57 protein-coding genes, 1 tRNA gene, 2 pseudogenes and 1 riboswitch (2 of these 61 only partly in view) are annotated in these 57,671 nt (G+C 39.9%); of the genes and pseudogenes, 49 read left to right on the top strand and 11 right to left on the bottom strand.

Features of this window, described 5'->3' with window-relative positions; translation table 11 throughout:
- The 4 genes from ACVC7S_RS04075 to hemH all read left to right on the top strand — a co-directional run.
- Positions 1-224: the 3' end of a DUF7601 domain-containing protein gene (locus ACVC7S_RS04075; RefSeq protein WP_447266285.1), read on the top strand. Its footprint begins 1,003 nt before the window's first position; 224 of the gene's 1,227 nt are visible here — the last part of the coding sequence; its start codon lies off the left edge, out of view; the stop codon is at positions 222-224.
- Between the two features lie 16 nt (positions 225-240).
- On the top strand, positions 241-1,239 hold the full coding sequence (gene srtB, locus ACVC7S_RS04070) for a class B sortase (protein WP_447266284.1): 999 nt from the start codon (positions 241-243) through the stop codon (positions 1,237-1,239).
- Between the two features lie 75 nt (positions 1,240-1,314).
- On the top strand, positions 1,315-2,187 hold the full coding sequence (gene srtB, locus ACVC7S_RS04065; RefSeq protein WP_447266283.1) for a class B sortase: 873 nt from the start codon (positions 1,315-1,317) through the stop codon (positions 2,185-2,187).
- Between the two features lie 77 nt (positions 2,188-2,264).
- Positions 2,265-3,359, top strand: coding sequence for a ferrochelatase (gene hemH, locus ACVC7S_RS04060; protein WP_447266282.1), 1,095 nt, complete (start codon positions 2,265-2,267; stop codon positions 3,357-3,359).
- A gap of 41 nt (positions 3,360-3,400) precedes the next feature.
- Here the strand turns inward: hemH and mscL are convergent, their stop codons facing one another.
- Positions 3,401-3,781, bottom strand: a complete 381-nt coding sequence (gene mscL / locus ACVC7S_RS04055; protein WP_084911142.1) for a large conductance mechanosensitive channel protein MscL — start codon at positions 3,779-3,781, stop codon at positions 3,401-3,403.
- Between the two features lie 79 nt (positions 3,782-3,860).
- On the bottom strand, positions 3,861-4,298 hold the full coding sequence (locus ACVC7S_RS04050) for a GtrA family protein (RefSeq protein ID WP_447266281.1): 438 nt from the start codon (positions 4,296-4,298) through the stop codon (positions 3,861-3,863).
- Positions 4,299-4,326: 28 nt separating this feature from the next.
- A riboswitch (PreQ1 riboswitch) is annotated at positions 4,327-4,423 on the top strand.
- Between ACVC7S_RS04050 and ACVC7S_RS04045 the strand changes: the two genes are divergently transcribed.
- From ACVC7S_RS04045 to dapA, 4 genes are all read left to right on the top strand, one after another.
- A complete protein-coding gene (locus ACVC7S_RS04045; protein WP_447266280.1) occupies positions 4,421-4,930 on the top strand; it encodes a QueT transporter family protein in 510 nt (169 codons plus the stop codon). (Overlaps the previous riboswitch by 3 nt.)
- A 105-nt stretch (positions 4,931-5,035) precedes the next feature.
- Positions 5,036-5,108 (top strand) — tRNA-Thr (locus ACVC7S_RS04040).
- A 339-nt stretch (positions 5,109-5,447) separates the two neighbouring features.
- Positions 5,448-6,524 (top strand): aspartate-semialdehyde dehydrogenase, encoded by a 1,077-nt coding sequence (locus ACVC7S_RS04035; RefSeq protein ID WP_447266279.1) that lies wholly within the window; start codon positions 5,448-5,450, stop codon positions 6,522-6,524.
- A gap of 51 nt (positions 6,525-6,575) precedes the next feature.
- Complete coding sequence (dapA, locus tag ACVC7S_RS04030; RefSeq protein WP_447266278.1) at positions 6,576-7,511, top strand: 4-hydroxy-tetrahydrodipicolinate synthase; 936 nt, start codon at positions 6,576-6,578, stop codon at positions 7,509-7,511.
- A gap of 44 nt (positions 7,512-7,555) precedes the next feature.
- On the opposite strand, the gene mnmE is transcribed toward dapA, so the two are convergent.
- Positions 7,556-8,929 (bottom strand): tRNA uridine-5-carboxymethylaminomethyl(34) synthesis GTPase MnmE, encoded by a 1,374-nt coding sequence (mnmE, locus tag ACVC7S_RS04025; RefSeq protein WP_447266277.1) that lies wholly within the window; start codon positions 8,927-8,929, stop codon positions 7,556-7,558.
- A 131-nt stretch (positions 8,930-9,060) separates the two neighbouring features.
- Complete coding sequence (locus tag ACVC7S_RS04020; RefSeq protein ID WP_447266276.1) at positions 9,061-9,243, bottom strand: 4-oxalocrotonate tautomerase; 183 nt, start codon at positions 9,241-9,243, stop codon at positions 9,061-9,063.
- 122 nt (positions 9,244-9,365) lie between these two features.
- Between ACVC7S_RS04020 and ACVC7S_RS04015 the strand changes: the two genes are divergently transcribed.
- From ACVC7S_RS04015 to msr(D), 14 genes are all read left to right on the top strand, one after another.
- Positions 9,366-9,965: a thymidine kinase gene (locus tag ACVC7S_RS04015; RefSeq protein ID WP_447266275.1), complete on the top strand. Its 600-nt coding sequence runs from the start codon at positions 9,366-9,368 to the stop codon at positions 9,963-9,965.
- Positions 9,955-10,434 carry a GNAT family N-acetyltransferase gene (locus tag ACVC7S_RS04010; RefSeq protein WP_447266274.1) on the top strand — a complete coding sequence of 160 codons (480 nt, stop codon included), beginning with the start codon at positions 9,955-9,957 and terminating at the stop codon, positions 10,432-10,434. Before ACVC7S_RS04015 ends, ACVC7S_RS04010 begins: the two co-directional genes overlap by 11 nt.
- A 9-nt stretch (positions 10,435-10,443) precedes the next feature.
- Positions 10,444-11,523: a peptide chain release factor 1 gene (gene prfA / locus ACVC7S_RS04005; RefSeq protein ID WP_006148466.1), complete on the top strand. Its 1,080-nt coding sequence runs from the start codon at positions 10,444-10,446 to the stop codon at positions 11,521-11,523.
- Positions 11,523-12,359 carry a peptide chain release factor N(5)-glutamine methyltransferase gene (gene prmC, locus ACVC7S_RS04000; RefSeq protein WP_447266273.1) on the top strand — a complete coding sequence of 279 codons (837 nt, stop codon included), beginning with the start codon at positions 11,523-11,525 and terminating at the stop codon, positions 12,357-12,359. The genes prfA and prmC overlap by 1 nt, the downstream gene beginning before the upstream one ends.
- The gene (locus tag ACVC7S_RS03995) at positions 12,343-12,945 is read left to right on the top strand and encodes an L-threonylcarbamoyladenylate synthase (protein WP_447266272.1); all 603 of its coding nucleotides are present in this window, start codon (positions 12,343-12,345) and stop codon (positions 12,943-12,945) included. The genes prmC and ACVC7S_RS03995 overlap by 17 nt, the downstream gene beginning before the upstream one ends.
- 1 nt (position 12,946) lies before the next feature.
- Entirely contained in the window at positions 12,947-13,393 is a 447-nt protein-coding gene (locus ACVC7S_RS03990) for a GNAT family N-acetyltransferase (RefSeq protein ID WP_447266271.1), read from the top strand.
- Positions 13,390-14,646 carry a serine hydroxymethyltransferase gene (glyA, locus tag ACVC7S_RS03985; RefSeq protein WP_447266270.1) on the top strand — a complete coding sequence of 419 codons (1,257 nt, stop codon included), beginning with the start codon at positions 13,390-13,392 and terminating at the stop codon, positions 14,644-14,646. Before ACVC7S_RS03990 ends, glyA begins: the two co-directional genes overlap by 4 nt.
- A gap of 7 nt (positions 14,647-14,653) precedes the next feature.
- Complete coding sequence (locus ACVC7S_RS03980; RefSeq protein ID WP_447266269.1) at positions 14,654-15,628, top strand: nucleoid-associated protein; 975 nt, start codon at positions 14,654-14,656, stop codon at positions 15,626-15,628.
- A complete protein-coding gene (locus tag ACVC7S_RS03975; protein WP_447266268.1) occupies positions 15,628-16,230 on the top strand; it encodes a lysozyme family protein in 603 nt (200 codons plus the stop codon). The genes ACVC7S_RS03980 and ACVC7S_RS03975 overlap by 1 nt, the downstream gene beginning before the upstream one ends.
- A gap of 235 nt (positions 16,231-16,465) precedes the next feature.
- Complete coding sequence (locus tag ACVC7S_RS03970; RefSeq protein WP_142557353.1) at positions 16,466-17,440, top strand: DUF1002 domain-containing protein; 975 nt, start codon at positions 16,466-16,468, stop codon at positions 17,438-17,440.
- A gap of 74 nt (positions 17,441-17,514) precedes the next feature.
- Positions 17,515-18,870: a 23S rRNA (uracil(1939)-C(5))-methyltransferase RlmD gene (gene rlmD / locus ACVC7S_RS03965; protein ID WP_447266267.1), complete on the top strand. Its 1,356-nt coding sequence runs from the start codon at positions 17,515-17,517 to the stop codon at positions 18,868-18,870.
- A 514-nt stretch (positions 18,871-19,384) separates the two neighbouring features.
- Positions 19,385-19,555, top strand: coding sequence for a hypothetical protein (locus tag ACVC7S_RS03960; RefSeq protein ID WP_000873143.1), 171 nt, complete (start codon positions 19,385-19,387; stop codon positions 19,553-19,555).
- Positions 19,556-19,940: 385 nt separating this feature from the next.
- Positions 19,941-21,158, top strand: a complete 1,218-nt coding sequence (mef(A), locus tag ACVC7S_RS03955) for a macrolide efflux MFS transporter Mef(A) (protein WP_000417519.1) — start codon at positions 19,941-19,943, stop codon at positions 21,156-21,158.
- A 119-nt stretch (positions 21,159-21,277) separates the two neighbouring features.
- Positions 21,278-22,741, top strand: a complete 1,464-nt coding sequence (msr(D), locus tag ACVC7S_RS03950) for an ABC-F type ribosomal protection protein Msr(D) (protein ID WP_000420313.1) — start codon at positions 21,278-21,280, stop codon at positions 22,739-22,741.
- Between the two features lie 117 nt (positions 22,742-22,858).
- On the opposite strand, the gene ACVC7S_RS03945 is transcribed toward msr(D), so the two are convergent.
- From ACVC7S_RS03945 to ACVC7S_RS03930, 4 genes are read right to left on the bottom strand one after another with little or no spacing between them, the layout of a single operon-like run.
- Positions 22,859-23,158, bottom strand: a complete 300-nt coding sequence (locus ACVC7S_RS03945) for a DUF5960 family protein (RefSeq protein WP_001072467.1) — start codon at positions 23,156-23,158, stop codon at positions 22,859-22,861.
- On the bottom strand, positions 23,145-23,513 hold the full coding sequence (locus ACVC7S_RS03940; protein ID WP_000567222.1) for a hypothetical protein: 369 nt from the start codon (positions 23,511-23,513) through the stop codon (positions 23,145-23,147). Before ACVC7S_RS03940 ends, ACVC7S_RS03945 begins: the two co-directional genes overlap by 14 nt.
- Before the next feature lie 12 nt (positions 23,514-23,525).
- On the bottom strand, positions 23,526-23,861 hold the full coding sequence (locus tag ACVC7S_RS03935) for a DinB/UmuC family translesion DNA polymerase (RefSeq protein ID WP_000806926.1): 336 nt from the start codon (positions 23,859-23,861) through the stop codon (positions 23,526-23,528).
- The gene (locus ACVC7S_RS03930) at positions 23,858-24,103 is read right to left on the bottom strand and encodes a hypothetical protein (RefSeq protein WP_001813542.1); all 246 of its coding nucleotides are present in this window, start codon (positions 24,101-24,103) and stop codon (positions 23,858-23,860) included. Before ACVC7S_RS03930 ends, ACVC7S_RS03935 begins: the two co-directional genes overlap by 4 nt.
- Positions 24,104-24,711: 608 nt before the next feature.
- Between ACVC7S_RS03930 and ACVC7S_RS03925 the strand changes: the two genes are divergently transcribed.
- From ACVC7S_RS03925 to ACVC7S_RS03825, 21 genes and pseudogenes are all read left to right on the top strand, one after another.
- Complete coding sequence (locus ACVC7S_RS03925; protein WP_447266266.1) at positions 24,712-25,455, top strand: CPBP family intramembrane glutamic endopeptidase; 744 nt, start codon at positions 24,712-24,714, stop codon at positions 25,453-25,455.
- 153 nt (positions 25,456-25,608) lie between these two features.
- Entirely contained in the window at positions 25,609-26,415 is an 807-nt protein-coding gene (locus tag ACVC7S_RS03920; RefSeq protein ID WP_447266265.1) for an alpha/beta fold hydrolase, read from the top strand.
- 11 nt (positions 26,416-26,426) lie between these two features.
- A pseudogene (locus tag ACVC7S_RS03915) lies at positions 26,427-26,540 on the top strand (ADP-ribosylglycohydrolase family protein); the annotation flags it as partial.
- Positions 26,541-26,653: 113 nt separating this feature from the next.
- Entirely contained in the window at positions 26,654-27,271 is a 618-nt protein-coding gene (locus tag ACVC7S_RS03910) for an SAP domain-containing protein (protein WP_447266264.1), read from the top strand.
- Between the two features lie 17 nt (positions 27,272-27,288).
- Positions 27,289-27,378 (top strand): annotated as a pseudogene (locus ACVC7S_RS03905) (hydrolase); the annotation flags it as partial.
- Between the two features lie 140 nt (positions 27,379-27,518).
- Positions 27,519-28,400, top strand: a complete 882-nt coding sequence (locus ACVC7S_RS03900; protein WP_447266263.1) for a diacylglycerol/lipid kinase family protein — start codon at positions 27,519-27,521, stop codon at positions 28,398-28,400.
- Between the two features lie 63 nt (positions 28,401-28,463).
- Positions 28,464-28,955 (top strand): nucleotidyltransferase domain-containing protein, encoded by a 492-nt coding sequence (locus tag ACVC7S_RS03895; RefSeq protein ID WP_447266336.1) that lies wholly within the window; start codon positions 28,464-28,466, stop codon positions 28,953-28,955.
- 176 nt (positions 28,956-29,131) lie between these two features.
- Entirely contained in the window at positions 29,132-30,871 is a 1,740-nt protein-coding gene (locus ACVC7S_RS03890) for a glycoside hydrolase family 13 protein (RefSeq protein ID WP_447266262.1), read from the top strand.
- Positions 30,872-31,027: 156 nt separating this feature from the next.
- On the top strand, positions 31,028-31,903 hold the full coding sequence (locus ACVC7S_RS03885) for a DUF4300 family protein (RefSeq protein ID WP_447266261.1): 876 nt from the start codon (positions 31,028-31,030) through the stop codon (positions 31,901-31,903).
- A 19-nt stretch (positions 31,904-31,922) separates the two neighbouring features.
- Positions 31,923-32,105: a hypothetical protein gene (locus tag ACVC7S_RS03880; protein WP_447266260.1), complete on the top strand. Its 183-nt coding sequence runs from the start codon at positions 31,923-31,925 to the stop codon at positions 32,103-32,105.
- Positions 32,106-32,194: 89 nt separating this feature from the next.
- Positions 32,195-32,701, top strand: coding sequence for a YfbM family protein (locus ACVC7S_RS03875; protein WP_447266259.1), 507 nt, complete (start codon positions 32,195-32,197; stop codon positions 32,699-32,701).
- Positions 32,702-32,879: 178 nt separating this feature from the next.
- Entirely contained in the window at positions 32,880-33,434 is a 555-nt protein-coding gene (locus tag ACVC7S_RS03870) for a hypothetical protein (protein WP_447266258.1), read from the top strand.
- Positions 33,435-34,056: 622 nt separating this feature from the next.
- Positions 34,057-35,517, top strand: a complete 1,461-nt coding sequence (locus ACVC7S_RS03865; protein ID WP_447266257.1) for an aminotransferase class I/II-fold pyridoxal phosphate-dependent enzyme — start codon at positions 34,057-34,059, stop codon at positions 35,515-35,517.
- Positions 35,518-36,378, top strand: a complete 861-nt coding sequence (speE, locus tag ACVC7S_RS03860; RefSeq protein WP_009730144.1) for a polyamine aminopropyltransferase — start codon at positions 35,518-35,520, stop codon at positions 36,376-36,378.
- The gene (locus tag ACVC7S_RS03855) at positions 36,375-37,634 is read left to right on the top strand and encodes a saccharopine dehydrogenase family protein (protein WP_447266256.1); all 1,260 of its coding nucleotides are present in this window, start codon (positions 36,375-36,377) and stop codon (positions 37,632-37,634) included. Before speE ends, ACVC7S_RS03855 begins: the two co-directional genes overlap by 4 nt.
- Positions 37,634-38,761: a carboxynorspermidine decarboxylase gene (gene nspC / locus ACVC7S_RS03850; RefSeq protein WP_447266255.1), complete on the top strand. Its 1,128-nt coding sequence runs from the start codon at positions 37,634-37,636 to the stop codon at positions 38,759-38,761. The genes ACVC7S_RS03855 and nspC overlap by 1 nt, the downstream gene beginning before the upstream one ends.
- A complete protein-coding gene (gene aguA / locus ACVC7S_RS03845; protein WP_447266254.1) occupies positions 38,758-39,843 on the top strand; it encodes an agmatine deiminase in 1,086 nt (361 codons plus the stop codon). The genes nspC and aguA overlap by 4 nt, the downstream gene beginning before the upstream one ends.
- A 9-nt stretch (positions 39,844-39,852) precedes the next feature.
- Positions 39,853-40,728, top strand: a complete 876-nt coding sequence (aguB, locus tag ACVC7S_RS03840) for an N-carbamoylputrescine amidase (protein WP_447266253.1) — start codon at positions 39,853-39,855, stop codon at positions 40,726-40,728.
- Between the two features lie 144 nt (positions 40,729-40,872).
- The gene (locus ACVC7S_RS03835) at positions 40,873-41,610 is read left to right on the top strand and encodes a TraX family protein (protein WP_447266252.1); all 738 of its coding nucleotides are present in this window, start codon (positions 40,873-40,875) and stop codon (positions 41,608-41,610) included.
- 106 nt (positions 41,611-41,716) lie between these two features.
- On the top strand, positions 41,717-42,415 hold the full coding sequence (locus ACVC7S_RS03830; RefSeq protein ID WP_447266251.1) for a response regulator transcription factor: 699 nt from the start codon (positions 41,717-41,719) through the stop codon (positions 42,413-42,415).
- Positions 42,415-43,293, top strand: coding sequence for a sensor histidine kinase (locus tag ACVC7S_RS03825; protein WP_447266250.1), 879 nt, complete (start codon positions 42,415-42,417; stop codon positions 43,291-43,293). Before ACVC7S_RS03830 ends, ACVC7S_RS03825 begins: the two co-directional genes overlap by 1 nt.
- Positions 43,294-43,331: 38 nt before the next feature.
- Here the strand turns inward: ACVC7S_RS03825 and ACVC7S_RS03820 are convergent, their stop codons facing one another.
- The 3 genes from ACVC7S_RS03820 to ACVC7S_RS03810 all read right to left on the bottom strand — a co-directional run bounded on the left by ACVC7S_RS03820 (position 43,332) and on the right by ACVC7S_RS03810 (position 45,960).
- Positions 43,332-44,087, bottom strand: coding sequence for an ABC transporter permease (locus ACVC7S_RS03820; protein ID WP_447266249.1), 756 nt, complete (start codon positions 44,085-44,087; stop codon positions 43,332-43,334).
- Positions 44,088-44,097: 10 nt separating this feature from the next.
- Positions 44,098-45,006 carry an ATP-binding cassette domain-containing protein gene (locus ACVC7S_RS03815; RefSeq protein ID WP_447266248.1) on the bottom strand — a complete coding sequence of 303 codons (909 nt, stop codon included), beginning with the start codon at positions 45,004-45,006 and terminating at the stop codon, positions 44,098-44,100.
- Between the two features lie 144 nt (positions 45,007-45,150).
- Positions 45,151-45,960 (bottom strand): Cof-type HAD-IIB family hydrolase, encoded by an 810-nt coding sequence (locus ACVC7S_RS03810; protein ID WP_447266247.1) that lies wholly within the window; start codon positions 45,958-45,960, stop codon positions 45,151-45,153.
- A 121-nt stretch (positions 45,961-46,081) separates the two neighbouring features.
- Here ACVC7S_RS03810 and rexB point away from each other — a divergent pair, with 121 nt between their 5' ends.
- The 6 genes from rexB to ACVC7S_RS03780 all read left to right on the top strand — a co-directional run.
- Positions 46,082-49,357 carry an ATP-dependent nuclease subunit B gene (gene rexB, locus ACVC7S_RS03805; RefSeq protein WP_447266246.1) on the top strand — a complete coding sequence of 1,092 codons (3,276 nt, stop codon included), beginning with the start codon at positions 46,082-46,084 and terminating at the stop codon, positions 49,355-49,357.
- Positions 49,354-53,007 carry a helicase-exonuclease AddAB subunit AddA gene (addA, locus tag ACVC7S_RS03800; protein ID WP_447266245.1) on the top strand — a complete coding sequence of 1,218 codons (3,654 nt, stop codon included), beginning with the start codon at positions 49,354-49,356 and terminating at the stop codon, positions 53,005-53,007. Before rexB ends, addA begins: the two co-directional genes overlap by 4 nt.
- A 169-nt stretch (positions 53,008-53,176) precedes the next feature.
- Complete coding sequence (locus ACVC7S_RS03795; protein ID WP_447266244.1) at positions 53,177-54,355, top strand: hypothetical protein; 1,179 nt, start codon at positions 53,177-53,179, stop codon at positions 54,353-54,355.
- Between the two features lie 203 nt (positions 54,356-54,558).
- Positions 54,559-55,410: a ribosome biogenesis GTPase YlqF gene (gene ylqF / locus ACVC7S_RS03790; RefSeq protein WP_447266243.1), complete on the top strand. Its 852-nt coding sequence runs from the start codon at positions 54,559-54,561 to the stop codon at positions 55,408-55,410.
- Positions 55,397-56,176 (top strand): ribonuclease HII, encoded by a 780-nt coding sequence (locus tag ACVC7S_RS03785; RefSeq protein ID WP_447266242.1) that lies wholly within the window; start codon positions 55,397-55,399, stop codon positions 56,174-56,176. The genes ylqF and ACVC7S_RS03785 overlap by 14 nt, the downstream gene beginning before the upstream one ends.
- Positions 56,177-56,192: 16 nt before the next feature.
- Positions 56,193-57,671 carry the 5' portion of a chloride channel protein gene (locus ACVC7S_RS03780; protein WP_447266241.1) on the top strand. Its footprint extends 72 nt past the window's final position, so the window shows 1,479 of its 1,551 coding nt (coding positions 1-1,479); its start codon is at positions 56,193-56,195; its stop codon lies beyond the right edge, outside the window.

The raw sequence follows: 57,671 nt of genomic DNA, 5'->3' as shown, positions 1-57,671 counted from the left end.
ATTGGGAAAATGGAGTATCTAAAACTCAAACAGGTAGAATTTCAGCCGATTTCACCCAAAACAGCGTTCTTGTTGGTGAAAAAGTAAATAAAAACACAATCACCAATAGTGTTCAAGACGTTACCCCTACTGGTCTCTTGATTGATAATCTTCCTTTCATCTTGATGATTGGTCTTGGTTTAGCTGGATTTGTTGTTCTGTCTAAAAAACGCAGACAAGCTTAAGCAAGTGGTCTGACTTATGAAAATAAAGCGTGAGAAACCAAAAAGGAGTCTGTCTAGGCGTCTGATCCTTGCTGTAGATACGTTGATAAATCATATCTTGCTTCTCTTGGCTGCCTTAGTCTTTCTCTTTGGTTTCTACGCCCTCTGGGATGCCAATCAGGTTTATTCACAAGCTTCATCTAGTGAGTATGAGGCCTATAGACCAGTTAGTACCAGTGAGAAGGATGAGCTTGCTAGTTTTTCTGGCTTTCACAAGCTACAGCAAGTCAATCCAGAGGTTCTCGGTTGGATCAATGTCTATGGCACCAATATCGACTATCCCTTGGTCCAAGCCAAAGACAATGAAAAGTACCTGAACAAAGATTCCAAGGGAGAATTTGCAGCTACAGGAGCTATTTTCCTTGAGGCTCGAAATGAATCCAAGTTCGAAGACTTTAATACCATCATCTACGGACACCATGTAGAAAATGGGGTTATGTTTGGAGATGTAGCAAAGTTTTCTGATAAGGAATTTTTTGACCAGCATCGCTACGGCAGTATTTACTATAATGGCGTTGAAAAAGGTCTTGAGATCTTTGAGATGCTTGAGGTGGACGCCTATGACTTTAACATCTACGATCCAGGTATTAATGGGGATGATCGGCGCCAAGAATATATCGATCACTTACTCTCGGTTGCCATCCACAAGCGGGATATTACACTGGGGCCAAATGACCATATCATTCTTCTCAGTACCTGTTTCCTAGACGTAACAAATGGAAGACATATTGTAGTTGCCAAGATTACGGATACGATTCCAAAGAACACCTTCCATACGAAAAAATCAAAACCATTCCCTTACAGTGTCTTTGATGATTCGTCGCTCGGACGATTTCTCTCATCGATTCCTTTGTGGATATGGTACATCATCTTATTTATCTTGCTCTTGTTATTGATCTTCTTGCTCATCATCCTCTACTTGATCTTGCGACGAAGAAGAGAAGAAAAAGAAGGAGCAGATACCATTACTGACTAAACTACCAATAAAAGAGAAAGGGACAGCCTCTCTTGCTCTTTTATTTTCAAGGCTAGAAAGGAGAAAGAAGGAAATATGAAAACATGTACGAGTCGCAAAGTCATAAAGGTCATTCTATCCCTCTTTCTAGCTTTTTTCTGTCTTTTTGCAGCTGATAGAGTCCTTGCGAGCGACTACGATCACTATAATCCCATTGAAAAAGATGCGAGCAGTACGGGTTTTGAAACCCTGCAGCACTTGAACAAGGATGTTTGTGGTTGGATTAGCCTTGATGGAACCAAGGTAGACTATCCTCTATTGCAGAGTCAGGATAATGTTAAATACCTTGACCGAAATGCCTTTGGCGATTATACTGTGTCAGGTTCTATATTCCTAGACTATCGTTTTAATCCAAATTTTACCGACTTTAATACCATCATATACGGTCACTCTATGGCCTCTGGTGCTATGTTTGGTGAGATACAAAAATTTGCGGATCAAGATTTTTTTGAAAAGCATCGCTATGGCTCTATCTACTACAATGGTCGAGAACGTGGTCTGGAGATTTTTGGGATTTTAGAAGTGGATGCCTATGACACGGAGATTTACCGAACTTTGAGTTCCAACGATGAGGAACACCAGGCTTACTATCAATATCTGCTAAGTAAAGCCAAGTACAAGCGAGATGTTTCCTTGAACTCAACGGACAAGATTGTTTTATTAAGCACTTGTTTCCTTAACATAACTAATGGACGACATATCCTTTTAGCTAAAATAACGGATGCTCCTGTAAAAGCAACTCAGGATAAAAGTGGAGAAGTTGTGGGGACACGCTATTTTGACCAAGGGCTACCAACTCACTGGATTTATATCCTTGCCTTCCTACTCCTGATTATTGTCATCTTACTCCTTATCGTTATCATCCTAATCATGAGACGAGATAAAAAGACAATAGAACAAAAGAAATAGTAGACGTCGGAAGCGTTTACTATTTTTGATTTTCGTGATAGAATGGATAGTGAAAATAATATCATAAGGTTAATTACATGAAAAAAGCTATATTAATGATGACCTTTGGATCGCCAGAGGAGATTAGTTTTGAAGGGGTAGCGGAATTTTTTACAAACATTCGTCGTGGAGTTAGACCCCGGTATCACGAGATTCAGACTCTCTATGACAACTATGTCCTTATAGGTGGGACGCCCTTGCAGCGGATTACGCGAGAAGAGGTCGCTCTAGTTAGAGAACGATTGGGTGAGGAGTATGGTATCTACTTTGCCAACAAATTTTCTAACCCCTTTATCCCAGACGTCATCCAACAGATGGAAGCTGATGGTGTTGAAGAATGTATCTGCTTGATTTTGGAACCTCATTATTCTTTTTACTCAGTCATGGGGTATGAAAAGTTTCTGGAAAGCCAACAGATCCGATTTTTAGTAATTAAGGACTGGTATCAACAACAGCCTTTGCTGGACTTCTGGACAGATGAGATTAGAAAAATTTTACGAAATGAGGTGGGAGAAGAGTCCTTCAAGGTAATCTTTTCAGCCCACAGTGTTCCCATTTTTGCCTTAGACTATGGAGATCCATATATCGATCAAATTTTCGATAATAGCAAGCTAATCGCTGAACAACTCGGCCTAACAGCCGACCAGTATACCAATACTTGGCAGAGCGAAAGCGATATTGGAATCCCTTGGATCAAGCCAGATGTCTTAGAGTATTTACGAGAACAAAAGCAATATCCCGAGCATTATATTTTTATTCCTATTAGTTTTATCAGTGAGCACATTGAAGTCTTGTTTGACAACGATGTAGAATGTTATGAGTTGTGTCAAGAATTAGGTGTCACCTACCATCGCCCACCTATGCCCAATACGGATAGCCGTTTAATTGACGCTTTAGTTGCTACTGTAAGAGCCAATGAACACAAAGAATTTAAAGCTTTTCTCCCAGAAGAAGAAACCTTTGATGAGTTAGCTCCTTCAGCAACTACCAAGGACATCATGGAGGAAACAGACGACCTTCAGATGCCAGAATTTGTCAAAAAACTCATTGAGAAAAAAGGTCGTGAAAATGTGAAGATGCCTTACTTGATTAAGAAAATGCTCGAAAAGGCTGGGAAGTTACCAAAAGAGTAAAGAAAAAAGGATTTAGCTTTAAGCTAGATCCTTTATCTGTCTTATTTTTTCTCAAGAAGAGCTTTGATTTCTTGAAGAACTTCGAGTTCAGTTGGAGCAGCAGGAGCTTCCTCAACCACTTCCTCTTTCTTACGAAGGTTTTGAGCTTTTTCAATACCTTTGATAACAAAGAAGAGAACTGTACCCACAACGAGGAAGTTGATAACAGCGCTCAAGAAGCTACCATAACCAACACCATTCCATGAAAGTTCAGCGATACGTTCAACGTTCGCAGCTTTCAAAGCTGGGTTCAAGAGAAGTGGAGTGATGATATCATTAACAAATGAAGTAACGATAGCACCGAAAGCAGAGGCAATGATCACACCGACAGCGAGGTCAACAACATTACCACGAAGCAAAAATGCTTTAAGATCCTTTAACATTTTCATAAATTCCTTTCCTAATTTTCTAATTTATTATATCCTAAATTGTGACAAAAAGCAACTTGAACGCTCAAAGTGGTCAGTTGTTCCCTTTAAAAATATAGATTTTGCTGAAAATATAGTTTAAAATGATGATCAAGATTTGTGCTAGAATAGTTTCAATCGTATTAACCCTATCTATATTAAATTCAACAAACTGGCCAATAAGATCAGGAAAGGTTGTAACAAAGATATAAGTTAAAAGAAGGTCCAGGCCAAGAGTAAAGAGACGGGCTAAAAAAAATTTAACTAGTCGAATTGACCAATTCATCCTCTCTTGTTTAAAAACAAATGTATCATTAGTAATAAAGGCAAAAAGAATACCGATAATATTTGCCAGTGCAGTTGCTAGGATTTCCTGACGGCTGATATGATAGATAGCTAAACGTGATAAAATAGATACTAAAGTAGTAGCACCACCAAAAAATAGATAGGAGAGGATTTCATTATCAAAAAAAGTTTTTATTAGTTTTTTCATGATTTTAGTATAGCATAAAGTCATATAATGTGCTATACTGGTAAGGTTGATTCACTCAACCCTTGGTGCTTAGCTTCTTTCACCAAGCATATTTTACGCGGGAAACCGCCAAAGGAGAAAAAATGAAAAAATTAACTGTTCGTGACATGGCAGATATTGCCATTGTTGCTGCTATCTATGTGGTTTTGACCATTACCCCACCACTAAATGCTATTAGCTTCGGTGCTTACCAGTTCCGTATTTCTGAGATGATGAATTTTTTAGCTTTTTACAATCCTAAATATATCATCGGTGTGACGATTGGTTGTATGATTGCTAATTTCTTTAGTTTTGGCATAATTGATGTCTTTGTCGGCGGGGGATCTACCCTAGTTTTCCTAAGTCTAGGTGTATGGCTCTTTAGCAAGTATAAGAAAGACTATTTGTTCAATGGTTTGATTCGAAAAGATCATTTCTTCTTTTCAATCCTCTTCTCTATTTCAATGATTACCATTGCAGCAGAACTTCATATCGTTGCTGAAGCTCCATTCTTTTTCACTTGGTTTTCTACAGGGATTGGAGAGTTTGCATCCCTTATCGTTGGTGCAATCCTAATCGGAAAACTGGGACAGCGAATCGACCTTACAAAATAAGAAGTTTATAAGCTAGATTCTTGCTAGATCTAGCTTTTTTCATTCAAGAAAATTAAAAGAGAGCGCTTGACAAGAGCATAGAACTATAGTATACTTTTTAGGTAAGCTGATTTAGCTCAGTTGGCAGAGCGCATCCATGGTAAGGATGAGGTCGCCGGTTCAATCCCGGCAATTAGCATGAAATAGACAGAAAAACTCTTGATATTCGAGAGTTTTTTATATTTACCTCGCATTAGCCTTGACAAAATCAGCAAAGCATAGTAGAATAAAACCTGCGATGAGTCGATAGGTAGTCTTCGGACTACTATTGAGCATAAGGAGGTCATAACGCAGGAGCGGACCTTGATGAGTTGTGTGAACCTGCTCATCACATGAAGATGCCTCTTAGTCCCTAGTCAATGACTAGGGATTTTTTATTTTCAGAAAATATAACCCAAAAATGCTTTTCAATTTTTAGAAAAAGTAGTATAATACATCTATTATAGAAATTTTTAGAAAATTCCGAAAGAGGTTATTTATGGGATATACAGTTGCTGTAGTCGGCGCGACAGGTGCTGTCGGAGCTCAAATGATAAAAATGTTAGAAGAATCATCACTTCCTATTGATAAAATTCGTTACCTTGCTTCTGCACGTTCAGCTGGTAAGACTTTGAAATTTAAAGATCAAGATATTACGATTGAAGAAACAACTGAAACAGCCTTTGAGGGTGTTGATATTGCTCTCTTCTCAGCTGGTGGTTCGACATCTGCTAAGTATGCTCCCTACGCAGTTAAGGCTGGTGCTGTAGTGGTTGATAACACATCTTACTTCCGTCAAAACCCAGATGTACCATTGGTTGTCCCAGAAGTAAATGCTCATGCCTTGGATGCCCACAATGGAATCATTGCCTGCCCGAACTGTTCAACAATCCAAATGATGGTGGCTCTTGAGCCTGTTCGTCAAAAATGGGGCTTGGACCGTATCATCGTTTCAACTTACCAAGCGGTTTCAGGTGCTGGTATGGGAGCGATTCTTGAAACACAACGTGAACTTCGTGAAGTCTTGAATGACGGTGTGAATCCACGTGATTTGCAAGCGGAAATCTTGCCTTCAGGTGGTGATAAGAAACACTATCCAATCGCCTTCAATGCTCTTCCTCAGATCGACTTGTTCACAGACAATGATTACACTTACGAAGAGATGAAGATGACAAAGGAAACCAAGAAAATCATGGAAGATGAGTCTATTGCAGTTTCTGCTACATGTGTTCGTATTCCAGTCTTGTCAGCTCACTCTGAGTCTGTTTACATCGAAACAAAAGAAGTTGCGCCAATCGAAGAAGTGAAAGCAGCTATCTCAGCCTTCCCAGGTGCAGTTTTGGAGGATGATGTGGCTAACCAAGTTTACCCACAAGCCATCAATGCTGTTGGCTCACGAGATACCTTTGTCGGTCGTATCCGTAAGGACTTGGATGCTGAAAAAGGAATTCACATGTGGGTTGTTTCAGATAACCTCCTCAAAGGTGCTGCTTGGAACTCTGTACAGATCGCAGAAACGCTTCATGAGCGTGGTTTGGTCCGTCCAACAGCTGAGCTGAAATTTGAATTGAAATAATGGTTTAGGAGTTCGAATGAACTCCTTCTTTGAAATAGAGAGGTGTTTCTCATGTCTTACCAAGATCTAAAAGAATGTAAAATCATTACTGCCTTCATCACTCCTTTCCATGAAGATGGCTCCATCAACTTTGATGCCATTCCAGCCCTTATAGAGCATTTGTTGGATCACCATACAGATGGAATTCTTCTTGCAGGGACGACTGCTGAGAGTCCAACCTTGACTCACGATGAAGAGTTGGAACTCTTTGCTGCTGTACAAAAGGTTGTCAAGGGACGTGTTCCTTTGATTGCGGGTGTAGGTACCAATGACACACGTGACTCTATCGAGTTTGTCAAAGAAGTAGCAGAATTTGGTGGTTTTGCAGCGGGACTTGCTATCGTACCATACTACAACAAACCTTCACAAGAGGGTATGTATCAGCACTTCAAGGCTATTGCAGATGCTTCTGACCTACCAATTATTATCTATAACATTCCAGGTCGTGTGGTTGTCGAATTGACTCCTGAGACTATGCTTCGTTTGGCTGACCACCCAAATATCATCGGTGTTAAAGAATGTACCAGCTTGGCTAATATGGCTTACTTGATTGAGCATAAGCCAGAGGAATTCTTGATTTATACAGGTGAGGACGGAGATGCTTTTCATGCCATGAACCTTGGTGCGGATGGGGTCATTTCTGTTGCCTCTCATACAAATGGAGATGAAATGCACGAAATGTTTACTGCCATTGCAGAAAGTGATATGAAGAAAGCCGCAGCTATTCAGCGTCAGTTCATTCCTAAGGTTAATGCCCTCTTCTCTTATCCAAGCCCTGCTCCAGTTAAGGCAGTTCTGAACTACATGGGATTTGAAGCTGGACCAACTCGTCTACCTCTCGTTCCAGCACCAGAAGAAGATGCCAAACGCATTATCAAGGTTGTCGTAGATGGCGACTACGAAGCAACTAAAGCAACTGTAACAGGTGTCTTAAGACCAGATTACTAATAAAGACAATAAAATCCATGACCGCAAGAACGATCATGGATTTCTTATTTTCCTAAACAGAATTGGCTAAAGAGTTGGGTGATGAGTTCATCTGGAGCAGCATCCCCAGTGATTTCTCCGAGAATTTCCCAAGTACGAGTTAAGTCAACCTGGAGAAGGTCAACTGGCATCCCCAGTTCCAGGCCTTCATTAACTGCTTGTAGGCTTTCAACTGCTTTTTCAATCAAGGAAATGTGGCGGGCATTTGACAAGTAAGTGGCGTCTTGCTCAACCAAACCAGCATTTTCAAAGAAGAGGTTGTTGATTCTCTCTTCAATCTTATCGATATTTTGATTTTTAAGAACTGAAATACGAATGACATCTTCTGGAAGTTCAGAAGTTTCAATCGCTTCTGGCAGGTCAGTTTTGTTAAGAAGAATAATGCGGTTGGTATCCTGGCTGATTTCAAGAAGCTGTCTGTCTTGGGCAGTCAGAGGTTCACTGGCATTGAGCACCAGTAGAACCAAGTCAGCTTCCTTGAGGGCTTTTTTGGAACGCTCAACACCGATTTGTTCGACGATGTCATCTGTTTCACGGATTCCAGCTGTATCTATCAATTTAAGGGGAACACCGTTGATATTGACGTATTCTTCAATGACATCTCGTGTAGTACCAGCGATATCGGTCACGATAGCCTTGTCTTCACGCAAGAGGTTATTGAGAAGGCTAGATTTTCCAACGTTGGGGCGGCCGATGATAGCTGTTGAAATTCCTTCGCGAAGGATTTTACCGCGACGAGCTGTTTTAAGGAGATTGGTTAGCAAATGTTCAAACTCCATAGTTTTCTCACGGACAACTGCAGTAGTGGCTTCTTCAACATCGTCGTACTCAGGATAGTCAATATTGACCTCAACTTGGGCAAGCGTATTGAGGATTTCTTGCCGAGTATTGTTAATGAAATCAGAAAGGGAACCGTCCAATTGTTTGACTGCAATGTTCATGGCTTTATCTGTCTTGGCACGGATGATGTCCATTACCGCCTCAGCCTGTGTCAAGTCCACACGACCATTTAGAAAGGCCCGTTTGGTAAATTCACCAGGTTCTGCTAACCGAGCCCCTTCACGGATAGCTAGCTGGAGGATTTCGTTGGTTACGGCAATCCCACCGTGGGTGTTAATCTCGATAATATCCTCACGAGTAAAGGTCTTCGGTGACTTCATAGCCCCAACTATGACCTCGTCCATAACCTTACCAGTCAAATGGTCAACAATGTGGCCGTAGTTCAGTGTGTGGCTGGCAACCTTACTCAAGTCTTTGCCTTTAAAAATCTTTTGCGCAATGGCAAAACTGTCAGTTCCGCTCAAGCGGACAATACCAATGGCTCCTTCGCCTAGTGGAGTAGAGATGGCAGCTATGGTATCAAATTCACGTGTAATCATATTTCTTCCTTTAAAACACTTTTCTTGGAAATATCTCCAAGCCTCTTTTCAAATTGTAACAAATTTAAACCATTTCTTCAATGGATGTACTTAGAGATTGAAAAAGCCTAAGCAAATTTGCTTAAGCTTGCTTATTTGGTACGCATTTCACCTTGAGGAAAATATGTTCCTTCAGGCATGTCGTTGATAATGACATGAACAGCAAACTGAGGTGCTCCTGTGTTGCGGACAACTGCTTCAGTAACCTCCTTAGCAAGAGCTTTCTTTTGCTCCAATGTGCGTCCTTCAAATAAATCGATGCGTACAAATGGCATATTAGCTTCCTCCACTAGTTTTGTATTTCTTCTATTTTACCACATTTTGCCGTTTAAAGCTTCAGAAAATTATGATATACTAGAATGTAGCAAAAATTTAGAAATGGACGTGAAATAGAAGCATGGCACAGTTGTATTATCGTTATGGGACTATGAACTCAGGTAAAACGATTGAGATTCTTAAGGTAGCCTATAACTATGAGGAGCAAGGAAAAGGTGTTGTCATCATGACCTCTGCTCTGGATACGCGTGACGGTGTTGGCTATGTGTCGAGTCGAATTGGCATGAAGCGACCAGCTCTTGCGATTGAAGATGATACAGATATCTATGGCTTAATCCGAGATTTGGAAGTCAAACCCTACTGTGTCTTAGTCGATGAGGCCCAGTTTCTCAAGCGTCACCATGTTTACGACCTAGCTCGTGTTGTCGATGAATTAGACATCCCTGTCATGGCATTCGGTTTGAAGAATGACTTTCGCAATGAACTCTTCGAAGGTTCCAAACATCTCTTACTCTTAGCAGACAAAATCGATGAGATTAAGACTATCTGTCAATATTGTAAGAAAAAGGCGACCATGGTATTACGAACACTGGATGGAAAACCTACCTATGAAGGTGAACAAATTCAGATTGGTGGCAATGAAACTTATATCTCAGTCTGCCGTAAACATTATTTTGCGCCAATGATAACATCTAACCAGGAGAACAACTATGACAATTGAACTGAGAGATGTTACAATGGAAAATTATTTTGATGTTTTGAATTTGGATGTCAAGGAATATCAAAAACAATTCATTGCAACCAATGCAATTAGTTTAGCTGAAGCATATGTCTACACTAAAAATGGAGATTTTGTAGCTCCATTGGCAGTTTATGATAATAATGCAATTATAGGTTTTGTGATGATAGCTTATGATAAAAAGATCGGAATTAGTAGTGGAAATTATTTACTATTTCGTTTTATGATTGATAAGAATTTTCAAAATCAAGGATATTTTAAACCAATTATGGATAAAGTGCTGGACTATGTTCGAACAGCGCCAGCAGGTTTAGGCAATAAACTTTGGTTGTCTTATGAACCAGAAAATGAACATGCAAGATCTTGTTACCTCAGTTATGGATTTAAAGAAACTGGGGAAATATTTGAGAACGAAGTAGTAGCAATCTATGATTTAACAATTGAGAAATAAGGAGAAAAAATGAACATCTATGATCAACTACAAGCTGTAGAAGACCGATATGAAGAGTTAGGAGAATTGCTCAGCGACCCTGATGTCGTTTCAGACACCAAGCGTTTCATGGAGCTTTCAAAAGAAGAAGCTTCAACTCGTGATACCGTAACTGCCTACCGTGAATACAAACAAGTCCTCCAAAACATCGTTGATGCTGAAGAAATGATCAAAGAGTCTGGCGGAGATGCTGACTTGGAAGAAATGGCCAAGCAAGAACTCAAGGATGCTAAGGCAGAAAAAGAAGAGTACGAAGAAAAATTGAAAATCTTGCTTCTTCCAAAAGATCCAAACGATGACAAGAACATCATCCTTGAAATTCGTGGAGCTGCTGGTGGAGATGAGGCAGCACTTTTTGCTGGTGACCTTCTAACAATGTACCAAAAGTATGCTGAAGCCCAAGGCTGGCGCTTTGAAGTCATGGAAGCCTCAATGAACGGGGTTGGTGGTTTTAAAGAAGTGGTTGCCATGGTTTCTGGTCAGTCAGTTTACTCTAAACTCAAGTATGAATCAGGTGCCCACCGTGTGCAACGTGTCCCTGTGACAGAAAGCCAAGGTCGTGTCCATACCTCAACAGCGACTGTCCTTGTCATGCCTGAGGTAGAAGAAGTAGAGTACGATATTGATCCAAAAGATCTTCGTGTTGATATCTACCACGCATCTGGTGCTGGTGGACAGAACGTCAATAAGGTTGCGACTGCTGTTCGTATCGTTCACTTGCCAACCAATATCAAGGTTGAGATGCAGGAAGAACGTACCCAGCAGAAAAACCGTGAGAAGGCTATGAAGATTATTCGTGCGCGTGTTGCAGACCACTTTGCTCAGATTGCCCAAGATGAGCAAGATGCTGAGCGTAAGTCTACTATCGGTACTGGTGACCGTTCAGAACGTATCCGTACTTATAACTTCCCACAAAACCGTGTAACAGATCACCGTATCGGTTTGACTCTACAAAAACTTGATACAATTCTAGCTGGTAAATTGGATGAAGTGGTAGATGCCTTGGTTCTTTATGATCAAACACAAAAATTGGAAGAATTAAACAAATAATGAAATTAGCTCAAATTTTTAAAGATTTTGAGGAAAAGTTGATAGTACAAGGAGAGGAAGCAGAAAGCCTCTCCTTTGTCTATCGTAGCCTAAAAAATCTATCTTTTACAGACTTCGTCTTTGCCCTCCAGCAAGAAGTAACAGAGGAAGAGAAGCAATTTGTGGAAGAAATTTTCAAGAAATTAGCAGCACATATACCTGCCCAGTACATCATCGGTCATGCTGAATTCTTTGGGATGCAGTTAAAAGTAGATGAGCGAGTTTTGATTCCCCGCCCAGAGACAGAAGAGTTAGTTGAACTCATTTTGACTGAGAATCCTGAGAAAAATCTCAAAGTACTAGATATCGGAACAGGAAGTGGGGCTATTGCCCTTGCTTTAGCTAAAAATAGGCCCGATTGGTCGGTTACAGCTGCGGATATTTCACAAGATGCTTTAGACTTATCGTTGGAGAATGCTAAGGCTCAAAATCTAAATCTCTCTTTTATCAAATCTGATTGTTTCTCCGAAATTTCTTCAAAATATGATATAATTGTATCCAATCCACCATACATTTCTCGAGCAGATGAGATAGAAGTTGGTTTGAATGTTTTGCATTCAGAACCACATTTGGCACTTTTTGCTGACGAGGATGGCCTAGCTATCTACCGTAGAATCGCGGAAGACTCCAAGGACTATCTAAATGATGGTGGTAAGATTTATCTTGAAATTGGCTACAAACAAGGTCAAAGTGTGCCCGCTCTCTTTATGGAAAATCTTCCAGAGAAACGAGTTCGAACGCTCAAAGACCAATTTGGCCAAGATAGGATGGTAGTCATTGATGATGGAGAAAATTAAGCAAGAGTTGGAAAAGGGTGGAGCAGTAGTTTTGCCAACTGAGACAGTTTACGGTCTTTTTGCGAAAGCTTTGGATAAAAAGGCTGTTGACCATGTCTACCAGCTTAAACGTCGTCCAAGAGACAAGGCACTTAATCTCAATGTCGCTCATCTAGATGATATCTTGAACTTTTCAAAGAAGCAGCCACCTTATTTACAAAAACTTGTTGATAGTTTTCTTCCCGGTCCATTGACCATTATCCTAGAAGCTAATGATAAGGTCCCTTACTGGGTCAATTCAGACTTAACGACTGTTGGATTTCGGATGCCCAGTCATCCTGTAACTCTGGAGTTGATTCGTGAGTTTGGTCCCTTAATCGGCCCGTCTGCAAATATTTCAGGACATACAAGCGGTGTTAGCTTTAAAGAAATTTTAAAAGACTTCGGTCAAGAGGTTCTGGGAATAGAAGATGATGCTTTTTTAACAGGTCAAGATTCGACTATTTTAGATTTGACTGCTTGTAAGGCAAGAATTCTACGCCAAGGTTCGATAACTCGAGAAGATATCCTTGCCAAGATACCTGAAATTCCTTTTGAGGAGGTATGATATGCTACGTGCTTTGAAAGCAACAGATGTTGCATCGATTCATGAGATTAACAAAGATGCTTTAGGGTATGATTTTAGCCCTGAGGAAACAGCTAGTCAACTAGCCAAACTGTCTCAAGACTCCCATCACTACCTACTTGGTTATGAGGATGATACTAGTCATGAACTAGTTGGTTATATTCACGCTGAGGTTTATGAGTCTCTCTATTCTAAAGCAGGATTCAATATCTTAGCCTTGGCAGTGTTGCCGCAAAGCCAAGGTAGAGGTTTTGGTAGAGATTTACTTGAAGGGTTGGAGAAAGAAACAAAAAGACGGGGTTATGAGTTTATTCGATTAAACTCTGCAGACCATCGTATAGGTGCGCATGCATTTTATGAAAGAGTGGGTTATACTTGTGATAAAGTGCAGAAACGATTTATTAAGTTAATTAAAGGAGAAGACATATGATTTTTGACAAAGAAGATTTTAAAGCTTATGATGCTGATCTTTGGAATGCCATTGCCAAAGAAGAGGAACGCCAACAAAATAATATTGAATTGATCGCTTCAGAGAACGTAGTCTCTAAGGCTGTTATGGCAGCTCAAGGGTCAATCTTAACCAATAAATATGCTGAAGGATATCCTGGACGTCGTTACTATGGTGGTACTGATGTAGTGGATGTTATCGAAAGTCTAGCTATTGAACGTGCGAAAGAAATCTTTGGTGCTAAATTTGCCAATGTCCAACCTCACTCAGGAAGTCAGGCTAACTGTGCAGCATACATGGCTTTGATTGAGCCTGGAGATACTGTTATGGGGATGGATTTAGCTGCGGGTGGACACTTAACTCACGGAGCTCCTGTCAGCTTCTCAGGCCAAACCTATAACTTCGTTTCATATAGCGTTGATCCGGAGACAGAGCTATTGGACTTTGATGCCATCTTGAAACAAGCACAAGAAGTGCAACCAAAACTTATCGTAGCTGGTGCCTCAGCCTATTCTCACATCATTGATTTCTCAAAATTCCGTGAAATTGCGGATGCAGTGGGAGCAAAACTCATGGTCGACATGGCTCATATTGCTGGCTTGGTTGCAGCTGGTCTTCACCCAAATCCAGTTCCATACGCACATATCACAACGACAACGACTCACAAAACTCTTCGTGGTCCACGTGGTGGGTTGATTTTGACTAACGACGAAGACCTTGCTAAGAAAATTAATTCAGCTATTTTCCCGGGTATCCAAGGTGGTCCTTTAGAGCATGTTGTTGCTGCTAAGGCTGTTGCCTTCAAAGAAGTCTTGGATCCAGCCTTCAAGGAATATGCTGCTAATGTCATCAAGAACAGTAAGGCTATGGCTGAAGTATTCCTGAAAGATCCTGATTTCCGTATTATCTCTGGTGGCACTGAAAACCACCTCTTCCTAGTGGATGTCACTAAGGTTGTAGAAAGTGGAAAAGTAGCTCAAAACTTGCTGGATGAAGTTAATATTACCCTAAATAAGAACTCTATCCCTTATGAAACCTTGTCACCATTTAAGACTAGTGGTATTCGTATCGGAGCGGCAGCAATTACTGCTCGTGGTTTTGGTGAAAAAGAAAGCCGTCAAGTTGCTGAACTTATTATTAAAGCCCTTAAGAATGCAGATAATGCAGCTGTATTAGAAGAAGTAAGAAGTGCAGTCAAATCCTTGACAGATGCCTTCCCATTATACGAGGACTAATACTTTTATGGACATTTATATTAAGAAAGCCATTATCCATCAATTCAGCCCTGATGACACGGAGTTGTTTCTAGCGGATAAGTTTCTCAATATTACTCCAAAAATCGAAGAATACCTACGCAAAAAGGTTGAGCGTGTGTATTCAGATGAAGCTAAGACTGGGATTTTCGAAGAAGAAAATCCCTTCTTCAATCACATCACAGACGATTTGTTGGAGACTTCAGTAACACTAGCTAATCTTTGGAAAGAAGAGTTCAGCATTTCTGAGAATCTCAAGACTAATGATTTAATTTTCGTTCAGTTCTCCAAAGATGGCGTAGAGCATTTTGCTTTTTTACGTATTGCTTTACGCGAAACTTTAACTCACCTTGGTGGTGAGGTCGATAATCCAATCAGGCTGACTCAGAATAACTTACCTGGTTTTGGAACAGGTCCTGATGAAGCTTTAGTCGTTAATCTACAGACTCGTAAATACCACCTCATTGAAAAGCGCATCAAGTACAACGGAGCCTTTCTCAATTATTTTTCAGAAAATCTCCTAGCTGTAAATCCTAAAATTTCTCCAAAGAAATCTATCAAGGAACTAGAAAAAACGGCTCAAAAGATTGCCGAAACCTTTAACACAGATGATTTTCAATTTCAATCAAAGGTAAAATCGGCCATTTTCAATCATCTGGAAGAGAGCAATGAGCTCTCTCCAGAAAAATTAGCCAATGATCTTTTTGACAATAATCTGACTGCTCGACTTAGCTTCGTTGACCGGGTCAAAGAAGCAGTGCCAGAGCCAGTACAGTTTGATGAGATTGATGCCAGTCGTCAGTTAAAGAGATTTGAGAATCAGAAACTTTCCTTGTCAAACGGGATTGAGCTCATCGTACCAAATAATGTCTATCAAGATGCAGAATCGGTCGAGTTCATCCAAAATGATAATGGAACCTACTCTATCTTAATCAAAAACATCGAGGATATTCAAAATAAATAATGTTTAAATTTATACGAAGAATGCTGGTACTAGCAATCTTCCTTTTCGTTGGATATAAAGCTTATCTCATTCGTCAGGATGTCAAACAAGTCATGACCTACCAACCCATGGTTCGCGAAATCTTGAATGAAAGAGATAGTCCAGCAAACGAAGAGCTTGTGCTCGCTATGATCTATACAGAAACTAAGGGTAAAGAAGGAGACGTGATGCAGTCAAGTGAATCTGCTAGTGGCTCTACTGATACCATAAATGATAATGCAAGTAGTATTCGTCAGGGGGTTCAAACCTTGACGGAAAATCTCTATCTAGCTCAAGAAAAAGGAGTGGATGTCTGGACAGCCATTCAAGCTTATAACTTTGGACCTGCTTATATTGATTTTATCGCCCATAATGGGAAAAAGAATACTCTTGCACTAGCTAAGCAATACTCCAGAGATACAGTTGCGCCGATACTAGGGAATACAACAGGAAAAACCTATCGCTACATCACCCCCATTTCTATCTTTCAGGGTGGAGAACTATATGTAGATGGAGGAAACTATTATTACTCTAGACAGGTTCAACTAAATCTCTATATCATGAAAATTTTTAATCTGTTTTAAGAGAGTGGGACAGAAATCGGGAATTCGTTAAAATTCGATTTCGTTGTCCCACCTCCGCACAGTTGAGTAGGGCTGTAAAAGCTGATGAAATCAGCGTAGTAGAGCCCACTCAACCACTGCGTCTTGCTCGACAATCCAAAGACAATTGAGAGGCTAGGATTTTTGTCCCAGCCTCTTTTATAAGTTTTCTTTAAGGATACTTTAATATGCTAGAGTAGAAAAGGAGGAACGTCTCATGCGAAAGAAATTCTTTCTGACGAGCGCTGCTGTTCTTTTGGCGGTTGCAACACTGCAAAGCGTTCAAGCAGCAACTAATGTTCAAAAAGTCATTGATGAAACCTATGTTCAACCTGAGTATGTCTTAGGTTCTTCATTAACGGAAGATCAAAAAAATCAAACACTTAAAAAACTTGGCTACGATGCCTCTAAAGATACAAAACAGTTGAAAACTATGACACCGGATGTCTACTCAAAGATTATGAATGTAGCAAATGATTCAAGTCTTCAACTTTATTCATCAGCAAAAATTCAAAAATTAGGAGAAAAATCACCACTTGAGGTCAAGATTGAGACACCTGAAAATATCACTAAAGTGACGCAAGATATGTACCGTAATGCGGCTGTTACCTTGGGTGTGGAGCACGCGCGTATCACAGTTGCGGCACCAATTCCAGTTACTGGTGAAAGTGCCTTAGCAGGTATTTACTATTCCCTTGAATCTAATGGTGTTCAATTACCTCAAGAAAATAAAAACTTGGCTCAGGAGGAATTAAAAGCCTTGTCAGACATCAATGATGAAAACAAGGACAAATCTGGCTATGATGCCAATAAACTGAACGTAGCCCTTGCTGATATCAAGTCTGCTATTGCTAAAGCTAAAGAGTCTAAAGGTGAGCTCACAGAAGATGATGTTCGTAAGATTGTCGAAGATACATTAAAAAATTATAAACTAGATCAGGTTATAACAGGAAATCAGATCAATGTCATCATCAACTTTGCCTTCAATCTTTCAAAGAGCGATATTCTTAATAACGAAGACTTTACTAAGACGCTAAAAGATCTGAAACAAAGTATCGTTGCACAAGCAGGTGATAGTTTCAGCAATATCGACCTAAACTTTGATGCTAATAAAGCTATTCAAGACGGTGGAAATATCCTCAGCTCAATTTGGCAAGCTATCCTTGATTTCTTCAAGAGTTTTGGTGCTTAGGTCAATTCATGGTATAATAGATGGTAACAGGATTGTTGCCGTCTTTTTTTGTCGGCTCATAGAAAGAGAAAACTATGTTAAAGAAAAATGATATTGTAGAAGTAGAGATTGTTGATTTGACACATGAAGGAGCAGGTGTTGCCAAGGTAGATGGCTTGGTCTTTTTTGTAGAAAATGCTCTTCCGACTGAGAAAATCCTTATGCGTGTCCTTAAGGTTAACAAGAAGATTGGTTTTGGTAAAGTTGAGGAATACCTTACGCAATCTCCACATCGTAATCAAGACTTAGATTTGGCATACCTTCGTTCAGGTATTGCTGACTTGGGACATCTAGCTTATCCAGAGCAACTCAAGTTTAAAACCAAGCAAGTAAGAGATAGCCTCTATAAAATTGCAGGAATAACGGTTGTAGAGGTTGCAGATACACTTGGCATGGAAAATCCCATCAAGTATCGTAACAAGGCTCAAGTACCTGTTCGTCGCGTTAACGGTGTTCTGGAGACAGGTTTTTTCCGTAAGAATTCTCATGATCTGATGCCGCTAGAAAATTTTTATATCCAAGATTCAGTGATTGACCAGGTTATTGTGGCCTTAAGAGATTTGCTTCGTCGTTTCGACCTCAAACCTTATGATGAAAAGGAACAATCTGGCTTGATTCGTAACCTTGTAGTGCGTCGCGGTCACCATTCAGGACAAATCATGGTTATTTTGGTGACAACTCGTCCTAAAATTTTCCGAATTGAACAGTTGATTGAACAGCTGACCAAGCAATTTCCAGAGATTGTCTCTGTCATGCAAAATATCAATGACCAGAATACCAATGCCATTTTTGGAAAAGAATGGCGTACGCTATATGGTCAAGATTACATTACGGACCAAATGTTGGGCAATAGCTTCCGAATCTCTGGACCAGCCTTTTACCAAGTCAATACCGAAATGGCAGAGAAGCTTTATCAGACAGCCATTGACTTTGCAGACTTAAGAGAAGATGATGTGGTCATCGATGCCTACTCAGGAATAGGGACTATTGGCTTATCAGTCGCTAAACATGTCAAGGAAGTCTACGGAGTGGAAGTTATCCCCGAAGCAGTAGAAAATAGCCAGAAGAATGCTAGTATAAATGGCATCACCAATGCCCGCTATGTCTGTGATACCGCTGAAAATGCCATGAAGAACTGGCTCAAGGAAGGCATCCAACCAACTGCTATCTTAGTCGACCCACCACGCAAGGGCTTAACCGAAAGCTTTATTAAAGCAAGCGCCCAAACAGGCGCTGACCGCATCGCCTATATCTCCTGTAATATCGCTACCATGGCGCGTGATATCAAACTCTATCAAGAGTTGGGCTATGAATTGAAGAAAGTCCAGCCGGTGGACCTTTTTCCGCAAACGCACCATGTTGAGGCGGTAAGTTTGCTAGTCAAGGAGTAAAACGACGAAGATTAGCATTTACTTCCGCCCATGCGATAGCTGTCCGTGATTGACAAGTGCTAGCACGCAGACAGAACAGAGATAGCGAACCGCTGAGTGTGTCGCTCTGCTCGTAAAAGCTTAGAAACCTTTGAACGAAAGGGATAATGAAAGCCTTGATTGCAAGGCTTTTTGCTTTATGGTGGGTAAGTATCAGAGTGAGAAAATTTTTGGAATGAGTAGAAGTGATAGCTAGAAATTATCAGTTTCTATTTCCATTTACCCTGTGGGTACGTGTTTGTTTCCATTGACAAGGAGTTTGTGGGAATAGAAATGTACCCACCTTGTTTGAATCAAGTGAAGTGTAGTTGAAGGAAATCTGTTGAAAGCAATACTTCATTTTACCGAATAAGTAATAATTTAGGCAACTTCAAATCGATTAAAAAAAACTATTTTAAAGGTTAAGAGTAGACAAAAATTGTCCACTCTTTTTTGCAAACTCAATTTATCAATAAATGAAATGAGGGAATGTAAAATGAAATATTTTGAGGTTGAGTTAGAAAATCCTGATGAATTTTTAAAACTACAAACAGAAGATTTTGTGAAAGCTAATCGCTTGCTACTAAGGAAGATAATCCAGAGCGTTACAGTCTATGAAGAAAACTTCGTCATATCCTTTAAATCTGGCATCGAATTGGAAGTATGAGTCTCATTCCATAACTTTTATATTGAACATATCATCTTGTTGTGTTATACTATAAATTGATATAAACAAAGATGTAGGAGGAACCGAAACTATGACAGCCTCAATGCGTTTAAGATAAGCTGGCAATAAAAAAAGCAGAATCTATACCCGATGATAGGCTTTTTTGTTGTGCTTATTTATACGATATTGAGCATTCATTAGTTACGGTGAGGATATTGGTTATTTAACTATACCTTTATTTAACTATGTCTTTAATATGAATGTTTCCAAATTGTATGTATGCAGACCAAAAGCCACATTGTGGGGTTTGGCCTGCATTTTTTATTGCCTAGAATGCTATTCAAAATAGAAATTCAAGCAAAATAATATGCAGGAGATAATATAAATGGAAAAATACAACAATTGGAAACGAAAATTTTATGCAATATGGGCAGGGCAAGCAGTATCATTAATCACTAGTGCCATCCTGCAAATGGCGATTATTTTTTACCTTACAGAAAAAACAGGATCTGCGATGGTCTTGTCTATGGCTTCATTAGTAGGTTTTTTACCCTATGCGATTTTGGGACCTGCCATTGGTGTGCTAGTGGATCGTCATGATAGGAAGAAGATAATGATTGGTGCCGATTTAATTATCGCAGCAGCTGGTGCAGTGCTTGCTATTGTTGCATTCTGTATGGAGCTACCTGTCTGGATGATTATGATAGTATTGTTTATCCGTAGCATTGGAACAGCTTTTCATACCCCAGCACTCAATGCGGTTACACCACTTTTAGTACCAGAAGAACAGCTAACGAAATGCGCAGGCTATAGTCAGTCTTTGCAGTCTATAAGCTATATTGTTAGTCCGGCAGTTGCAGCACTCTTATACTCCGTTTGGGATTTAAATGCTATTATTGCCATCGACGTATTGGGTGCTGTGATTGCATCTATTACGGTAGCAATTGTACGTATACCTAAGCTGGGTAATCAAGTGCAAAGTTTAGAACCAAATTTCATAAGGGAGATGAAAGAAGGAGTTGTGGTTCTGAGACAAAACAAAGGATTGTTTGCCTTATTACTCTTAGGAACACTATATACTTTTGTTTATATGCCAATCAATGCACTATTTCCTTTAATAAGCATGGAACACTTTAATGGAACGCCTGTGCATATTTCTATTACGGAAATTTCCTTTGCATTTGGGATGCTAGCAGGAGGCTTATTATTAGGAAGATTAGGGGGCTTCGAAAAGCATGTATTACTAATAACAAGTTCATTTTTTATAATGGGGACCAGTTTAGCCGTTTCGGGAATACTTCCTCCAAATGGATTTGTAATATTCGTAGTTTGCTGTGCAATAATGGGGCTTTCGGTGCCATTTTATAGCGGTGTGCAAACAGCTCTTTTTCAGGAGAAAATTAAGCCTGAATATTTAGGACGTGTATTTTCTTTGATCGGAAGTATCATGTCACTTGCTATGCCAATTGGGTTAATTCTTTCTGGATTCTTTGCTGATAAAATCGGTGTAAATCATTGGTTTTTACTATCAGGTATTTTAATTATTGGCATTGCTATAGTTTGCCAAATGATAACTGAGGTTAGAAAATTAGATTTAAAATAAACAATATTGGAGGAATATTTATGTATCTTATTTTCATGTAACTCTTCCTGCTAAAATCGCAGGGTTTTCCCTGCATACAAGCAAATGAAAGCATGCGATTATAGACAGGAGGAAATGTTATGGAATTAATATTAAAAGCAAAAGACATTCGTGTGGAATTCAAAGGACGCGATGTTTTAGATATAAATGAATTAGAAGTATATGATTATGACCGTATTGGTTTAGTAGGAGCAAATGGTGCTGGAAAAAGCACTTTACTCAGGGTACTTTTAGGAGAATTAACTCCCCCAGGATGTAAAATGAATCGTCTGGGTGAACTTGCCTATATTCCCCAGTTGGACGAAGTAACTCTGCAGGAGGAAAAAGATTTTGCACTTGTAGGCAAGCTAGGTGTTGAGCAATTAAATATACAGACTATGAGCGGTGGTGAAGAAACAAGGCTTAAAATAGCACAGGCCTTATCGGCACAGGTTCATGGTATTTTAGCGGATGAACCTACGAGCCATTTAGACCGTGAAGGAATTGATTTTCTAATAGGACAGCTAAAATATTTTACAGGTGCACTGTTAGTTATTAGCCATGACCGCTATTTTCTTGATGAAATAGTAGATAAAATATGGGAACTGAAAGATGGCAAAATCACTGAGTATTGGGGAAACTATTCTGATTATCTTCGTCAGAAAGAGGAAGAACGTAAGAGCCAAGCTGCAGAATACGAACAATTTATTGCGGAACGTGCCCGATTGGAAAGGGCTGCGGAGGAAAAGCGAAAACAGGCTCGTAAAATAGAACAGAAGGCAAAAGGTTCTTCAAAGAAAAAAAGTACTGAAGACGGAGGGCGTTTAGCTCATCAAAAATCAATAGGAAGTAAGGAAAAAAAGATGTATAATGCTGCTAAAACCCTAGAGCACAGGATTGCGGCCTTAGGAAAAGTAGAAGCTCCGGAAGGCATTCGCAGAATTCGTTTCAGGCAAAGTAAAGCATTGGAGCTCCATAATCCATACCCTATAGTCGGTGCAGAAATTAATAAAGTATTTGGGGATAAGGCTCTGTTTGAAAATGCATCTTTTCAAATTCCGTTAGGAGCAAAAGTGGCGTTAACTGGTGGTAATGGAATCGGAAAAACAACTTTAATCCAAATGATCTTAAACCATGAAGAAGGAATTTCTATTTCGCCTAAGGCAAAAATAGGTTACTTTGCACAGAATGGTTACAAGTACAACAGTAATCAGAATGTTATGGAGTTTATGCAGAAGGATTGTGACTACAATATATCAGAAATTCGTTCAGTGCTAGCATCTATGGGGTTCAAACAGAACGATATTGGAAAAAGTTTATCTGTTTTAAGCGGTGGAGAAATTATAAAATTGTTGCTTGCTAAAATGCTCATGGGTAGATATAACATCCTAATAATGGATGAACCCAGTAACTTCCTTGACATACCAAGTTTAGAGGCTTTGGAAATACTAATGAAGGAGTACACCGGAACTATCGTGTTTATCACCCACGATAAACGATTACTCGAAAATGTAGCAGATGTAGTTTATGAAATTAGAGATAAGAAAATAAATCTGAAACATTAAATTTAAGGTAGTCGCTGGTCAGTATAGTCTGTTCTGGTTGGCGACTCCATTGTTAAAGAGTATAAAGACTTTAGATTTTATGAATATTAAAAATAGGAACAGTCAATTGAACTGCTCCTATTTTTCTGCTAAATATATTGTAGTTTTCTTATATGTATAATGATAGATTAGCGGATTCTCATCTACGGTACTTACTTCAAATATGAAGAAGTGATCGCGGTTATCTCTGGACTTTTCCTTATTGAGGACAAAGTAATTCTTACGTGAAGTCGCCATTGTTTTTAGGATATCATCAGTTAGGAAGGTCAATGGAATATTCATGTTAGAGTAGCGGTAGAAGTCACGTTCAAAATCTTGGTAGCTCTCGCTATAATAGTCCATTTGTAGGTGATTACGCTGAAACTCAAGCTGATTCATAGAGCACCTCCTCGACAAGTTCAATACTAATAATGTCTTTTAATTTCAAATTGATGTGACCTGTTGTAGTTTTTATCAAAATGAAATCTTTGGTCAGACTTGGTATTGTTCCAGTGTAGGAAACACGCTTGTTTTTTTCAATCACTTGAATGCGTGTGCGTAGCTGCCCGGCGTATACTTGACTGAGGAGTAATAATTTCTTCTCTAGTGATAAGTCAGACATGTACGTTACTTTGTTTGTATCATCAGAGAGTGCTGATGCATGTTCAGATAGGAAAAAGCCCATCCATTTTTGCATCTTTGTATCCTGGTACTCTCTTGCTGATTGAAATGGTAAATATGAACGGTCAATCATATCAAATCCTTTCTATGCAGAGGCAAGGGTATTTTTATCAAATTGAATCGTAAAACCTTGAATTCCCCCACCTGTGTAACATTCTTTAAAGCGATTGATTACCTCAGTATAGATTATCACAGATGAGCTTGTTGGCTTAATGCTAAATGTAAATTCCAATGGTAATCGGTTTTCAGATTTAGCATGTACTAGTCGTATCGATATTTCAGTTGTTTTGAGTTTTCTCTGACGAAGTTTTGAAGTTGCTGTTTCAACGATTCCATGTAAAAATCTTTCAAGCATTTCAATATCATTACATCCTTTGCTACGGATTTCTGAAAATTGTACTGTATTTTTTTCTTGTTTCATTTTAATCCCTCCAATCCACCCGCGGAATGACCACCGATAAGTTTACTGCGTTCAATATTTCTGGAACCTTCAGTTAGGACGGTTCCTTTTTGTATGGCTAAAAAACCAAACTGTTCTCTGACAACATCAATAGCTGTCTGAAGTCTATTATCTTTTTCAATTTGTTCTACATCATCAAAGAGTGATAGTAGAGTATAGCTTTCATCTACGAAGCCACTATAAGATACACCAATTTGTCTCACTGCACCAGAGGTGTATTTTTTCGGAATAATACAAGTACATGACTCACCATTGTTTTGGGGAGATTTGCGGGTTCAATTTTATTCTGAGCATTTATAGATTTTTTCATCTCAGTCCTAGAATAGCCAATATGAATAGAAACGACAGTAGTCAATACTAGGGCTACTGTTCCGTTCCACAGTATCATTTAAAAATCATTTTCACACCCTTTCGTCTATTAGTATAGAAGAAAGCTCTCAGCACACGTGGAGTGTGTGAGTTTGTTAGTGAAACGCAGTTAAACCTCAAAAGGTTCACCCAAACCTTTTGAGTCCCACAAACGCATCATGTTGAGGCGGTATCAGTGAAGTAGAAGTAGATGCTCCGCCCATGCGATAGCTGTCGTAGAGTAAGGAGTTTACGACGAAACGATACGGCAACAGCGAACCGCCGAGTGTGTTGCTCTGCTCGTAAAAGCCTAGAAAGCTTGGTATGAATTAATAATGAAAAGCCTTGATTGTAAGGCTTTTTTTTGTGTTTTTGTGATAGAATATAGGTAGTTATAATCGACAGCAACTAAGAAGCAGTAAAAAAATATTATTCATAGAATAATCAGGATTAGGAAGATAAAATGACAGAAATTGACAAAAAGAATTTAAAAAATTATCTTTATTGTACATTTGGAATTACTTATATAGCTTGGGGGATTCTTGCCATCTTTACGCAATCTCATATCTTTGGATTAGAAACAATTATAGGAAGAACATTACATATAGTAGGTGCACTTGGACCAGCTATTGCTAGTGGCTTTTATTTGAAAAGGAATAATATAAAATTTAAACATTTTCTATTTAGTAAGAAAGTAAAAAGTAGTATTTATTTCATTACTCATTTGTTAGCAATTTTGATACTATTTTCTGTATCTTCCTTAGAATTAAATGGAGTATCCATTTATCTAATGCCACTATTCTTTATTCAATTAATTTTTTTTGGTGGTGGACATGAAGAATTAGGATGGAGAGGAATATTACAACCATTACTTGATAAAAAATATACATATTGGCAATCTAATTTGATTGTAGGATCAATTTGGGGGATTTGGCATCTACCTTTATGGTTTATAGTTGGAGAAAGTCATCAAGGATTTCCTTTTATTTTATTTTTTATATATACATTATTTTTAAGTTTTGTTTTAGGGCTTCTTTACCGTCAAACGAAATCTGTGGGATACTGTATATTATTTCATGCGTTCGCAAATTTGTTAAATCTCTATTTTGTGTTAAAAATTAATGTTATTTTTATTATCATTTTTATTGCTTATTTAATTTATACAATATTGGCTAGTAATAGAATTAGTAAGGAAACAACATTTTAAAATTTAGATCAGGATATCCTTTATTGAAAGTAACGAGTGGTCTATCTAGATAATCAATGTTAGAGATTTTCTGTTTGATGAGGCATCACTGCTTGTACGAGCTGATTGAGCAAGTATTTATCTAGTAATAGTTCTACAGTAAGGAGTTTTAATATGAAATTCCATGAATTTGGTGATAATAATTTGCCTTCTATCTTGCTGATACATGGCGGTGGCAGTTCTTGGTGGAATTATCTTCGCCAAGCACGGATCTTATCAGAAGAATACCGTGTTATTTTACCTACTTTGAATGGTCACGGAGAGGAATATAAACTTGATTATGTTTCTACGGAAGATTCTGCTTTGGAGATCCTAGACTATATCAAAGAACACTGTGGCGGGAAGTTGTTTGCGATTGGTGGTGTTTCACTTGGTGGTCAAATTGCTATGGAGCTTTTGTCCTTAGATAGCGAAATTGCTGAGAAGACCATCATAGACGGAAGTCTCTGTATTCCTCAACCAAGCTTAGCTAAAGTCAGCATTTTTCTGATACGTCTATTTGGCAAACTGATGTTTAGTAAATTCTCTTGTAAACTTCAGTTAAGCATGATGAACAAACTCTATCCTAAACTGGCTTATCCAGAGGAAATAAAAGCTTATTATTTGGAGGATCTGCCAAGGACGCCTATCAAAACATTGGTTACCATTTACAAAACCTATATGGGGCATTACAAGCTAAAGGATACGATTTCTGCTAATAAGGCACAGGTTCTTTATATTTATGGTGAAAAAGAATTGAACTGTGTGAAAGCATCAGCGAAATTATTTCAACAACTACATCCAAACACGATCTTGTATGAAGCTAAGGGCTATAACCACGGCTATTTATCAGCTTATCTACCTCAAGAGTGGATTGATTTGGTGGTGCCATTTTTAAAGAGTGACTCATTAGAAATGTGTAACGAATCTGATATGCCATAAGGAGGAATACCATGCTAGGAGCAATTATTGGAGATATTGTAGGTTCAGTTTACGAATGGAACAATACCAAAACGAAGGATTTTCCTTTATTTCGGAAAGACTGCTTTTTTACAGATGAAACGGTAACATCGAACTGCTGATTGTGTGATTGTGAGCTGGTGTCCTAAGTATGAAAAATGGCAAACAGTAAAGTACTCTTTGAAGTGTAAAAGTAAATCGTTTTTAAGGAGGTGTTATATTGATAGGGAGCCGACCTGAGTTTGATAAAATCGCATTCTTTGATGAGTTCAATAAATACTACTGGTATCGTGATGAACTCTCACAGATATGCAAGTCATTAGGGCTTGAATATAGAGGTACAAAACAAGAACTCAATCATATTATTGAGCAGTACTTTAAGGGGAATTTGATTAAAAAATCATCAATAAAAGGGAAAAAGAAACAAGTAGAAGTCGTTACCTTGGACACACCCTTACTTGAATGTGGATTCTCCTTTAATGCACACTTTAGAGAATATTTCTCAACTTTAACAGAGGTTTCACCCTTCAAATTTACTGCTGATATGGCTACTGCTTGGAGAAAGGTAAAAAGAGAAAATGATTTGAGTTTTACAATCCAAGATATGCTAAAAGTTTATTATGGAAATTCAGATTATGCCAAGTATGACCATTCGGTTTGTCAATGGAATCAATTTCTAAAGGATTTCTGTGCAGACGAAAATAGTCGTAACTACTCAAACAAGTTAAAAGTAGCTTCTATTCTTTGGAAAGAAGTTAGAAATTCAAGTAATGAAAAAATTTATTCAAAGAATCTTTTGACTGAATATGCTGATAAAATAAAAGACTATTGTAAGTAGAAACGCCATCTCACTTGGTGGCAGAGGCAGCTTATGGTATTCCTTATTGGATAAAGGATAAAGCTTATTCTGATTTGGATGAATCCTTAAAGGTTGTAATTAGGTGATGGGAAAATAGAATAAAATTATATTAATCTCCAGTACGTCTGATTTCTATTTTTTGAGCTTTCATTATATAATAGCATTATATGTAATGACTGATGTAGTTACACTAACATTTCTATTTAAAAATTAAGGAGTATTATCAATGAAAAAAGTAATGTTAATTATCAACCCTACCTCTGGTGGGGAAAAGGCTTTGGATTACAAAGAAAAGCTGGAGAATAAAGCAAAAGAATATTTTGAGCATGTGGAAACCAAAATTACCGAAAAAGCCTTAGATGCAACCCATTTTGCTGAGGAAGCGTCTCGTGAGCAGTATGATGCAGTGGTGTGTTTTGGTGGAGATGGGACTGTCAATGAGGTTATTTCAGGTATTGCTGAGAGAGAATACGTTCCTAAGTTGGGTATTATCCCAGGCGGTACGGGTAACCTCATTACGAAACTGTTGGAAATCAATCAAGACATCGATGGCGCGATAGATGAACTCGATTTTAACTTAACCAACAAGATTGATATCGGTAAAGCAAATGATAACTATTTTGGTTATATCTTTAGTATCGGTTCTCTGCCTGAGGCGATTCACAATGTTGAAATCGAGGACAAGACAAAATTCGGTATTTTTGCCTATGCTGTAAATACCATGAAGTCTGTCATGACGGATCAGGTCTTTAACATTAAGGTTGAGACAGAAAATGGTAATTATGTTGGTGAAGCTAGTCATGTTTTGGTTCTCTTGACAAATTACTTCGCTGATAAGAAAATCTTTGAAGAAGATAAAGATGGCTATGCCAACATTTTGATTCTAAAAGATGCTTCTATATTCTCTAAATTATCCGTCATTCCTGATTTACTAAAAGGAGATGTTGTCGGCAATGATAATATTGAGTATATCAGAGCGCGTAATATTAAGATCTCTTCAGATAGTGAATTGGAGTCAGATGTTGACGGTGATAAATCGGATAACCTACCTGTAGAAATCAAGGTACTGGGCCAGCATATTGAAGTCTTTTCACAACCGAAAGAGTAGATGGTAAAAATTAGTTTATTTTTCACTGCGAAATCGAGTTTCATATCAATGATTGGAGGAGGAATGAATTCTCTATTTGATGAATTTCGAACAATTTGTTCTCATTTAAACCAAATCGGAATCACTCCGACGCTCATGGGGTCTTTGGGTTTTGAATACCGTTCAAATGAAGAATGGAGGCCATCTGACATTGACATTCATGTGCCTGGTGACCCTAGAGGCTGGGAAGCTCCTGATCATCTCAGAATTTATGACTGGGACAAGATAATGAAAGTGATGAATCACTTAGGCTATGCCTTAATAGATATTCATGAGCATGAATTCCAAAAGGATGGTATGAGTGTTGAGTTTGGAAGTATCGATTCTTTACCTGATTTTGCAGGAGTTTCGGAATCAGATATAGAGCTGATTCATCTCGATGACATCACATTTCGTGTTCCAAACCTAGAACAGTATTTAAGTATTTACAAGGCTTCTTCCCAAGATTCCTATCGAAATAACCACAATAACAATAAGGATTTTAAAAAGATCGAGTGGCTGGAAAGACAGCTGTAAATCATCATTTGAAAAGTAGCTAGTTGTAAAACTGGCTGCTTTTTTATTTTTAGAAACAAACCGTCCGAAACTACGAACAAGTCTTGCAAATAAAATTCGAAAGTAGTATACTAGAATCACAATTATGAAAACGTTTGCGCAACAAGGTGAATAAGAGTAAATTAGGAGAGAAAATAATGGAATTAACAGCCATTTACCACAGACCAGAGTCGGAGTACGCTTATCTTTATAAAAACAAGACAATGCACATTCGCATTCGAACGAAAAAGGGAGATATTGAAAGCATCAACTTACATTATGGAGATCCTTTTATTTTTATAGAGGACCGTTATGAAGCAATCAAGGAAATGGTAAAAGTAACTTCTGATGCTTTGTTTGATTATTGGCAAGTGGAGATTACAGTTGGCTATGCCCGACTCCAGTATCTCTTTGAACTTAAAGATAAGCAAGGTCAGAGTATTCTGTATGGTGATAAGGGATGTGTTGAAAACACGCTAGAAAACTTTCATTATGAAGGAAATGGATTTAAAATTCCTTATATCCATGAGATTGATGCTTGTCATGTTCCTGACTGGGTAGCTGATACAGTTTGGTATCAGATTTTCCCAGAACGTTTTGCTAATGGGAAACCTGAAATTTCACCTGAAGGTGCGCTAGCTTGGGATTCATCTATCAAGCCAAAGACGAGCGATTTCTTTGGAGGTGATTTACAAGGTATTATTGACCATTTGGATTACTTGCAAGATTTGGGGATTACAGGACTTTATCTCTGTCCGATTTTTGAATCCCCAAGCAATCACAAGTATAATACGACGGATTATTTCGAAATTGACCGTCATTTTGGAGATAAGGAAACTTTCCGTCAACTGGTGGACCAAGCCCATCAGAGAGGCATGAAGATCATGCTGGACGCTGTTTTCAACCATATTGGGGACAAATCTCCACAATGGCAGGATGTTCTCAAATATGGTGAAGATTCCGTTTACAAAGATTGGTTCCATGTTCAAGAGTTCCCAGTGACCAAGGATAAGCTGGGGAATCCAAGAAAGCTCCCTTACCATACCTTTGCTTTTGCCAGCTATATGCCCAAGCTCAATACGGCAAATCCTCAAGTAAGGGACTATTTACTGAGTGTTGCGACCTACTGGATTGAAGAGTTTGATATCGATGCTTGGCGCTTGGATGTGGCTAATGAAGTGGACCACCAATTTTGGCGAGATTTCCGGAAGGCTGTCCTGGCTAAAAAGCCTGACCTTTATATTCTTGGAGAGGTCTGGCACACTTCACAGCCTTGGCTAAATGGCGATGAATTCCATGCAGTCATGAACTATCCACTCTCTGACAGCATCAAGGATTATTTCTTGCGTGAGGTTAAGAAGTCCCATCAATTTATAGATGAGATTAATAGCCAGTCTATGTACTATAGACAACAGATTTCGGAAGTGATGTTCAATCTCTTGGATTCGCACGATACGGAGCGCATTTTGGCTACTGCCAAGGGAGATGTTCAACTTGTGAAGTCTGCCCTTGCTTGCCTCTTTTTACAAAGGGGGACACCGTGTTTCTACTATGGAACCGAGTTAGAATTAGATGGAGGACCAGATCCAGATTGTCGTCGTGTCATGCCTTGGGAACGTGTTTCCGATAGTAATGACATGCTGAAATTTATGAAGAAATTGATTCAGCTTCGCAAGGATGTTTCAGACATTATACAACATGGAAGCTATAGCCTGAAAGAAATTAAGCCAGATGTGGTATCTCTAGCTTGGGATTATGATGGACAAAAAATCCAAGCTATTTTTAACCAATCAAGTGAAAACCATCTTGTAGACCGTGATTCTGTAGCGCTAGCCAGTCATTGCCAAGAATTGGAACAGCAACTGGTGATATTGCCTAAAGGTTTCGTCATTCAATAAAAAATAGGATTAAAAAGGCTGTAATGAATGGGTGATTCGTGCAGTCTTTTTTTGACTTATGTAGTATAATATAGCTAAGTTACCGATTACTAGCTGCATGATTAGCGAATGGTGTTTAAAATGAAAAAGAGACTTGTAGTCTAGAAGGAGAATTGCATGAAACGAACGAGAAAAGTAGTAGCCTTGGGATTGTGTTTGCCCTTATTACTTGGATTGGCTGCTTGCTACCAAAATAATACGAGGACTGAAGCTACAAATCAGATACAGACCAGTTCGGATAAAGTTCCTTGGACGGCTTCATATACCAATTTAAACAATCAGGTCAGTACCGAAGAGGTCAAATCACTCTTATCAGCTCATTTGGATACACATAGTGTTGATGCATTTTTCAATCTTGTTACAGACTATAATGCGACTGTCGGCTCCACTGGCTTAAGTGGTGATTTTACTTCCTTTACAAAGACAGAGTATGATGTAGAGAAAATCAGTAATCTCTGGAATCAAAAAAAGGGTGACTTTGTCGGGACCAACTGCCGTATCAATAGCTATGCGCTCTTGAAAAATTCGGTAACAATTCCAAAACTTGAAAAGAATGATCAGCTGCTTTTTGTGGATAATGACGCTATTGATAAGGGAAAGGTGTTTGATGCCAAAGACAAGGAAGAGTTTGATATTCTATTTTCTAGGGTGGAGACAGAAGCAACGACAGATGTAAAAGTTCACGCGCAGAAGATGGAGAAATTCTTCTCCCAGTTTCAATTTAATGACAAGGCTCGGATGTTGTCTGTAGTCTTGCATGATAATTTGGATGGAGAGTTTCTTTTTGTCGGGCATGTTGGTATTTTAGTGCCAGCTGATGAGGGTTTCTTATTTGTAGAGAAACTGACTTTTGAAGAGCCTTATCAAGCCATCAAATTTGCGACCAAGGAAGATTGTTACAAGTATCTATCCACCAAATATGCGGATTACACAGGTGACGGACTAGCTAAGCCTTTCATCATGGACAATGAAAAGTGGGTTGAAGGGTATTAAGGTAGGCAAAGGTGATGAGATGGAAACAGTAATGGCGCTTTTAGTTGTCATTCTTATCGGATTCTGGGCTGTAAACATTCTCAAGCCTCGTAAGGCAAATAAAAAGGAAAAATTTATAGGCTATATGCAGCGCTATGATATAGATGGTGAGGGCTACCAGTCAGAAGTCTGGGAAGTGACGGAAGATGAGGAGGAGAAATAAGGAGGAGAGTTCGAAAATAGTAGATTTCTTGCCTTTTTCAAGAAAGGGAACTAGTAACATCAGTACAGGAACTTATAGGAGGAAACATTATGGGAATGATTGCTAATTATCAATATCTGTCTGACAATGAATTAAGACAAATAAAGCGGTATTCTTGTCAGGAAGAGGATTTGCTTGACATAGTAGATGATTATCCTGAAGGAAATGATACGTTGATAGATGTTGACAAAATGTGGGATGCCTTGCTCTTTGTTATGACAGGTTTTAGTAGTTCAGAATTTATGGATGACGATCCCTTGAGAGAAGCTGTCTTGGGAGTAACTCCTTTAGAAAATGTATCAGAGTATGTGGCTTATACTGAACACTCAAAGATAGCTGAGATTGTTCAAGCTTTAGAGAATTTTGACATGGATAGGGCTCTGGCTGACTTTAGCATGGAAGCATGCAAGAAGGCATATTTGTATCCCGATATTTGGGATTATCTTGATGAAGAGGAAGAAATCAAGGATGATATTCGAACCTGCTTTGTGAAAATGAAGAACTTTTATAAGAAAATATTAACTCTCAAGGGAAATGTCCTAGTGACTATTGGTTAAGTACTTTTACCAACTGTTAGTCAGGTGCGTGATGAATGCACATTTATAAAATCAAACACTTGATAATTTGTCTGGTGAAGGAAATATTCCACAGTATAGTCAGACGGAATAGATAGAAATTGGTTATAGAATTTGTAAGCATAATAGATTTTAAGCTTTAAGATGGAGGACTAAAGAGATGGGAAGAATTGAATGGGAAAATGCCAAGACACGTTTAGATGCCTTGCTGGTCATTGATGAGTATCTGATTGATCCAAGTGAGGATTGGCTCAGACTCGTGATTAAGACTGAGGAAAACTATGGACTCCGCTACCTTATTGACAATGGCTCTGGTGATTCTCTAGATGTGATTTTGACTGATAAAATGATCCTCATAAAAGGTTTTGATCATGAAAGTAGTTTGAGTCAATTTGCTGCGGATGAGTGGAATCAAGACATCATAGACGGATTTTATCAAGGACTGGATGAAAAGTATCAAAACCTATACTCAGAAGAGCAAAAAGATGAAACAACCTTCTTTATCTGGTATGACGGTCAAGAACATCAAAATACCTATCAAGATCAGGACGGTGGCGAATGGTTATTATCCTATTTCTTTGACAGTTTTGAGAAATTTCATGAGTTTGTGACGGATTACTATTCAATTACCGTAGATGAGGACTTACTTAGAAAACTTTACAATCAAGGACAGCTTTCAAAAGTAGAATTGGAGCAGTTGATTCGCACTTCCTAGCTAGAAATGTGTATAAAATCTGATGAAAAGAACTGATTTTCAATATCAAGTCATACTTGAAGAATGATTAAAGTAATAATGGTTGTAGTTCATTTTTTCTTATACAGATAACGGTTTAAAGCGATTTCTTTTTTACTGTTGAATAATATTTCGCGAACAAAAAAAGTAATTCTTTAAAAAAGTTTCACAAAATACTTTACAAGCTCTTGTAAACATGATATAGTTATAAGGCTTAGAAAATGAGATGATGTTTTCTAGTAAATATAAACCCGAGTAAAAAATGCCTACGGACAGGCAGGGTTGAATGCCGAAGCGTGGTTGAAAAGCCACATTATTGATAGGGTTAAAAGCCTACTTTTATAAGTTGATGTTAGGACGCTTGTCCTAATTCATAAATTTTAGTGTGGTGAAAGCACACGTCATCTTGTGAAACGATCAATAAAGTACGTAATATTTGCTACTAGAGAGTTAGGAAACATCGGGAACAGACATACTCAACAGAAACCAAAATAAACACGTCAGAAGATTGCAGAGCAGGTGAAAACCTGCTCTTTTTTCATAAGTCAACCTTTGGTCGCCCTCATCATTTTGAGGAGCTAAAAATACGGTAAAGGAGTATGTCTTGAAAAAGTTAGATCAAAATCAGGCCCCTATTTATGAAGGTCTGATAAAGCTAAGAAAGAAACGGATTGTTCCCTTTGATGTACCAGGTCACAAACGCGGACGAGGAAATCCAGAACTTGTTGAATTGTTGGGAGAAAAATGTGTTGGCATTGATGTCAATTCTATGAAACCCTTGGATAATTTAGGCCATCCCATTTCGATTATTCGAGACGCAGAGGAGCTGGCTGCGGATGCTTTTGGAGCAGCGCATGCCTTTCTCATGATCGGTGGAACAACTTCATCTGTTCAAACCATGATTCTTTCCACCTGCAAGGCGGGAGATAAGATTATTCTGCCACGTAATGTCCACAAATCTGCTATCAATGCGCTGGTTCTATGTGGCGCCATTCCCATCTATATCGAGATGAGTGTAGATCCTAAAATCGGCATCGCTTTAGGCCTTGAAAATGACCGTGTGGCTCAAGCTATAAAGGAACATCCAGATGCCAAGGCTATCCTCATCAACAATCCAACTTACTATGGGATTTGTTCAGACCTCAAGGGTTTAACGGAAATGGCTCACGAAGCTGGCATGATAGTTTTAGTAGATGAAGCCCATGGAGCGCATTTGCATTTTACAGATAAGCTTCCAATTTCTGCTATGGATGCAGGGGCTGATATGGCGGCGGTCTCTATGCATAAGTCTGGTGGGAGTTTGACCCAAAGCTCCATTTTACTTATCGGGAATCAGATGAATCCTGAGTACGTTCGTCAGATCATCAACCTGACCCAGTCTACATCTGCCTCTTACTTGTTAATGTCTAGTTTGGATATTTCACGTCGCAACCTAGCTCTTCGCGGGAAAGAGTCGTTTGAGAAAGTCATTGAGCTATCCGAATACGCTCGTCGTGAGATCAATGCTATCGGTGGTTACTATGCCTATTCAAAAGAGTTAATAGACGGTGTGTCTGTCTGTGATTTTGACGTGACTAAGTTGTCAGTCTACACTCAGGGTATTGGCTTAACCGGTATCGAGGTTTATGACCTCTTGCGAGATGAATACGATATTCAAATTGAATTTGGTGATATCGGCAATATCTTGGCCTATATTTCAATCGGTGACCGCATCCAAGATATCGAGCGCTTGGTTGGTGCTTTGGCTGATATTAAGAGACTTTACTCACGAGATGGGAAGGACTTGATAGCCGGAGAATATATCCAACCCGAGTTGGTTCTGTCTCCGCAAGAAGCCTTCTATTCAGAGAGAAGAAGTTTGACCTTAGACGAGTCAGTTGGACAGGTCTGCGGAGAATTTGTCATGTGCTATCCTCCAGGGATTCCTATCTTGGCTCCAGGTGAACGCATTACACGAGAAATTGTAGACTATATCCAATTTGCCAAGGAACGTGGTTGCTCCCTCCAAGGGACGGAAGATCCAGAGGTCAATCACATCAACGTCATTAAGAGAAAGGAGAACTAGATGGATTTATGGTTTTCTGAAGTTCATACTCCAGATGTGAAATTGTCCTTGAGAACTGCCAAGCAACTCTATGCTGGAAAAAGTGAATGGCAGGATATCGAAGTCTTGGATACGCCAGCTTTTGGGAAAATACTGATTTTAAATGGGCATGTCTTATTCTCAGATGCAGATGATTTTGTCTACAACGAAATGACCGTACACGTTCCCATGGCTGTCCACCCAAATCCCAAGAAAGTCTTGGTTATTGGGGGAGGTGACGGTGGTGTTGCCCAAGTTTTGACACTGTATCCAGAATTGGAACAAATCGATATTGTGGAACCGGATGAGATGCTGGTTGAAGTCTGTCGTGAGTATTTCCCAGACTTTGCTGCAGGGCTAGATGATCCTCGTGTTACCATTTACTACCAAAATGGTCTTCGTTTTTTACGAAACTGTGAGGATGATTACGATATTATCATCAACGACGCGACAGATCCATTTGGACATACGGAAGGGCTCTTTACCAAGGAATTTTACGGAAACAGTTTCAGAGCCTTGAAAGAGGACGGAATCATGATCTATCAGCATGGGAGTCCCTTCTTTGACGAGGATGAGTCAGCTTGCCGAAGTATGCACCGTAAGGTCAATCAAGCCTTTCCAATCAGTCGGGTTTATCAGGCGCACATCCCAACCAGTCCAGCTGGCTATTGGCTATTTGGATTTGCATCGAAAAAATACCACCCTGTCAAAGATTTTGACAAGGAAGGCTGGAAAAAACGCCAGCTTTTCACAGAATACTACACTGCAAACTTACACGTGGGAGCCTTTATGTTGCCCAAGTATGTTGAGGACATTTTAGAAGAAGAGGAAGGAAAAAAATGAGTCGTTTATTAGTTATTGGATGTGGGGGCGTTGCCCAAGTTGCTATTTCAAAGATTTGCCAAGATAGTGAAACCTTTACAGAGATTATGATTGCTAGCCGTACAAAGTCAAAATGTGATGACTTGAAGGCTAAATTAGAAGGCAAAACAAATACTAAGATTGAGACAGCCGCTCTTGATGCTGACAAGGTTGAAGAAGTGATTGCTTTGATTGAAAGCTACAAGCCAGAAGCTGTTTTGAACGTAGCTTTACCATACCAAGATTTGACCATTATGGATGCTTGTTTAGCGACTGGAGTTCACTATATCGACACAGCTAACTACGAGGCAGAGGATACAGAAGATCCTGAGTGGCGTGCTATTTACGAAAAACGCTGCAAGGAACTTGGGTTTACAGCTTACTTTGACTACTCATGGCAATGGGCTTATCAAGAAAAATTCAAAGAAGCTGGCTTAACTGCCCTACTTGGTTCTGGATTCGATCCAGGTGTGACCAGTGTTTTCTCGGCTTATGCTCTCAAACACTACTTTGATGAAATCCACTATATCGACATTTTAGACTGTAATGGTGGTGACCACGGTTATCCATTTGCGACAAACTTTAACCCAGAAATCAATCTCCGTGAGGTTTCTGCGCCAGGTTCTTACTGGGAAGATGGAAAATGGGTAGAAGTCGAAGCTATGTCTATCAAGCGTGAGTATGATTTCCCTCAAGTTGGACAAAAAGACATGTATCTCCTTCACCATGAAGAAATTGAATCATTGGCTAAGAACATTCCCGGTGTCAAACGGATTCGTTTCTTTATGACTTTTGGCCAATCTTATCTAACACATATGAAATGCTTGGAAAACGTTGGTCTCCTTCGTACAGATGCTATTAACTTTAACGGCCAAGAAATCGTTCCAATCCAATTCTTGAAAGCCTTGCTTCCAGATCCAGCCAGCCTTGGCCCGCGCACTGTTGGTAAAACCAATATCGGTTGTATCTTTACAGGTGTCAAAGACGGTGTTGAAAAGACCATCTACATCTACAATGTTTGCGACCATCAGGAGTGCTACGCAGAAGTTGGATCACAAGCCATTTCTTATACAACAGGTGTTCCTGCCATGATTGGGACAAAATTAGTGATGGATGGTACATGGAAACAGCCTGGAGTTTATAACCTTGAAGAGTTGGATCCAGACCCATTCATGGAAGCTTTGAATAAATACGGCTTGCCATGGGTTGTGGTAGAAAATCCACAAATGGTGGACTAATGAAGTTAGAACAAGTACCCACACCAGCTTACGTCATTGACTTGGCAAAGTTAGAAGCTAACTGCCGCATTTTACAATATGTACAAGAAGAAGCCGGTTGCAAGGTTTTGCTAGCCCAGAAGGCATATTCCCTCTACAAAACCTATCCCTTGATTAGCCAGTATCTATCTGGTACGACTGCAAGTGGTCTCTATGAGGCCAAGTTAGCAAGAGAAGAGTTCCCAGGAGAAGTCCATGTCTTTGCGCCAGCCTTCAAGGATGCGGACTTGGAGGAATTGCTTGAGATAACGGACCATATCGTCTTTAACTCGGAGAGACAGTTGCGTAAGCACGGTCCTCGTTGTCGTGAGGCTGGTATTAGTGTAGGTCTACGTCTCAATCCTCAATGTTCAACGCAGGGTGACCACGCGCTCTATGACCCTTGTGCACCAGGTTCTCGTTTTGGTGTGACACTTGATAAAATTCCTAGTGATTTGCTGGACTTGGTGGATGGCCTTCATTTTCATACCCTTTGCGAGCAAGGTTCAGATGATTTAGAGACAACTTTGAAAGCAGTAGAAGAGCAGTTTGGTCCTTACTTACATCAAGTTAAATGGCTCAATATGGGTGGTGGACATCATATCACAAGAGAAGACTATGATGTGGATTTACTGATTTCTGAAATTAAGCGTATCCGAGAAACTTACAATCTTGAGGTCTATATCGAGCCGGGTGAAGCTATTGCGCTCAATGCGGGTTATCTAGCAACGGAGGTATTGGATATTGTAGAAAACGGTATGAAGGTCTTAGTTTTAGATGCCTCCGCGACCTGCCATATGCCTGATGTACTTGAGATGCCCTATCGCCCACCTTTGAGAAATGGCTTTGAGGCTCAGGAAAAACCCCATACTTATAGACTTTCATCCAATACCTGTCTAACAGGGGATGTCATTGGAGATTATAGCTTTGAAAATCCAGTTGAAATTGGAGATAGACTCTATTTCGAAGATATGGCTATTTACTCATTTGTCAAAAATAATACCTTTAACGGTATTGGCTTGCCAAGTCTCTATCTTATGAACGAGCAGGGGGACTGCAGCTTAGTCAAAGCATTTGGCTATCAAGACTTTAAGGAGAGATTATCATGATGGACAGTCCAAAGAAATTAGGCTATCGTATGCCTGCAGAGTATGAACCCCATCATGGGACTCTCATGATATGGCCTACTCGACCAGGATCTTGGCCCTTTCAAGGAAAAGCTGCAAAAAAAGCATTCACTCAGATCATCGAGACCATATCAGAAGGGGAAAGAGTCTACCTTTTGGTGGAGCAGGACTATCTATCTGAAGCCAAATCCTATCTTGGAGACAAGGTCGTTTATTTAGATATTCCGACAAATGATGCCTGGGCGCGTGATACTGGACCGACTATTCTCATCAATGAAAAAAGAGAAAAGTTGGCAGTCGATTGGTCTTTCAATGCCTGGGGTGGCGCGGTGGATGGTCTTTATCAAGACTATGAAGAGGATGACCAAGTAGCCAGTCGGTTTGCTGAGGCCTTGGAAATGCCTGTTTACGGTGCCAAACCTTTTGTACTAGAAGGTGGCGCAATCCATAGCGATGGACAAGGAACCATTCTCGTGACTGAAAGCTGCCTTCTGAGCGCTGGTCGCAATCCTCATCTCAGTAAAGAGGAAATCGAAAACACCTTATTAGAGTGCCTTGGCGCTGAAAAAGTTATCTGGCTTCCTTATGGTATTTATCAGGACGAAACCAATGAACACGTTGACAATGTTGCAGCCTTCGTTGGTCCTGCAGAGCTTGTTTTAGCTTGGACAGATGATCAAAACGATCCTCAACATGCCATGTCAGTAGCTGACCTTGAGCTTTTAGAAAAAGAAACGGATGCAAAAGGGCGTCACTTCACCATTCATAAGCTTCCTATCCCAGCTATTCGTCAAGTTGTCACTAAAGAAGATTTACCAGGCTATATCTATGGAGAAGAAGAAGAGGAGCGTTATGAGGGCGAACGTCTGGCGGCCTCATATGTAAACTTTTATATTGCCAACAAGGCTGTCTTAGTGCCACAGTTTGAGGATGTAAACGACCAAGTGGCCCTAGATATTCTCAGCAAGTGTTTCCCAGACCGTAAAGTTGTCGGAATTCCAGCCAGAGATATTCTCTTAGGTGGTGGCAATATCCACTGTATCACCCAACAAATCCCAGAATAGGAGAAAAAGATGAGAAATGTTAGAGTTGCAGCGATCCAGATGCAATGTGCCAAGGATGTGGCAACAAATATCCAAACAGCGGAACGTTTAGTTCGCCAAGCTGCAAAACAAGGCGCACAAATCATTCTCTTACCGGAGTTGTTTGAACGTCCCTATTTCTGTCAGGAGCGTCAGTATGACTACTACCAGTATGCCCAGTCAGTGACAGAAAATACAGCCATTCAGCATTTTAAAGTTCTTGCTAAGGAACTACAGGTTGTTCTACCGATCAGTTTCTATGAAAAAGATGGCAATGTCTTGTATAACTCTATTGCCGTTATTGATGCAGATGGTGAGGTTCTTGGCGTTTATCGGAAGACCCACATACCAGATGACCATTATTATCAAGAAAAATTTTACTTTACGCCTGGTAACACTGGTTTCAAGGTCTGGAATACTCGCTATGCTAAGATTGGTATCGGCATCTGTTGGGATCAATGGTTCCCTGAAACTGCTCGTTGCCTTGCGCTAAATGGTGCAGAATTGCTCTTTTACCCAACAGCTATTGGTTCAGAGCCTATCTTAGATACGGATAGTTGTGGTCACTGGCAACGTACCATGCAAGGGCACGCAGCAGCAAATATTGTCCCAGTTATTGCAGCCAATCGGTATGGCTTGGAAGAAGTCACTCCTAGTGAGGAAAATGGTGGACAGAGTTCCAGTCTTGACTTCTACGGTTCGTCCTTTATGACGGATGAAACAGGAGCTATTCTAGAGCGAGCTGAAAGACAAGGTGAGGCTGTTCTGTTAGCAACTTATGACTTGGATAAGGGTGCAAGTGAACGCCTAAACTGGGGCTTGTTTCGAGATAGAAGACCAGAAATGTACAAACGGATTACGGACTAGAAGGTAACTTTCATAATAAATTTTTGATATTCACGCCTGTCTTACAAAAATGTAAGATAGGCTTTTTAAATGTAAGATGGGTGTACGATTATACGTAGAAATGTATGCTATACTCTATGTAGATCAAAAAGAAAGAGGTTTATTATGAAAAAATGGAATGCGACGCAGTTGAAGTATCTGATGGCGGCAGTAATGGTTCTAGATCATATCCCTCATATCACGGGAATCGTTTCTCCTCTGTGGGAAGGTATCTTTCATGCTATGACCCGTTGTGTGGGAGTTTGGTTTGCCTATATGGCTATGGAAGGTTTTTTCCATACCAGAAATCTGAAAGACTATCTCATCCGTCTTTGGAGTTGGGCTCTTATCATGTTTGCTGGAAATAGCCTCCTCAACGCCCTATTTGCATCCAAAGGAGTAATGGTAAATAACAACATTTTTCTGACTCTTGCAATTGGTGTCACCATGCTTTGGCTTGGTTTTCCCAGAAAAGAGTTGGATAAAAAAGAGAAGTTGTGGCGTCGGATTGGGGTTGCTTTTCTCTTGATTTTCGGTAGTCTTTTTACTGAGGGTGGCATCACCATGCTACCATTTCTCTTGATTAGTTACTCTTGTCGAAATCGCAAGGGATTGCGAAATCTTCTATATGCCATTCTGTGGGCCTTCTTGTTAGTGACTTCCATCCAAATCTATGACACTTGGTACCAAACACTGGAAATGATGCTTTTCAATTCTGACTGGCTCTTTGTCACCGTCTTTCCTTTTATGGCACTTTATAATGGACAGAGAGGAAAGGAAAGCAACTGGAGCAAATGTTTCTTTTATATTTTTTACCCGGCTCATCTATGGATCATAACTTTGATTGCTTATTTGGTTAAGTAGATTCAATATTCATTAGCTCCTTCTTACTTAAAATGTGAGAGGAGCTTTTCTGTATCTGGAATTCCTAACAAAACATGTTATAATAGTTTTAGAAAGGACAAGGTTTATGGCGAGCATTCTTGTAATTGAAGATAATAATGAAATCCAGGAAATTTTAAAAACCTTTCTTACTGAAGAACACAAGGTGATCCAAGCCTTTTCTGGTACGGAAGGTATCATGCAATTTGATAAAGGTGGCATTGATCTCGTTCTGCTAGATATCATGCTTCCAGGGAAAAATGGCGACCAAGTCTTGCAAGCCATTCGACAAACTAGTCAGACTCCAGTTATCATGCTCACTGCTTTGGGTGATAAAAAGCTCATCAGCCAATATCTCCTAGACGGTGCCAATGATTATGTAGTAAAACCTTTTGATTTGGACGAAGTCTTTGCCAGAGTCACTGTGCAGTTACGCCAAAGTGGTGAACATCAGTCAGAAAACAGCAGAAAAACTGAAAACCTCCTACAAAACTTTAAAAATATCCAGTTCGATGCGGATAGTTTTGAAATAAGTAACGCAACTGAAACCATTCGCCTTGCAAAGAAAGAGTGTCAAATTCTCCAAATGTTGCTCCAGCATCCTAAAAAGATCTTCACCAAGGAAGAACTCTATGAATTGATTTGGGAAGAAAGTTACCTGCCTGGAGACAATACACTCAATACTCATCTAAGCAATCTCCGTAAAAAACTGCATCAACTGGATCCAAATCACGAATACATCGAAACCATTTGGGGAGTTGGTGTTCGATTAAAAGGAGATAAATAATGAATTACATTTTGATATCAATATTACTCCTCATTAACATCATTTTGGCGATTTCTTTGATTCGCTATCATATAGCAATTAGAGATTTAAGCAGACAAATCGAAGAAAAGATTCGCTCTGGTGGCATGAAGAGGATTGGGGTAAACTTCTTTTCAAAGACCATTTTGCGTCTACATAAGCAAATTGAGAATCTATTTCAAGAAGTGGAGCAAAATCAGCTAATCATGAAGCGTGAAAAACACACCCTGGATATGGCCATCAGCAATATCGCCCATGATATTCGGACACCTTTGACAATCGCTTCCGGATATACTCAGCAACTAATAAAACACCCCGATAATAGTCAGGAAACTTTAAGCAAAATAGCCCATCATCAGGATTTGGTTTCCAAACGTTTGGAGGCACTCCTCGAATACCGTCACTTGATGGAAGGAGCAGTCAAACCGAAACTGGAAGAACTTGATTTATCAACTTTTATAACGAAAAAGACTTTCGCCTATTACGACGTTTTTCAATCTTCACGTATTGTTCTTGATTTTAACGTCGAACCAGGATTGAAAACGACGACTGATGAAGACTTGCTGGATAGAATTTTACAAAACCTCCTTGGAAATGTTCTCAAGCACGGCAAGGAGAAGGCTCGACTTTCTTTGAAAAAGGAAGAAAATAGGCTTGTTTTGGAAATTGGTAACCTAGTCAAAAAACCTATCAAGAATATAGACAATCTCAGTAATCGTTTTTATTCTGAAAACATGTCAGATACCGAAGAATCCTCTGGTTTAGGTCTTTATATTACCGAGGAATTAGTTCATCTTCTTGGAGCGGATATGAAGCTAGTTGCTGATGGAGAATGGTTTTCAGTCTTTATTTATTTTTAACAGAAGAAACCTCCTCTATATCCTAGAGGAGGTCCTTTTTATAAGCTTTTCTTCTTGAAAATAATCAGTCCACTGAAAGAGAAGAAAAGTATGACCGTTACGCAAACCGTGATGGTATAGAGAATAGCTTGACTGTTAGTGGTCATAGCATAGGCAAAATCTAGAATTAAATATCGTAGAATTTCAATGTCTGGGAAAACAAGCATTGGCATAGAAAGTAAGATAGAGCTGACCAAATAACCAATAAATACCGCTAGATAAGAGTGACTAACATAGAGAATGAAGGAAACGATGGAAAGCCAAGCAAGGAGACAAAGGAATTGAAGGGAAATGGTTATCAATAGATTGCCAATAAATCCATCAGGCATGGTCCCAAATCCATTTAAGATAGTTGCTGGAATAAAGGCAATCACAAGGCTAACGATAAGTTGTAAGAAAGCGATACTAGCAAGTACAAAGGTTTTGGCTAGGAAAAACTCGGTACGAGAAACACCCACTGTTAAATTATTTTTATAGAGTTTGCCGATTAAATCAACTCCAAGAACGAGGCATGCCAGGACGATGCAGAGAAAAACGAGGTTTGAACCATTGCTAGACGCGTTGATAAGAGCTTGGACGCCGTCCCAACCTTTGGTCGGAAATTCTGTTTCAGGTGTAGTATTTACTGACATTAGATGTCCTGTAGCTCCGATAGTAGCACCCATTAACATAAGTGCAAAGAGAATGAGTTCTGTAATCCAGAATCCTTTGGAGCGGAAAAGACGGTAAAAATCTGCTTGAATGGTGTGTATCATGATTTTTCTCCTATTCTACTAATTGGGTGAAGTATTCTTCTAGGTTTTGACGGGCAAAGTAAATCTCATCAATAGCAACATCGGCCAAAGTTAGTTGCTTAAGAATCTGTTTGACATCTTGTTCATTACCAAAGATATGGATTTCATTTTCAGGATTGACAACCTTAAATTGGAGTTGGATTTGTTCTTTCAATACCTGACAAGCTCTTTCTTTGTCGCTTGTTTTAAGCACAATATAATCCTCGCTCAGTGTTTCAAACTCAGCTTTACTGATTTCACGGATAATCTTACCTTGATCCAGAATACCAAAGCGACTAGCTAAGAGATAGAGTTCTGACAAGATATGGCTAGAGATGAGGATAGTTATGCCTTTGTCTTGATTGAGTCGCTGGATCATGAGGCGAAATTCTTTGATTCCAATTGGGTCAAGTCCGTTAATAGGCTCATCTAAGATAAGGAAGTCTGGTTTGGATAGAAGGGCAATGGCGATACCAAGTCTTTGTTTCATTCCTAGCGAGAAATCACGAAAGACTTTTTTACCTGTATCTGACAACCCAACATAGTCCAGTGTTTCTTGAATGACTTTATCAGCATTTGGAATATGACGTATCATACAATAATATTTCAGATTCTGGTATGCTGTTAAGTGATTATGGGCTACAGGTGATTCGATAACTGAACCTACTCGAGATAGAGCCTTGGTCCACTCATTTTGTTCTTGACTAGAAAAGAGAGAAACTGTACCTTTGTCCGCAAACAATAATTGTGTAATGATTTTAATAAGAGTGGTTTTACCTGCTCCATTTTTTCCAATTAGACCATAAATATCTCCCTCTTTTATGGTTAGACTAAGATCTTGAAGAATAGCTTGTTGGCCGAATTGTTTGGTCAGTCCATGAATTTCGAGTACTGTTTTCATGATTTTCTCCTTTAGATTTATTTTTCTAACTTTAGTATAAGCTATAGAAATCAAAGAAAGCTCAAGTATTTCTAAAGAGTTTCTAAAGTTTTCTGATTTGTAAAATGTCAAAAACCCAGTTAAGGATTTAACTGGGAATTTTCTCTATAAAATATATTTCTCAATCGCACGCGCAACGCCGTCTTCATCGTTGCTGGCTGTAACATCATTGGCAAGAGATTTGACATAATCGCTGGCATTTCCCATAGCAATGCCAAGGCCTGCAAACTGGAGCATTTCGATATCGTTATTGGCATCGCCCATGGCCATAATCTCTGAGGGCTCGATCTTCAAAATCGCAGCTAGTCGAGAAAGTGCAGTAGCCTTGGTAGTTCCAAGTGGCATGGCTTCATAAATGACAGGCTGCGAACGAACTCCACTGAATCGTTGGCAGAGTTCCTTGGCAAAACGCTGCTCAAAATCGTCTGTTTGCTCTTTTGTTCCTAAAAACATACCTTGGAACATCCGATATTTGCCACTGGTAGCTTCCTCAAGGGAAATTTCAGTCAGGTCTGAAAAAACAAGTTTAGCATCATTTTGAACGATTTGATTAGGCTTACCACCGAGGACAAAATAATGTTCTTCATCAAAAAGAGTCAACTGGACGTAGCTTTTTTCAGCCAGGTCATAGAGGTATTCAATGTCAGCTGGACTGAGTTCTTGCCAGTCAACTAGACTCCAGTCACTGGTCTGATGGGTTGAGCAACCGTTATTGACAATGACGTACTCGTTCTGTAGGTCAAGTCCTAGTTGTTTATAGTAGGGGAGGACACCGAAAAGCGGGCGACCTGTACATAGAACCAGTTTGACACCTTTTTCAATGGCCTGATGAATAGCAGTGATGTGGGCTTGTGGGATTTCCTTGGCTTCGTTAAGGAGGGTTCCGTCCATATCCAAGGCTAGTAGTTTAATCATAAGACTTCCTTTTCTATGCGTTTTGCTTTTATTATAGCATATTTTGGTTAGAAAGAGGCAGAATCTTCGGTTAAATCATGGTATAATATAGGATAACAACAGAAAATGTAACGAGGCAGAGATGAAATTACTTTATACTGATATTCGGACTTCTTTGACAGAAATCTTGACCAGAGAGGCGGAAGAGCTGGTTGCTGCAGGCAAGCGAGTCTTCTACATCGCCCCCAACTCTCTTTCATTTGAAAAGGAACGTGCTGTGCTGGAATGCTTGTCCCAGCAGGCTTCTTTTGCGATTATTGTCACGCGCTTTGCTCAAATGGCTCGTTACCTGGTTTTAAATGACTTGCCTACAAAGACCAGTCTTGATGATATCGGTCTTGGGATGGCCTTTTATAAATGCCTTGCTGAACTCGATCCCAAAGAGTTACGAGTTTTTGGAGCTATTAAACAAGACCCTCAATTTATCCAGCAGTTGATTGAACTTTATCATGAGATGACGACTGCTCAGATGAGCTTTTTGGACTTGGAAAGTTTGACCGATGAGGACAAGAGAGTAGATTTACTCTTGATTTTCGAGAAAGTAACGGCCTATCTCAATCAAAGCCAGTTGGCTCAGGGAAGTCAGTTGTCCCATTTGATTGAGGCTATTGAGAATGACAAGGTAAGTAGTGATTTTAGTCAGCTTGCCTTAGTCATTGACGGATTTACCCGTTTTTCTGCCGAGGAAGAGCGTGTAGTGGATCTACTCCATCGAAAAGGTGCCGAGATTGTTATTGGGGCTTATGCAAGCAAGAAAGCCTATATCAGTCCGTTCGCTGAAGGGAATCTCTTTCAAGCCAGTGTGGAATTTCTTCATCATTTGGGTGCAAAATATCAAACACCTGCTCAGGATCGTTCTAAATCTCATGAGAAGATAGATAGTTTTGACAAGGCCTCTCGTTTGCTGGAGTCTTCTTATGACTTTTCAGAACTAGCTTTAGATGTCGATGAGAAAGATCGTGAATATCTGCAAATCTGGTCTTGCTTGACGCAAAAAGAGGAGTTGGAATTAGTAGCCCGTAGCATTCGTCAACAATTACATGACAATCCAGACTTGAGTTACAAGCATTTTCGCATTCTGTTAGGAGATATGGCTTCTTATCAGTTATCTCTCAAGACAATCTTTGACCAGTACCAGATTCCTTTCTATCTTGGTAGAAGCGAATACATGGCTCACCACCCCTTAACCCAGTATGTGGAGTCTATTTTGCGTTTGAAACGCTATCGTTTTCGTCAGGAGGATTTGATTAATCTTCTCAGAACCGGTCTGTATACTGACCTTAGTCAGGCTGATATTGATGCTTTTGAGCAATATCTCCGCTATCTTGGCATCAATGGCTTGCCATCCTTTCAGCAAACCTTCACCAAATCCCACCATGGAAAGTTTGATTTAGAGCGTTTGAATGCCATTCGATTACGTGTTTTGGAGCCTCTTGAAACCTTATTTACTAGTCGGAAACAGAAGGCTGAAAATCTCTTGCAAAAGTGGAGTATTTTTCTAAAAAATACTGCTTTAAGCAAGCAGATGCATGGTTTAACAGCTACTATGGAAGCACTAGAACAGGAAAGACAAACCGAAGTTTGGAAAGCCTTCTGTCATGTTTTAGAACAATTTGCAACCGTTTTTGATGCTTCACAAGTAAGTCTGGAGGACTTCTTAGCCTTGCTCCACTCAGGGATGACTTTATCTCAGTATCGCACTATTCCAGCGACAGTGGACACTGTTCTGGTGCAGAGTTACGATTTGATTGCACCACTGACTGCTGACTTTGTCTATGCCATTGGACTAACGCAGGATCATTTACCAAAAATTGCACAAAATACGAGCCTTTTAACAGACGAAGAAAGACAAAGTCTAAACCAAGCGACAGAAGAGGGAACACAATTGCTGATTGCAAGCAGTGAAAACCTCAAGAAAAATCGCTATACCATGCTTTCTTTAGTCAACGCTGCTCGTAAGCAGTTGGTGTTGTCAGCACCAAGTCTTCTCAATGAAAATGAGAGCAAGGAATCGGCCTATCTTCAGGATCTGGTGAGTTTTGGATTTAGTCGGATAGAGAAGAAGATTCATCACAAAGGTCTTTCTAAGGACGATCTGGGGTCTTATCACAGTCTCTTGTCTAGTCTGGTCGCCTATCACCAGCAGGGCGAGACGAGTGATCGGGAGCAAGATTTGACCTTTGTTAAGGTTCTGGCGCGTGTGATGGGTAAAAAACTAGATAAAAAAGGCCTTACAAATCCAGCCCTCCCAACTAGTCCAAGTAGTAAACCATTAGAGAAAGAGACCTTGCAGGCTCTCTATCCAGCTGACAAAGAGTTTTACCTATCTACCTCTGGTTTGACGGAGTTTTATCGCAATGAATACAGTTATTTCCTCCGTTATGTCTTAGGTTTGCAGGAAGAATTGCGTCTGCGCCCAGATGCTCGCAGTCACGGAAATTTTTTGCATCGTATTTTTGAACGTGCCTTGAAACTGCCTGCTGAAAATCCGTTTGACAAACGTCTGGAACAAGCTATCCAAGAAACCAGTCAAGAACGCGAATTTGAAGCCATTTATCAGGAAAGTTTGGAAGCCCAGTTTACCAAGGAAGTTCTTCTTGATGTCGCTAGGACCACTGGCCACATCCTTCGTTATAATCCAGCCATTGAAACCATCCAAGAGGAAGCAACATTTGGTGGTAAAGATCAGGCCTTTATTCAATTGGATAATGGTCGCAGTGTCCATGTGCGAGGCAAGGTTGACCGCATTGACCGCTTGAAAGCTGATGGAGCGCTAGGAGTAGTGGACTACAAGTCTAGTTTAACTCAGTTCCAGTTTCCGAATTTCTTTAATGGCCTTAATTCCCAACTGCCAACCTATCTTGCTGCCCTAAAAAGAGAAGGAGAGCAGAACTTTTTCGGCGCTATGTACTTGGAAATGGCAGAGCCTGTCCAATCTCTATTGACCGTTAAGAGTTTGGCAGGAGCGGTAGTAGAAGCCAGCAAGTCTATGAAATATCAAGGCCTCTTTTTAGAGAAAGAAAGTAGTCATTTAGGCGAATTTTACAATAAAAACAAGGTCAATCAGCTGACAGGCGAGGAATTCCAGCTCTTACTAGACTATAATGCCCATCTTTACAAGAAGGCAGCTGAGAAGATCTTAGAAGGTCAGTTCGCCATCAATCCATACACAGAGAATGGCAGAAGTATTGCCCCATACGTTCAGCAACATCAAGCCATTACAGGATTTGAAGCCAATTACCACTTGGGACAAGCCCGTTTCCTTGAGAAATTAGACTTATCTGATGGCAAGCGTCTGGTCGGAGAAAAGCTCAAGCAAGCTTGGTTTGAAAAAATGAGAGAGGAGTTGAACCGATGAAGCCCATTTCCTTTTTAACTGAGGAAGAAATTCAGAAATTGCAAGAAGCAGAAGCGAGTTCGAGCAAGGAACAGAAAAGAACTGCCGAACAAATCCAAGCTATTTATACTGCTGGGCAAAATATCCTAGTCTCGGCGTCTGCTGGTTCAGGGAAAACCTTTGTCATGGCAGAGCGCATTCTGGACCAATTAGCCCGTGGTGTAGAAATTAGTCAACTCTTTATCTCAACCTTTACCGTTAAAGCTGCGACTGAACTCAAGGAACGCTTGGAGAAAAAAATCAGCCAGCAAATCCAAGAAACCGATGATGTCGATCTTAAACAGCACTTGGGACGCCAGTTAGCAGACCTCCCCAACGCGGCCATCGGAACCATGGACTCCTTCACACAAAAATTCCTAGGAAAACATGGCTACCTGATTGATATCGCACCAAACTTTCGTATTCTACAAAATGAAAGTGAACAGTTACTCTTAAAGAACGAAGTTTTTCATCAGATTTTTGAAGTCCATTACCAAGGTGAAAATAAAGAGAACTTTAGTCGTTTGGTCAAGAACTTTGCTGGACGAAGCAAGAATGAACGTGGTCTGCGCCAGCAAGTCTACAAAATCTATGACTTTTTGCAATCGACCAGCAATCCTCAAAAATGGCTTAGTGAATCTTTCCTCAAGGGATTTGAAGAAGCTGATTTTGCTAGTGAAAAAGAAAAACTAACTGAGAAAATCAAGCAGGCGCTTTGGGATTTGGAAATCTTTTTCCGTTATCATCTGGATAATGATGCCAAGGAGTTTCCCAAAGCTACCTATTTAGAAGCTGTTCAACAGGTTCTGGATCAAATTAGCTCCTTAAATCAAGAGTCCGATAGCCAGGTTTATCAAGCAGTGCTTACGCGTGTTGTCGCCATATCGAAAGAAAAAAATGGTAGAGCTCTAGCTAATTCTAGTCGTAAGGCCGATTTGAAGCCACTGGCTGATGCCTACAACGAAGAAAGAAAGGCCCAGTTTGCTAAACTAGGACAACTAGTAGACCAGATAACAATTCTCGACTATCAAGAACGTTATCATTTAGACACATTAGAGCTAGCTAAAACTTTCCAAACATTTATGAGTGATTTTGTGGAGGCTTATCGTGAGCGTAAACGTCAGGAAAATGCCTTTGAATTTGCTGATATCAGCCATTACACCATTGAAATTCTAGAGAAGTTCCCACAAGTTCGTGAGGCTTATCAGGAACGATTCCACGAAGTCATGGTCGATGAGTATCAGGATACCAACCACATTCAAGAACGGATGCTGGAATTGCTGTCAAATGGTCACAATCGCTTTATGGTTGGAGATATCAAGCAGTCCATCTACCGTTTCCGTCAGGCAGACCCGCAGATTTTCAATGCAAAATTCCAACTCTATGCGCAAAATCCTCAAGAAGGCAAGTTGATTCTTCTTAAAGAAAATTTCCGCAGTAGTTCAGAAGTGCTATCGGCAACCAACGATGTTTTTGAACGCCTCATGGACCAAGAAGTCGGGGAAATCAACTATGACAGCATGCACCAGCTTGTTTTTGCCAATAGCAAATTAACGCCTAATCTTGAGAACAAGGCAGAATTTCTCCTCTACGATAAGGACGACAGTGGACAAGAGGAAGAAGAGAGCCAATTAGAAACAAAACTAACAGGGGAAATGCGCTTAGTCATCAAGGAAATCCTGAAGCTCCATCAAGAGAATGGTGTAGCCTTTAAGGATATTGCCCTTTTGACTTCCAGTCGCAGTCGTAATGACCAGATTCTCCTCGCCCTGTCTGAGTACGGGATTCCTGTCAAAACCGACGGAGAACAAAATAATTACCTCCAATCCCTAGAAGTGCAAGTCATGCTAGACACCCTTCGTGTCATTCACAATCCCCTGCAAGACTATGCCTTGGTTGCCCTTATGAAGTCTCCTATGTTTAGCTTTGATGAGGACGAGTTGGCACGTTTATCCCTTCAGAAAGCAGAAGATAAAATCCAAGAAAATCTCTATGAAAAACTGCTCAATGCTCAAAAACAAGCAACTGAACAGAAGGACTTAATTCACACAGCTTTAGCAGAAAAACTAAACCAATTCATAGATATCTTGGAATCTTGGCGCTTGTATGCCAAAACCCACTCCCTCTATGACTTGATTTGGAAGATATACAATGATCGTTTTTACTATGATTATGTTGGAGCCTTGCCAAACGGTCCTGCCAGACAAGCCAATCTCTATGCTTTAGCTTTGAGAGCAGACCAGTTTGAAAAGAGTAATTTCAAAGGCTTGTCTCGTTTTATTCGTATGATTGATCAGGTTTTGGAAGCACAGCATGATCTTGCAAGCGTAGCTGTCGCTCCACCCAAGGATGCTGTTGAACTCATGACCATTCACAAGAGCAAAGGACTGGAGTTTCCTTATGTCTTTATCCTCAATATGGATCAGGACTTCAATAAGCAAGACTCAATGTCTGATGTTATTCTTAGTCGTCAGAATGGGCTTGGCGTCAAATACATTGCCAAGGTGGAAACAGGAGCAGTGGAAGCACACTATCCTAAAACCATTAAACTCTCCATTCCCAGTCTAACTTATACGCAGAATGAAGAAGAACTGCAACTGGCTAGCTATTCAGAGCAGATGCGTTTGCTGTATGTTGCCATGACACGGGCTGAGAAAAAGCTCTATCTTGTCGGTAAGGGCTCTCGTGAAAAGCTAGAAGCCAAGGAATATCCAGCTGCTGAAAACGGAAAACTAGATAGCAATACCAGACTTCAAGCCGAGAATTTCCAGGACTGGATCTGGGCGATTAGTAAAGTATTTGCTAGAGACAATTTCAACTTTAGTTATCGTTTTGTTGGTGAAGACCAGTTGACTAGAGAAGTTATTGGTCAGTTGGAAAACAAGAGTCCTCTACAAGATAGTTCCCAGGCAAGTAACCGTCAGTCTGAAACGATTAAAGAAGCCCTTGAAATGTTGAAAGAAGTAGAAGTCTATAATACTCTTCACCGCGCAGCCATTGAGCTTCCTAGTGTTCAAACCCCAAGCCAAATCAAGAAATTCTACGAACCCGTTATGGATATGGAAGGGGTAGAAATTACTAACCAAACTCAATCAACAGAGAAGAAAATCAGCTTTGATTTACCTGATTTTTCAACTAAAGAAAAGGTAACAGGAGCAGAAATTGGTAGTGCAACACACGAACTCATGCAGAGAATGGACCTGAGTCAGCAACCAACGCTTGCCACTCTGGAAGAAACTCTGCAACAAGTTCAAACCAGCCCAGCTGTTAGAGACAAGATCAATCTTTCTAAAATCCTAGCTTTCTTTGATACGCCACTCGGTCAGGAGATTCTCGCTAATACTGACTATCTCTATCGTGAGCAACCTTTCTCCATGCTCAAACGCGACCAAAAGAGTCAGGAAGACTTTGTTGTTCGTGGAATCTTGGATGGCTATCTGCTTTTCGAGGATCGTATCGTTCTTTTTGACTATAAGACAGACCGCTATGATGAACCAAGTCAACTCATAGACCGCTATCGTGGGCAGTTAGCACTCTACGGAGAAGCTTTATCACGAGCCTATTCGATTGACAATATTGAAAAATACTTGATTTTACTTGGCAAAGAAGACGTTCAAGTTGTAAAAGTATAATTTATACTCTTCGAAAATCTCTTCAAACCACGTCAGCTTCACCTTGCCGTGTGTAAGGTTACTGACTTCGTCAGTTTCATCTACAACCTCAAAACAGTGTTTTGAGAAGCCTGCGGCTAGCTTCCTAGTTTGCTCTTGGATTTTCATTGAGTATTAGAAAGGAAACCTCATGCCACTTCCAGTTAGAAAATCTCTGCACGATGCGGTTTTACAGGCTTCAAAAGCCGATACTTGGGATCAAGCTACCAAGGAATGGAATGAAGTTTCCTTGATTTTTAATGGCATTGGTCGTAGTAATTGCGTCTGTGGGAATGCCATTAAATACGCCTACGAACTCTTTAACGGAGTTACAGGCCAACGTCTCTTTCCTATAGGAAGCGACTGTGTTCGCCATTTTCATCGTATTAGCCTCGATCAGCAACTAGAAGAGGAAGAAAAACTACTCAGAAAAGTTGAAAACCTAACCAGAAAGGCTCAGAAAAAGGAAAAAATCAAGGTTAATAAAAGCGATTTTGACGAACGACTTCTAAAATGGTTTTGGGATAAAGGTGTTTTCAAAGCCAATCGAGACAATCAATTTGCACCTGAGAAAGATTACCAGCTCTTCCTAGAAGTCTTTCAAGGTGGAAGTTGGACCAAGGCAGACCCCAAAAAGAAGGCGCGTTTGGAAGAAGTCCTTGAAAAGTGTATCAAACCCTTTCTACTTGGGAAGTCTGATGATCAACTATACCTTATCAAGCTAGGTAAGGAAAAAATAGATTACGAGCAGCATTTACGGATTCAGGCAGAGAAAGAACGCAAGAAAAGAGATAAAATCGCCAAGCAATACGCTGACAACCTCATTCTTGCTATGGGGCCAGCAGAACGAGCCTATCAAGATTACTTTGGCTTTAGAGAAACTCTCACACCAGAAGAACGAAAATGGGAAAAAATTCTTTTTGGAAAGAATAGAGAAGAACGAGCTCTCAAGGCAAAGCAAAATCAAAAAGAGCTGGAAAAAGACCAGCGTATTGCAAATCAAGATCCTATTGAACGAAAGCAAAAACAAATTTTGCTAATAAATTCTTATTTTCGTGATTTACCAGATGAAAAATCCAGGTTCTCTCGACTCTTGCTGGAGTATCGAAAATATGGTGAAGTGCCCTTTTCAGAAGATTACTTAAATGAGCATCTAATCAATTTTTTCTACAGGATGAAGGCCTTTGAATTTGAGATTGCTCCAGATCAAGCTGCTGAATTTTTAAAAGAATGTTTAAGAGCTGATTATTTATCCCCAGCGCAAATTCTCTGGAGTGAAACGATTGTCACAAATTGTGTCTGCCCTTTTCTTTCAAGAATAGACTTATAAGAAAAACACCTATCATCAATATGACTTGATAGGTATTTTTCTCGTACTTTGATATAACAATACATTATTTATGCAAACATTTTTACTATATATACTCATTTTTGTAGACAAAAGCCTATGCAAAGAGGGTTCATTTATGATAGAATAGATGGTAAGAAAGAAAACGTTTTTATCACGTTTTTTTAGTCGGAAGGGGAATTATTATGGCTACTATTCAATGGTTTCCGGGCCACATGTCTAAGGCTCGGCGACAAGTTCAGGAGAATTTAAAATTTATTGATTTTGTGACGATTTTGGTGGATGCGCGTCTTCCTTTATCTAGTCAAAATCCTATGTTAAACAAGATTGTGGGAGATAAACCCAAACTCTTGATTTTAAACAAGGCAGACCTGGCTGATCCAGTAATGACAAAAGAATGGCGTCAGTACTTTGAATCACAAGGTATTCAAACTCTGGCAATCAACTCCAAAGAGCAAGTTACCGTAAAAGTTGTGACAGATGCAGCCAAAAAGCTTATGGCTGATAAAATTGCGCGCCAAAAAGAACGCGGTATAAAAATTGAAACCTTGCGTACTATGATTATCGGAATTCCAAATGCTGGCAAATCAACCCTGATGAACCGTTTGGCTGGGAAAAAGATTGCGGTGGTCGGCAATAAACCAGGTGTTACCAAGGGGCAACAATGGCTCAAAACCAATAAAGACCTTGAAATCCTAGACACACCAGGGATTCTTTGGCCTAAGTTTGAAGATGATGCTGTCGCACTGAAACTAGCCCTAACTGGAGCTATTAAAGACCAGTTGCTTCCCATGGATGAAGTCACCATTTTTGGTCTCAATTATTTCAAAAAACATTATCCAGATAAGCTAGCTGAACGCTTCAAACAAATGAAAATTGAAGAAGATGCTCCTGTTATCATCATGGATATGACACGTGCTCTCGGTTTCCGAGACGACTACGACCGTTTTTACAGCCTCTTCGTGAAGGAAGTTCGTGATGGAAAGCTCGGTACCTATACCTTAGATACATTGGACGACATCGATGACGACGATTAAAGAAATCAGAGAACTTCTTGCTACTGTCAAAGACTTAGACAATCCCCTTTTTCTTGAACTGGAAAAAGATAGCCGAACTGGAGTTCAAAAGGAAATCACCAAGCGAAAAAAAGCCATTCAGACTGAACTTGAGGAAAATCTTCGTCTAGAAAACATGCTTTCCTATGAAAAAGAACTTTATAAACAAGGACTAAGCTTAATAGCAGGCGTTGACGAGGTCGGCCGTGGTCCTCTTGCTGGACCTGTAGTCGCTGCAGCGGTAGTCTTGCCTAAAAATTGTAAAAACAGAGGCCTCAACGATAGCAAGAAAATACCCAAAAAGAAACATTTGGAAATTTTTCAAGCCGTTCAAGACCAAGCTCTAGCAATCGGCATTGGAATTATGGATAATCAAGTCATTGACCAAGTCAATATCTATGAAGCAACTAAGCTTGCTATGAAAGAGGCAATCTCTCAGCTCAGTCCCCAACCTGAGCACCTCTTGATTGATGCCATGCAGCTTGATTTACCGATTTCCCAAACAGCAATTATCAAGGGAGATGCGAACTCGCTCTCTATCGCAGCCGCATCCATAGTTGCCAAAGTGACACGGGATAATCTAATGAAGGATTATGACAACCAGTATCCTGGATATGATTTCGCTGCTAATGCTGGATATGGAACGGCAAAACACTTAGAAGGTCTCGATAAACTAGGTGTTACTCCCATTCATCGAACCAGTTTTGAACCGATAAAATCACTGGTCGCAGCAAACAAAGAAAGTTAAATTGGAGGAAATGATTATGGAAAAACAGTCAGAAATACTCCGTTCCAAGAAAGAATTTGCCTTTGCTTCAAGTACCATATTATCCCAAGTTGGGCGAGGAATCATCGTCGGGCTAGTTGTCGGGCTAATCGTTGGATCTTTTCGTTTCTTAATTGAAAAGGGCTTCCACCTAATACAAGGCCTCTATCAAGATCAAGCGCACCTAGTGCGCAATCTTTTTATCATTGGTCTATTTTACATACTCATCTGCTGGCTCAGTGCGAAACTAACTCGGTCAGAAAAAGATATCAAGGGTTCAGGAATTCCTCAAGTCGAAGCCGAACTAAAGGGACTGATGACTCTTAACTGGTGGAGTGTCCTCTGGAAAAAATATATTCTAGGTATTCTTGCTATTGCCAGTGGCCTTATGCTAGGTCGAGAAGGGCCAAGTATTCAACTTGGAGCTGTTGGTGGTAAAGGTATTGCCAAGTGGCTCAGATCCAGTCCAGTAGAGGAACGTTCCCTGATTGCCAGTGGAGCTGCTGCAGGTTTAGCCGCTGCTTTTAATGCACCGATTGCAGGCCTCCTCTTTGTTGTAGAAGAAGTCTATCATCATTTTTCACGCTTTTTCTGGGGCTCAACACTAGCAGCTAGTCTCGTAGCAAACTTTGTTTCTCTGCTCATATTTGGGCTAACACCTGTACTGGATATGCCAGATAACATCCCCCTCATGACCCTAGACCAGTATTGGATTTACCTGGTTATGGGAGTTTTTCTAGGACTCTCTGGTTTTCTCTATGAGAAAGCTGTACTAAATGTTGGTCGAATTTATGACTGGATTGGTCAAAAAATTCATTTGGATAAAGCTTATTATCCAATCCTAGCCTTTATCCTTATTATACCAGTCGGGATTTTCTTGCCACAAATTCTTGGTGGTGGAAATCAGGTCGTTCTTTCTTTGACTGAGCAAGATTTTAGTTTTCAGGTTCTATTAGCTTACTTTTTGATTCGCTTTGTTTGGAGCATGATTAGCTATGGAAGTGGCCTCCCAGGAGGAATCTTCCTACCCATTCTGGCGCTTGGTTCCTTACTTGGTGCCCTAGTTGGTGTCATTTGTGTCAACCTTGGGCTTGTCAGTCAGGAGCAGTTTCCTATATTTGTCATTCTGGGAATGAGTGGCTACTTTGGGGCAATTTCCAAGGCTCCCTTAACTGCCATGATCCTCGTAACTGAGATGGTTGGAGATATTCGCAACCTCATGCCACTGGGCTTAGTGACCTTAGTAGCCTACATCGTCATGGATCTGCTCAAGGGAGCACCAGTCTATGAGGCCATGCTGGAAAAAATGCTACCAGAAGAAGCGACAGATGAAGGAGAAGTCACCCTCATAGAAATCCCTGTGTCTGACAAAATCGCTGGAAAACAGGTTCACGAGCTCAACTTGCCACATAACGTACTCATCACCACCCAAGTCCATAATGGCAAAAGCCAAACCGTTAACGGCTCAACTAGAATG

This window comes from Streptococcus sp. Z556 (assembly GCF_053010225.1).
Note: the sequence above shows the minus strand (reverse complement) of the source record. Positions and strands in the feature narration are given on the sequence as shown.

What these genes read in the sequence shown, in the direction of transcription:
- srtB (WP_447266284.1), top strand. Translation starts at nt 241, where the DNA reads ATGAAAATAAAGCGTGAGAAACCAAAAAGGAGTCTGTCTAGGCGTCTG.
- srtB (WP_447266283.1), top strand. Translation starts at nt 1,315, where the DNA reads ATGAAAACATGTACGAGTCGCAAAGTCATAAAGGTCATTCTATCCCTC.
- hemH (WP_447266282.1), top strand. Translation starts at nt 2,265, where the DNA reads ATGAAAAAAGCTATATTAATGATGACCTTTGGATCGCCAGAGGAGATT.
- mscL (WP_084911142.1), bottom strand. Translation starts at nt 3,781, where the DNA reads ATGTTAAAGGATCTTAAAGCATTTTTGCTTCGTGGTAATGTTGTTGAC.
- ACVC7S_RS04050 (WP_447266281.1), bottom strand. Translation starts at nt 4,298, where the DNA reads ATGAAAAAACTAATAAAAACTTTTTTTGATAATGAAATCCTCTCCTAT.
- ACVC7S_RS04045 (WP_447266280.1), top strand. Translation starts at nt 4,421, where the DNA reads ATGAAAAAATTAACTGTTCGTGACATGGCAGATATTGCCATTGTTGCT.
- ACVC7S_RS04035 (WP_447266279.1), top strand. Translation starts at nt 5,448, where the DNA reads ATGGGATATACAGTTGCTGTAGTCGGCGCGACAGGTGCTGTCGGAGCT.
- dapA (WP_447266278.1), top strand. Translation starts at nt 6,576, where the DNA reads ATGTCTTACCAAGATCTAAAAGAATGTAAAATCATTACTGCCTTCATC.
- mnmE (WP_447266277.1), bottom strand. Translation starts at nt 8,929, where the DNA reads ATGATTACACGTGAATTTGATACCATAGCTGCCATCTCTACTCCACTA.
- ACVC7S_RS04020 (WP_447266276.1), bottom strand. Translation starts at nt 9,243, where the DNA reads ATGCCATTTGTACGCATCGATTTATTTGAAGGACGCACATTGGAGCAA.
- ACVC7S_RS04015 (WP_447266275.1), top strand. Translation starts at nt 9,366, where the DNA reads ATGGCACAGTTGTATTATCGTTATGGGACTATGAACTCAGGTAAAACG.
- ACVC7S_RS04010 (WP_447266274.1), top strand. Translation starts at nt 9,955, where the DNA reads ATGACAATTGAACTGAGAGATGTTACAATGGAAAATTATTTTGATGTT.
- prfA (WP_006148466.1), top strand. Translation starts at nt 10,444, where the DNA reads ATGAACATCTATGATCAACTACAAGCTGTAGAAGACCGATATGAAGAG.
- prmC (WP_447266273.1), top strand. Translation starts at nt 11,523, where the DNA reads ATGAAATTAGCTCAAATTTTTAAAGATTTTGAGGAAAAGTTGATAGTA.
- ACVC7S_RS03995 (WP_447266272.1), top strand. Translation starts at nt 12,343, where the DNA reads ATGATGGAGAAAATTAAGCAAGAGTTGGAAAAGGGTGGAGCAGTAGTT.
- ACVC7S_RS03990 (WP_447266271.1), top strand. Translation starts at nt 12,947, where the DNA reads ATGCTACGTGCTTTGAAAGCAACAGATGTTGCATCGATTCATGAGATT.
- glyA (WP_447266270.1), top strand. Translation starts at nt 13,390, where the DNA reads ATGATTTTTGACAAAGAAGATTTTAAAGCTTATGATGCTGATCTTTGG.
- ACVC7S_RS03980 (WP_447266269.1), top strand. Translation starts at nt 14,654, where the DNA reads ATGGACATTTATATTAAGAAAGCCATTATCCATCAATTCAGCCCTGAT.
- ACVC7S_RS03975 (WP_447266268.1), top strand. Translation starts at nt 15,628, where the DNA reads ATGTTTAAATTTATACGAAGAATGCTGGTACTAGCAATCTTCCTTTTC.
- ACVC7S_RS03970 (WP_142557353.1), top strand. Translation starts at nt 16,466, where the DNA reads ATGCGAAAGAAATTCTTTCTGACGAGCGCTGCTGTTCTTTTGGCGGTT.
- rlmD (WP_447266267.1), top strand. Translation starts at nt 17,515, where the DNA reads ATGTTAAAGAAAAATGATATTGTAGAAGTAGAGATTGTTGATTTGACA.
- ACVC7S_RS03960 (WP_000873143.1), top strand. Translation starts at nt 19,385, where the DNA reads ATGAAATATTTTGAGGTTGAGTTAGAAAATCCTGATGAATTTTTAAAA.
- ACVC7S_RS03945 (WP_001072467.1), bottom strand. Translation starts at nt 23,158, where the DNA reads ATGAATCAGCTTGAGTTTCAGCGTAATCACCTACAAATGGACTATTAT.
- ACVC7S_RS03940 (WP_000567222.1), bottom strand. Translation starts at nt 23,513, where the DNA reads ATGATTGACCGTTCATATTTACCATTTCAATCAGCAAGAGAGTACCAG.
- ACVC7S_RS03935 (WP_000806926.1), bottom strand. Translation starts at nt 23,861, where the DNA reads ATGAAACAAGAAAAAAATACAGTACAATTTTCAGAAATCCGTAGCAAA.
- ACVC7S_RS03925 (WP_447266266.1), top strand. Translation starts at nt 24,712, where the DNA reads ATGACAGAAATTGACAAAAAGAATTTAAAAAATTATCTTTATTGTACA.
- ACVC7S_RS03920 (WP_447266265.1), top strand. Translation starts at nt 25,609, where the DNA reads ATGAAATTCCATGAATTTGGTGATAATAATTTGCCTTCTATCTTGCTG.
- ACVC7S_RS03900 (WP_447266263.1), top strand. Translation starts at nt 27,519, where the DNA reads ATGAAAAAAGTAATGTTAATTATCAACCCTACCTCTGGTGGGGAAAAG.
- ACVC7S_RS03895 (WP_447266336.1), top strand. Translation starts at nt 28,464, where the DNA reads ATGAATTCTCTATTTGATGAATTTCGAACAATTTGTTCTCATTTAAAC.
- ACVC7S_RS03890 (WP_447266262.1), top strand. Translation starts at nt 29,132, where the DNA reads ATGGAATTAACAGCCATTTACCACAGACCAGAGTCGGAGTACGCTTAT.
- ACVC7S_RS03885 (WP_447266261.1), top strand. Translation starts at nt 31,028, where the DNA reads ATGAAACGAACGAGAAAAGTAGTAGCCTTGGGATTGTGTTTGCCCTTA.
- ACVC7S_RS03880 (WP_447266260.1), top strand. Translation starts at nt 31,923, where the DNA reads ATGGAAACAGTAATGGCGCTTTTAGTTGTCATTCTTATCGGATTCTGG.
- ACVC7S_RS03875 (WP_447266259.1), top strand. Translation starts at nt 32,195, where the DNA reads ATGGGAATGATTGCTAATTATCAATATCTGTCTGACAATGAATTAAGA.
- ACVC7S_RS03870 (WP_447266258.1), top strand. Translation starts at nt 32,880, where the DNA reads ATGGGAAGAATTGAATGGGAAAATGCCAAGACACGTTTAGATGCCTTG.
- speE (WP_009730144.1), top strand. Translation starts at nt 35,518, where the DNA reads ATGGATTTATGGTTTTCTGAAGTTCATACTCCAGATGTGAAATTGTCC.
- ACVC7S_RS03855 (WP_447266256.1), top strand. Translation starts at nt 36,375, where the DNA reads ATGAGTCGTTTATTAGTTATTGGATGTGGGGGCGTTGCCCAAGTTGCT.
- nspC (WP_447266255.1), top strand. Translation starts at nt 37,634, where the DNA reads ATGAAGTTAGAACAAGTACCCACACCAGCTTACGTCATTGACTTGGCA.
- aguA (WP_447266254.1), top strand. Translation starts at nt 38,758, where the DNA reads ATGATGGACAGTCCAAAGAAATTAGGCTATCGTATGCCTGCAGAGTAT.
- aguB (WP_447266253.1), top strand. Translation starts at nt 39,853, where the DNA reads ATGAGAAATGTTAGAGTTGCAGCGATCCAGATGCAATGTGCCAAGGAT.
- ACVC7S_RS03835 (WP_447266252.1), top strand. Translation starts at nt 40,873, where the DNA reads ATGAAAAAATGGAATGCGACGCAGTTGAAGTATCTGATGGCGGCAGTA.
- ACVC7S_RS03830 (WP_447266251.1), top strand. Translation starts at nt 41,717, where the DNA reads ATGGCGAGCATTCTTGTAATTGAAGATAATAATGAAATCCAGGAAATT.
- ACVC7S_RS03825 (WP_447266250.1), top strand. Translation starts at nt 42,415, where the DNA reads ATGAATTACATTTTGATATCAATATTACTCCTCATTAACATCATTTTG.
- ACVC7S_RS03820 (WP_447266249.1), bottom strand. Translation starts at nt 44,087, where the DNA reads ATGATACACACCATTCAAGCAGATTTTTACCGTCTTTTCCGCTCCAAA.
- ACVC7S_RS03815 (WP_447266248.1), bottom strand. Translation starts at nt 45,006, where the DNA reads ATGAAAACAGTACTCGAAATTCATGGACTGACCAAACAATTCGGCCAA.
- ACVC7S_RS03810 (WP_447266247.1), bottom strand. Translation starts at nt 45,960, where the DNA reads ATGATTAAACTACTAGCCTTGGATATGGACGGAACCCTCCTTAACGAA.
- rexB (WP_447266246.1), top strand. Translation starts at nt 46,082, where the DNA reads ATGAAATTACTTTATACTGATATTCGGACTTCTTTGACAGAAATCTTG.
- addA (WP_447266245.1), top strand. Translation starts at nt 49,354, where the DNA reads ATGAAGCCCATTTCCTTTTTAACTGAGGAAGAAATTCAGAAATTGCAA.
- ACVC7S_RS03795 (WP_447266244.1), top strand. Translation starts at nt 53,177, where the DNA reads ATGCCACTTCCAGTTAGAAAATCTCTGCACGATGCGGTTTTACAGGCT.
- ylqF (WP_447266243.1), top strand. Translation starts at nt 54,559, where the DNA reads ATGGCTACTATTCAATGGTTTCCGGGCCACATGTCTAAGGCTCGGCGA.
- ACVC7S_RS03785 (WP_447266242.1), top strand. Translation starts at nt 55,397, where the DNA reads ATGACGACGATTAAAGAAATCAGAGAACTTCTTGCTACTGTCAAAGAC.